This is a genomic window from Parafrankia sp. Ea1.12 (assembly GCF_900465275.1).
Lineage (GTDB): Bacteria > Actinomycetota > Actinomycetes > Frankiales > Frankiaceae > Parafrankia > Parafrankia soli.
In genome coordinates this window covers 1-57,671 of the sequence record NZ_UBIZ01000506.1, presented here as the reverse complement: position 1 = coordinate 57,671, position 57,671 = coordinate 1, and the positions used below count along the sequence as shown (strand labels likewise).

39 protein-coding genes (1 of these 39 running past the window's edge) are annotated in these 57,671 nt (G+C 73.2%); 17 read left to right on the top strand and 22 right to left on the bottom strand.

The genetic code is table 11. From position 1 onward, the window contains the following. The 8 genes from FMEAI12_RS29985 to FMEAI12_RS29950 form a co-directional block, all read right to left on the bottom strand. Window positions 1-16,353: the 5' portion of a non-ribosomal peptide synthetase gene (locus FMEAI12_RS29985; protein WP_112108675.1), read on the bottom strand. It extends 4,884 nt beyond the left edge of the window; the window shows 16,353 of its 21,237 coding nt (coding positions 1-16,353); the start codon lies at window positions 16,351-16,353; its stop codon lies off the left edge, out of view. A gap of 177 nt (window positions 16,354-16,530) precedes the next feature. Further along, on the bottom strand, window positions 16,531-18,183 hold the full coding sequence (locus FMEAI12_RS29980) for a (2,3-dihydroxybenzoyl)adenylate synthase (protein WP_112108674.1): 1,653 nt from the start codon (window positions 18,181-18,183) through the stop codon (window positions 16,531-16,533). Next, the gene (locus tag FMEAI12_RS29975) at window positions 18,180-23,417 is read right to left on the bottom strand and encodes a salicylate synthase (protein WP_112108673.1); all 5,238 of its coding nucleotides are present in this window, start codon (window positions 23,415-23,417) and stop codon (window positions 18,180-18,182) included. The genes FMEAI12_RS29980 and FMEAI12_RS29975 overlap by 4 nt, the downstream gene beginning before the upstream one ends. Then, window positions 23,414-23,659 (bottom strand): MbtH family protein, encoded by a 246-nt coding sequence (locus FMEAI12_RS29970; RefSeq protein ID WP_020463386.1) that lies wholly within the window; start codon window positions 23,657-23,659, stop codon window positions 23,414-23,416. The genes FMEAI12_RS29975 and FMEAI12_RS29970 overlap by 4 nt, the downstream gene beginning before the upstream one ends. A gap of 92 nt (window positions 23,660-23,751) precedes the next feature. Then, a complete protein-coding gene (locus tag FMEAI12_RS29965; RefSeq protein ID WP_112108683.1) occupies window positions 23,752-25,605 on the bottom strand; it encodes an ABC transporter ATP-binding protein in 1,854 nt (617 codons plus the stop codon). Beyond that, window positions 25,598-27,340 (bottom strand): ABC transporter ATP-binding protein, encoded by a 1,743-nt coding sequence (locus tag FMEAI12_RS29960; RefSeq protein ID WP_112108672.1) that lies wholly within the window; start codon window positions 27,338-27,340, stop codon window positions 25,598-25,600. The genes FMEAI12_RS29965 and FMEAI12_RS29960 overlap by 8 nt, the downstream gene beginning before the upstream one ends. Window positions 27,341-27,531: 191 nt before the next feature. After that, complete coding sequence (locus FMEAI12_RS29955; RefSeq protein ID WP_235014795.1) at window positions 27,532-28,671, bottom strand: iron chelate uptake ABC transporter family permease subunit; 1,140 nt, start codon at window positions 28,669-28,671, stop codon at window positions 27,532-27,534. Window positions 28,672-28,708: 37 nt separating this feature from the next. After that, entirely contained in the window at window positions 28,709-29,812 is a 1,104-nt protein-coding gene (locus tag FMEAI12_RS29950; protein WP_255565760.1) for an iron ABC transporter permease, read from the bottom strand. Between the two features lie 355 nt (window positions 29,813-30,167). Here FMEAI12_RS29950 and FMEAI12_RS29945 point away from each other — a divergent pair, with 355 nt between their 5' ends. Continuing rightward, complete coding sequence (locus FMEAI12_RS29945) at window positions 30,168-31,076, top strand: ABC transporter ATP-binding protein (protein ID WP_071066173.1); 909 nt, start codon at window positions 30,168-30,170, stop codon at window positions 31,074-31,076. Window positions 31,077-31,797: 721 nt separating this feature from the next. Then, window positions 31,798-33,189, top strand: coding sequence for a lysine N(6)-hydroxylase/L-ornithine N(5)-oxygenase family protein (locus FMEAI12_RS29940; protein ID WP_112108671.1), 1,392 nt, complete (start codon window positions 31,798-31,800; stop codon window positions 33,187-33,189). A gap of 119 nt (window positions 33,190-33,308) precedes the next feature. On the opposite strand, the gene FMEAI12_RS29935 is transcribed toward FMEAI12_RS29940, so the two are convergent. From FMEAI12_RS29935 to FMEAI12_RS29925, 3 genes are all read right to left on the bottom strand, one after another. After that, complete coding sequence (locus FMEAI12_RS29935) at window positions 33,309-35,528, bottom strand: RecQ family ATP-dependent DNA helicase (protein ID WP_112108670.1); 2,220 nt, start codon at window positions 35,526-35,528, stop codon at window positions 33,309-33,311. A 95-nt stretch (window positions 35,529-35,623) separates the two neighbouring features. Beyond that, on the bottom strand, window positions 35,624-36,052 hold the full coding sequence (locus FMEAI12_RS29930) for a VOC family protein (protein ID WP_112108669.1): 429 nt from the start codon (window positions 36,050-36,052) through the stop codon (window positions 35,624-35,626). Window positions 36,053-36,091: 39 nt separating this feature from the next. After that, window positions 36,092-36,544, bottom strand: a complete 453-nt coding sequence (locus FMEAI12_RS29925) for a helix-turn-helix transcriptional regulator (protein ID WP_112108668.1) — start codon at window positions 36,542-36,544, stop codon at window positions 36,092-36,094. 628 nt (window positions 36,545-37,172) lie between these two features. Between FMEAI12_RS29925 and FMEAI12_RS29915 the strand changes: the two genes are divergently transcribed. From FMEAI12_RS29915 to FMEAI12_RS29905, 3 genes are all read left to right on the top strand, one after another. After that, window positions 37,173-37,460 (top strand): hypothetical protein, encoded by a 288-nt coding sequence (locus FMEAI12_RS29915; protein WP_112108666.1) that lies wholly within the window; start codon window positions 37,173-37,175, stop codon window positions 37,458-37,460. A gap of 363 nt (window positions 37,461-37,823) precedes the next feature. Further along, on the top strand, window positions 37,824-38,390 hold the full coding sequence (locus FMEAI12_RS29910) for a hypothetical protein (RefSeq protein ID WP_146776793.1): 567 nt from the start codon (window positions 37,824-37,826) through the stop codon (window positions 38,388-38,390). Between the two features lie 247 nt (window positions 38,391-38,637). Beyond that, window positions 38,638-38,946, top strand: a complete 309-nt coding sequence (locus FMEAI12_RS29905; RefSeq protein WP_071066076.1) for a hypothetical protein — start codon at window positions 38,638-38,640, stop codon at window positions 38,944-38,946. A gap of 54 nt (window positions 38,947-39,000) precedes the next feature. Here FMEAI12_RS29905 and FMEAI12_RS29900 read toward each other — a convergent pair whose 3' ends face one another. The 3 genes from FMEAI12_RS29900 to FMEAI12_RS29890 form a co-directional block, all read right to left on the bottom strand. Then, the gene (locus FMEAI12_RS29900; RefSeq protein WP_071066077.1) at window positions 39,001-39,276 is read right to left on the bottom strand and encodes an SCO4848 family membrane protein; all 276 of its coding nucleotides are present in this window, start codon (window positions 39,274-39,276) and stop codon (window positions 39,001-39,003) included. 112 nt (window positions 39,277-39,388) lie between these two features. Beyond that, entirely contained in the window at window positions 39,389-39,958 is a 570-nt protein-coding gene (locus FMEAI12_RS29895) for a hypothetical protein (RefSeq protein WP_112108664.1), read from the bottom strand. Beyond that, window positions 39,951-40,193: a type II toxin-antitoxin system HicA family toxin gene (locus FMEAI12_RS29890; RefSeq protein ID WP_112108663.1), complete on the bottom strand. Its 243-nt coding sequence runs from the start codon at window positions 40,191-40,193 to the stop codon at window positions 39,951-39,953. The genes FMEAI12_RS29895 and FMEAI12_RS29890 overlap by 8 nt, the downstream gene beginning before the upstream one ends. 481 nt (window positions 40,194-40,674) lie before the next feature. Here FMEAI12_RS29890 and FMEAI12_RS29885 point away from each other — a divergent pair, with 481 nt between their 5' ends. Further along, window positions 40,675-40,935 carry a hypothetical protein gene (locus FMEAI12_RS29885; RefSeq protein ID WP_018640218.1) on the top strand — a complete coding sequence of 87 codons (261 nt, stop codon included), beginning with the start codon at window positions 40,675-40,677 and terminating at the stop codon, window positions 40,933-40,935. Then, window positions 40,932-41,339, top strand: coding sequence for a type II toxin-antitoxin system VapC family toxin (locus FMEAI12_RS29880; RefSeq protein WP_112108662.1), 408 nt, complete (start codon window positions 40,932-40,934; stop codon window positions 41,337-41,339). Before FMEAI12_RS29885 ends, FMEAI12_RS29880 begins: the two co-directional genes overlap by 4 nt. Window positions 41,340-41,504: 165 nt before the next feature. Here the strand turns inward: FMEAI12_RS29880 and FMEAI12_RS29875 are convergent, their stop codons facing one another. Next, the gene (locus FMEAI12_RS29875; protein WP_235014793.1) at window positions 41,505-42,023 is read right to left on the bottom strand and encodes an AAA family ATPase; all 519 of its coding nucleotides are present in this window, start codon (window positions 42,021-42,023) and stop codon (window positions 41,505-41,507) included. Between the two features lie 256 nt (window positions 42,024-42,279). On the opposite strand from FMEAI12_RS29875, the gene FMEAI12_RS37430 reads away from it, so the two are divergent. Continuing rightward, window positions 42,280-42,510, top strand: coding sequence for a hypothetical protein (locus tag FMEAI12_RS37430; protein ID WP_165938779.1), 231 nt, complete (start codon window positions 42,280-42,282; stop codon window positions 42,508-42,510). 31 nt (window positions 42,511-42,541) lie between these two features. On the opposite strand, the gene FMEAI12_RS29865 is transcribed toward FMEAI12_RS37430, so the two are convergent. Continuing rightward, the gene (locus FMEAI12_RS29865) at window positions 42,542-43,480 is read right to left on the bottom strand and encodes an RNA polymerase sigma-70 factor (RefSeq protein ID WP_026239466.1); all 939 of its coding nucleotides are present in this window, start codon (window positions 43,478-43,480) and stop codon (window positions 42,542-42,544) included. 331 nt (window positions 43,481-43,811) lie between these two features. Between FMEAI12_RS29865 and FMEAI12_RS29860 the strand changes: the two genes are divergently transcribed. Next, window positions 43,812-44,297, top strand: a complete 486-nt coding sequence (locus FMEAI12_RS29860) for a carboxymuconolactone decarboxylase family protein (RefSeq protein WP_018501429.1) — start codon at window positions 43,812-43,814, stop codon at window positions 44,295-44,297. 289 nt (window positions 44,298-44,586) lie between these two features. On the opposite strand, the gene FMEAI12_RS29855 is transcribed toward FMEAI12_RS29860, so the two are convergent. Genes FMEAI12_RS29855 through FMEAI12_RS29845 form a run of 3 tightly spaced genes read right to left on the bottom strand, consistent with a single transcriptional unit; the run spans window position 44,587 to window position 46,135 of the window. Then, complete coding sequence (locus FMEAI12_RS29855) at window positions 44,587-44,937, bottom strand: cupin domain-containing protein (protein WP_112108660.1); 351 nt, start codon at window positions 44,935-44,937, stop codon at window positions 44,587-44,589. Between the two features lie 53 nt (window positions 44,938-44,990). Further along, the gene (locus tag FMEAI12_RS29850) at window positions 44,991-45,419 is read right to left on the bottom strand and encodes a hypothetical protein (RefSeq protein ID WP_112108659.1); all 429 of its coding nucleotides are present in this window, start codon (window positions 45,417-45,419) and stop codon (window positions 44,991-44,993) included. Next, a complete protein-coding gene (locus FMEAI12_RS29845; protein WP_112108658.1) occupies window positions 45,416-46,135 on the bottom strand; it encodes a metalloregulator ArsR/SmtB family transcription factor in 720 nt (239 codons plus the stop codon). Before FMEAI12_RS29845 ends, FMEAI12_RS29850 begins: the two co-directional genes overlap by 4 nt. 360 nt (window positions 46,136-46,495) lie before the next feature. On the opposite strand from FMEAI12_RS29845, the gene FMEAI12_RS29840 reads away from it, so the two are divergent. The 4 genes from FMEAI12_RS29840 (at window position 46,496) to FMEAI12_RS29825 (ending at window position 49,023) form a co-directional block, all read left to right on the top strand. After that, the gene (locus FMEAI12_RS29840; protein ID WP_112108657.1) at window positions 46,496-46,936 is read left to right on the top strand and encodes an Rrf2 family transcriptional regulator; all 441 of its coding nucleotides are present in this window, start codon (window positions 46,496-46,498) and stop codon (window positions 46,934-46,936) included. Between the two features lie 56 nt (window positions 46,937-46,992). After that, entirely contained in the window at window positions 46,993-48,195 is a 1,203-nt protein-coding gene (locus tag FMEAI12_RS29835) for a globin domain-containing protein (protein WP_112108656.1), read from the top strand. 313 nt (window positions 48,196-48,508) lie between these two features. Further along, complete coding sequence (locus FMEAI12_RS38800) at window positions 48,509-48,655, top strand: hypothetical protein (protein ID WP_235014792.1); 147 nt, start codon at window positions 48,509-48,511, stop codon at window positions 48,653-48,655. A 5-nt stretch (window positions 48,656-48,660) separates the two neighbouring features. Beyond that, window positions 48,661-49,023, top strand: coding sequence for a type II toxin-antitoxin system VapC family toxin (locus tag FMEAI12_RS29825; protein ID WP_200835461.1), 363 nt, complete (start codon window positions 48,661-48,663; stop codon window positions 49,021-49,023). A gap of 180 nt (window positions 49,024-49,203) precedes the next feature. On the opposite strand, the gene FMEAI12_RS38795 is transcribed toward FMEAI12_RS29825, so the two are convergent. Next, window positions 49,204-49,491 (bottom strand): SCO4848 family membrane protein, encoded by a 288-nt coding sequence (locus FMEAI12_RS38795; protein WP_112108654.1) that lies wholly within the window; start codon window positions 49,489-49,491, stop codon window positions 49,204-49,206. Window positions 49,492-49,508: 17 nt separating this feature from the next. On the opposite strand from FMEAI12_RS38795, the gene FMEAI12_RS29815 reads away from it, so the two are divergent. Continuing rightward, entirely contained in the window at window positions 49,509-50,204 is a 696-nt protein-coding gene (locus tag FMEAI12_RS29815; RefSeq protein WP_112108653.1) for a MerR family transcriptional regulator, read from the top strand. Window positions 50,205-50,974: 770 nt separating this feature from the next. On the opposite strand, the gene FMEAI12_RS29810 is transcribed toward FMEAI12_RS29815, so the two are convergent. Continuing rightward, on the bottom strand, window positions 50,975-51,661 hold the full coding sequence (locus FMEAI12_RS29810) for a GPP34 family phosphoprotein (RefSeq protein WP_112108681.1): 687 nt from the start codon (window positions 51,659-51,661) through the stop codon (window positions 50,975-50,977). Between the two features lie 205 nt (window positions 51,662-51,866). Here FMEAI12_RS29810 and FMEAI12_RS29805 point away from each other — a divergent pair, with 205 nt between their 5' ends. After that, on the top strand, window positions 51,867-52,964 hold the full coding sequence (locus tag FMEAI12_RS29805) for a glycerol dehydrogenase (protein ID WP_112108652.1): 1,098 nt from the start codon (window positions 51,867-51,869) through the stop codon (window positions 52,962-52,964). A 75-nt stretch (window positions 52,965-53,039) separates the two neighbouring features. Here FMEAI12_RS29805 and FMEAI12_RS29800 read toward each other — a convergent pair whose 3' ends face one another. Further along, entirely contained in the window at window positions 53,040-54,245 is a 1,206-nt protein-coding gene (locus FMEAI12_RS29800) for a putative zinc-binding metallopeptidase (protein ID WP_112108651.1), read from the bottom strand. Window positions 54,246-54,793: 548 nt separating this feature from the next. Between FMEAI12_RS29800 and FMEAI12_RS29795 the strand changes: the two genes are divergently transcribed. Together FMEAI12_RS29795 and FMEAI12_RS29790 are read left to right on the top strand one after the other, a co-directional pair. Continuing rightward, entirely contained in the window at window positions 54,794-55,684 is an 891-nt protein-coding gene (locus FMEAI12_RS29795; protein WP_112108650.1) for a DUF1003 domain-containing protein, read from the top strand. A gap of 216 nt (window positions 55,685-55,900) precedes the next feature. Next, a partial coding sequence (locus FMEAI12_RS29790) for a D-alanyl-D-alanine carboxypeptidase family protein (RefSeq protein WP_235014789.1) occupies window positions 55,901-57,671 on the top strand: 1,771 nt, incomplete at its 3' end.

Here is a 57,671-nt window from a genome sequence, read left to right as displayed (position 1 = left end):
CCACAGCCGGGCCTGGGCGTGCGACAGTGGTGGGCGCTGCGGCCGGTCGGCGGGCGCCAGGGCGGGCCGGGCCGCGGCCACCGCCCCGTCGAGCCGGCGGGCCAGGCCCGCCACTGTCGGCTCGTCGAAGATGTCGCGGGCGGAAACCTCCACGCCGAACACCGAGCGGATCCGGCTGCGCAGGCGCATCGCCAGCAGCGAGTGCCCACCCAGGGCGAAGAAGTCGTCCTCGGCGCCGACCTCCGCCGTCCCGAGGACGGCGGCGAACTGCTCGGCGAGCAGCTCCTCGCGCGCGCCGCGCGGGCGGCGGCCGGGCCACGCCGCCGGCTCGCCGGGTGCCGGCAGGGCCGCGCGGTCCAGCTTTCCGCTGACGGTGCGCGGCAGCTCGGCCACCGCGACGAACGCGCTCGGCACGAGATGGGACGGCAGCGTCCGCGCGAGCTCGGAGCGCAGCGCGCCGAGATCGGCCACGGCTCGATCGCCCGTCGCGCGATCGGCCGCGGCGGGATCGACCGGGCCAGGAACGGCCACGCCGGGATCGACCGTGGCGCAAGGGCCGTCCGGGACGACGTAGGCGACCAGACGCGGGTCTCCCGCGGCGTCCTCCCGGACGATCACGGCCGCGGCGGCGACGCCGGGCAGCGCCAGCAGCGCGGCCTCGATCTCGCCGGGCTCGATCCGGAAGCCACGTACCTTGACCTGGTCGTCGACCCGTCCGAGGAAGGCCAGCGTGCCGTCGGCGCGGCGCCGCGCCCGGTCGCCGGTGCGGTACATCCGCCCGCCCGGGGCGCCGAACGGGTCGGCGACGAACCGGGTGGCGCTCAGCCCCGGCCGGCCCAGGTAGCCGCGGGCCAGGCCGTCACCGGCCAGGTACAGCTCCCCGGGCACCCCGTCCGGGACGGGCTCGAGACCGACGTCCAGGACGAGGGCACGGGTGTTCGCGACGGGGCCGGCCGTGCCGTCACCGTGCCAGCCGTAGGCGTCGACGCTGTACTCGGTCGGGCCGTACAGGTCGTGCGCCACGACACCGGGCAGGGTGCGCAGGCGCTCCCACAGCGGCGCCGGGGTGGCCTCGCCGCCGACCGCGATCACGCCCGGCAGGTGGGCGCCGTCGAGGAACCCGAGGTGGACGAGCTCACGCAGGTATGTCGGGGTGACGTCGAGGAAGTCGATCCGCGCGTTGACCACGTACTCGGCGAGGGCTGCCGGGTCGCGCATCGTCGCTTCGTCGGCGACGTGCACGGTGTGCCCGGCGAACAGCCACAGCAGCGGCTCCCACGACCCGTCGAAGCTGAACGACGCCGCGTGGACGGCCCGCAGCGGCCCGTCGCCGCCCCGCGCCGCCACCGCCGGCAGGATCAGCTCCACCTCGTGCGAGGCGAACAGGTTCGTCACGCCGCGGTGCGTGGCGACCACTGCCTTCGGACGGCCGGTGGTGCCGGAGGTGTAGATCACGTACGCGGCGTTGTCGCCGCGCAGCGCCTGGCCCGCCGGCGGGAGGCCGGCGATCGGCAGGCCGGCGGGATGGGCCGCCAGCTCGGCCTGGACGGCCGGGTCGTCGAGGACGACCACCTCCGCCCCGGTCGCCGGCAGCTGGCCGGCGAGGGCCGCGGTGGTGAGCACGAGCCGCGGCCGGGCGTCGGTGAGCAGGAAGGCCAGCCGGTCCGCGGGGTGGTCGGTGTCGATCGGGAGGTAGCACGCCCCGGCGGTCATGACGCCGAGCAGGGCGGGCACCATCCGGGCCCGGGGCAGCGCGAGCGCGACCACGTCCTCGACGCCGGCCCCGCGCCGGGCGAGCAGCCGGGCCAGGCTCCCGACCTGCTCGGCCAGCTCGGCGAAGGTCAGCTTCGTCCCGCCGGCCACCAGGGCGGGGCGGTCCGGGCTGGCCGCGGCCGCCGCGGCGAACAGGCGCACCGCGGTGGGCTGCGGCGGTTCCCGGCGCGGGCCGGTGGCGGACCGCAGGGCCCGCCGGCGCTCGTCCCCGCCGAGCAGGGCCAGTCGGCTGACCGGCCGGTCCGGGTCCCGGGCGAGCTGCCCGAGCAGGTCGACGAACCGGTCCGCCAGCCGCCGCGCGGTGTCGGCGTCCCACACGTCACGGGCGTACTCGACGAGCAGCGTGATCTGGTCGCTCCCGCCGCGGTCGACGAAGGTGACGTCCAGGTCGAACTTCACCGTGCCCGCCTCGGTGCGCAGCCAGGACGTCGGCAGGCCGAGCAGGGTGTGCTCGCCGTCGGCCAGGTGGTGGTAGCCGGTCATCACCTGGAAGAGCGGGTTGCGGCCCGCCGAGCGGCGCGGGTTGACAGCCGCGACCACGTCTTCGAAGGGCAGGTCGGCGTGGTCGAACGCGGCCAGGTCCGTCTCGCGGGTGCGGGCCAGCAGCTCGGCGAACGTCGGGTCGGCGGAGAGGTCCGAGCGCAGCACCAGCGTGTTGACGAAGAACCCGACGAGGTGGTCGAGCGCGGTGTCGGTGCGGCCGGCGATCGGCACGCCGAGCGGGATGTCGTCACCGGCGCCGAGGCGGTGCAGCAGGGTGGCCGTCGAGGCGTGCGCGAGCATCGACATGCTGGCGCCGGTCCGCGCGCACAGGCCGCGCAGGGCCGTCACGGTGGCGGCGGGCAGCTCGCGGGCCTCCCGGCCGCCCGCGCCGTCGCGCACCGCCGGGCGCGGCCGGTCCAGCGGCAGCTCGATCTCCGCCGGGATGCCCCGCAGCGCCTGCTCCCAGTAGGCGAGCTGGCGGCCCGCCGGCGACGACGGGTCGGCCGGCTCGCCGAGCAGCTCCCGCTGCCAGAGGGTGTAGTCGGCGTACTGCACCGGCAGCGGCTCCCAGTCCGGCTCCCGGCCCGCACGGCGCGCGGCGTAGGCGGCGTCGAGGTCCTCCAGGAACGGCCGGTCCGACCACTCGTCGGTCGCGATGTGGTGCAGGACCACGGCAAGCACCGACTCGGCGGGGCTGGTCCGGAACACGGCCAGCCGCAGGGGCGGGTCGGTCCGCAGGTCGAACGGTTCGGCGACGAACCGCTCGACGAGGCGCTGAAGCTCATCCGGCTCAAGGGGTCGCTCCGGGCCGTCCAGGCTCGGTTCGGCGGCCGGGCCCGTCTCCGCGCCGGCGCTCGGAGCGCCCGGGCGCGCGGGGGCGACGTCGACGAACCGGACCTCGGGACCTGCCTCGGCGGGGTCGAGGATCCGCTGGTAGCCCTCGCCGTCGTGCTCCGCGATGACGGTCCGCAGGATCTCGTGCCGGGCCGCGACGTCCGCGGCGGCGGCGCGCAGCGCGTCCAGGTCGATCTCGCCGCCCAGCCGGATCACCAACGGGTAGTTGTACGCGTTCGTCCCGCCCGCGACGCGGTCCACCAGCCACAGCCGGCGCTGGGCCGGCGAGAGCGGGATGTGCTCCGGGCGGTCGGCGGGGACCAGCGGCGGCCGGCTCGGCACGGCGGGCTCGTCACCGGCGGCGCCGACCCGGGCCGCGAGCGCGGCCACCGTCGGGGCCTCGAACAGGTCACGGATCGCCAGGTCTGCGCCGAGCGCGGCGCGGGCCCGGCTGACCAGGCGAGTGGCCAGCAGCGAGTGGCCGCCGAGCGCGAAGAAGTCATCCTCGACGCCGACCTCGGGCAGCCCGAGCACCTCGGCGTACAGCTCGCAGAGCATGACCTCCGCCGGTGACGACGCCGGGCGCGAGGCCACCAGGGCCACGGCGGGATCGGCCTGGGGCAGGCTGGCGACGTCCAGCTTGCCGTTGGCGGTGCGCGGGATCTCGCTCAGCGTGACGTAGGCGGCCGGCACCATGTAGTCGGGCAGGGCGGTGGTGAGGTCGGCGCGCAGCAGCGCCGCCAGCGCCGCGGCACCACGGGCCGCGGTCGGGTCGTTGGCGAGTGGCGGCGCGGCCTCGCCGCCCGCCGGGTCCGGCAGGTAGCCGTCCACGCGGGGGCCCGCGCCGACGTCGACCGCGCGCACGAACACCGCGTCCAACAGGCCGGGACCGGCCGCGGACAGGGTGAGGTGCTGCTCGTAGCCGAGCCGGTCGGCGAGCGCGAACAGCTCCTCGGGGTCGACCGCGTGCTCAGCGTCGACCGCGCGCTCGGGCGCGGCGGCACCGCCCGGGACGTCCCGCCCGGCGACCCGGGCCGCGAGGGCGAGCTCGCCGGCCACCCGCGCGTCGGGGATCGCCGCGACCCGCAGCATCGGCGGGCGGCGGTCACGCAGATGCGCCTCGATCGCGTCGGTACCGGCGACCTGATGCCCCCAGAGCAGCACGGGGGCCTCACCGAGACGCACCGGCGGCGCGGGGGGCGGCTCCGGCGGCGCGGCGGGCCGGCGCAGCACGACGTCGAACCGGTGCCGGGTGAGCTCGTTGTGGAACGAGCCCCGCTTGACCCGCAGCGAGAGCTCGGCGCCGGTCTCGCTGGCGAGCGCGGTGAAGAACTCCGGCGCCAGCACCAGCTCCTTGTCGAGCCGGACCCGGCGATCGACGGCCGGCGCGAGCCGGGCGAGGTCGGCGTCACGCAGGCCGCCCGCGGGCTCGGCGAGCCCGCCGGGACCGGACCGGCTCACCTCGATCGCGGTGTGGAAGGCCCGCAGCCTGGCGAGGTTGCGCACGTCCCCGACGAAGAGGGCGCCGCCGGGGGCGAGCAGCTCCAGCGCGGCGCGCAGCACCCCGCGCAGGTACTCGGGGCTGGGAAAGTACTGCACCACCGAGTTGATCACGATGGTGTCGAAGAGCCCGGCCGGCAGGCCGTCGGTGACGTGCGCCGGCTGGCAGCGCAGCTCCAGGCCGGCGAAGCGGGGGTCACCGGCGGTCTCGGCCCGGAGCTTGTCGATCACCGGGGCGGCGAAGTCCGTCCCCCAGTAGCTGTCGCACTCCGGCGCGAGCTGGCCGAGCAGCAGACCGGTGCCGACGCCGATCTCCAGGATGCGACGCGGGGCGAGCTCGCGGATGCGCTCGACGGTCGCCGCCCGCCACTGCCGCATGTGCTCCAGCGCGATGGGCTGCCCGTCGTAGCTGGAGTCCCAGCCGGCGAAGTCCTCGCGGTGCACCGCGGTCGGGATCTGCACGTACTCGTCGCTGTAGACCTGGCGCCACTCGCCGACCTGGTCGGCCTCGACGGCGGCCCGGTCGGCGGCGGTCAGCTCCGCGGGCACGACGTAGGCGACCAGCCGCCGGGTTCCCGGCGCCCCGGTGTCGTCGGCCGCGACGACGGCGGCCTGGCTGACCCGCGGATGACGGTCGAGCGCCGCGGTGATCTCCCCGAGCTCCACCCGGTAGCCGCGGATCTTGACCTGTTCGTCGGTGCGGCCGAGGAAGTCGAGGTTCCCGTCAGCGGCGCCGCGCACGACCAGGTCACCGGTGCGGTACATCCGCCCGCCGGGGACCCGCGGGTCGGCGACGAAGCGGGTGGCGGTCAGGGCGAAGCGGTCGAGGTAGCCCCGGGCCAGGCCGTCGCCGGCGATGTAGAGCTCGCCTGGGACCCCGTCGGGCACCGGGTGCAGCCAGCCGTCCAGTACGTAGGCGCGGGTGTTGCGGATGGGGCGGCCGACGGTCGGCGTCGGGCTGTCGGCGGTGCCGGCGCCCAGAGTGTTGATCGTGTACTCGGTGGGGCCGTACAGGTTGTACCCGGCGGTGTCCGCGGTGTCGCGCAGCCGGTTCCACACCGCCTCCGAGACCGCCTCGCCGCCGAGCATGACCAGCGGCGGCCGGTGCAGGCCCCCGGGCCCGCTCCCGGCTTCCGCGGTGGCGCCCGCGGTCGCGGCGGCGCCCACGGTCGCGGGCGGCCCCGCCGGAACGTCCTCGGCGCGGTCGAGCAGGCCGAGCTCGAACAGGTGGTGGGCGTAGGTGGGCGTCACGTTCACCACGTCCACCCGGTGGACGTCGCAGTAGGCGACGAGGGCCTCGGCGTCACGGCGCAGGTTCTCGTCGCACACATGCACCTCGTGGCCCTCGACGAGCCAGAGCAGCTCCTCCCAGGACATGTCGAAGGCGAAGGAGACGGTGTGCGCGATCCGCAGCCGGCGCCCGCCGGCCGCCGCCACCGCGGGGGCGAAGATCTCCTCGCGGTGGTTGAGCTGCATATTGGTCAGTCCCCGGTAGGGGGTCACCACTCCCTTCGGACGCCCGGTCGACCCCGAGGTGTAGATGACGTAGGCGGGGTGGTCGAGGCGGTCGGCGCGGTCCCGGGCGAACAGCCCGAGCTCGGCGTCGGACAGCTCTCCGGCGCCGGTGGCTGCGAGCTCCGCGGCCATCGCGGGGTCGTCGAGCAGCAGTCTCGGTACCGGCTCGTCGGGCCCGGCGCCGGCGCCGTCCAGGTAGGCGGCGGTGGCGCCGGTCGCCACCAGCAGCGCCGCCCCGGCGTCGGCGACCATGCCGAGCAGGCGGGCGGGCGGGTGGTCGAGCTCCAGGGGCAGGTAGGCGGCCCCGGTGCGCAGCACCGCGAACAGCGCCACCACCATGTTCACCGAGCGGCCGAGCCCCAGCGCGACGACCGTCTCCGGGCCGGCACCGCGCGCGAGCAGCAGCCGGGCCATCCGGTTGACCCGCGCGTCCAGGTCGGCGTAGCTGACGCGCTCGTCGCCGAACACCAGCGCGGTGAGATCGGGCGTGCGGGCGACCTGCGCGGCGAGCATGTCGGCGACGGTCTCGGTGCCGACCGGGAGGAACGGCTCGGCCCACCTCGCCGCGAGCTCCGCCCGCTCGGCCGGCAGCAGCACCTCGACCGACCCGACCGGGACGGTGACGTCCCGGACCAGCTCGTCGAGCAGCCCGCGGAACCGGTCGAACAGCGCCGCAGCCCGCTGCGCGCCGACGACGTCCGGCCGGTACTCCAGGCGCATCGTGATCCGCGTGCCGGGGAACAGCACGAACGTCAGCGGGTAGTGCGTGTGGTCGATGCTGGTGCCGCCGGTGATCCCGAACCGGTCGCTGCTCTGCTCGGTGGCCACCTCGTCGATGAAGTTCTGCAGCACGTACAGCGTGTCGAACAGCTGCGTGCGGCCGCTGGCGCGCTGGATGTCGCCGAGCCCCAGGTACTCGTGGTCCATCACGTCGACCCGCTGGTCCTGGACCCGGCGGAGCAGGTCCAGCACCGACTCACGCGGGTCCAGCCGCACCCGGACGGGCACGGTGTTCAGGAACAGGCCGATCACCTCGTCGATGCCCTCGACGTCGGTGGGCCGACCGGCCACCGTGGTGCCGAACACGACGTCGTCGGAGCCGACGGCGTTGCCGAGGACGAGCGCCAGCGCGGCGTTGAACACCGTGTTGACGGTGATGCCGTGGCGGCGGGAGAGCTCCCGCACCGCGCGCGCCGTCGACTCGGCCAGCTCGGTGGTGATCCGCTCGGGCTCGATCGGCGGCAGCCCACGGGCCTCGGGCACCACCAGCGTCGGGCCGTCGAGGTCGGCGAGCGCGGCCCGCCATGCATCCTCGGCGCCCGCGGTGTCCCGGGCCCGCAGCCAGATCAGGAAGTCGCGGTAGGAGGCGGCCGGGACGGGCAGCCCCTCGTCACCGCCGCCACGTTCGTAGAGCCCGAGGAGCTGGTCGATGACCAGGGCGCCAGACCAGCCGTCCCAGACCAGCACCTGCCGGTTGAAGACCAGCCGGTCGTGGTCGGGGCCGAGGCGCAGCAGGGTGAGCCGCCACAGCGGCGGGTTCGAGATGTCGAAGGGGCGCTCCCGGTCGCGGCGCGCCAGCAGCTCGGCCTGCTCGGCCCGCTCGGCAGCGGGCAGGCCGGTGAGGTCGGTCTCCTCCAGCGGCGCGGGCAGCTCGGTGACGACGAACTGCAGCGGCGCGGGCAGCCCGTCGCCGAGGAAACCGGCGCGCAGCGTCGGGTTGCGCCGCATGAACGTCTCGCAGGCGCGGCGCAGCCGGTCTACGTCGAAACGGTGGCCGAAGTCGAGCGCGAACTGGGCGGTGTAGGCGTCGCTGGAGCGGTCGAAGGCGGAGTGGAAGAACAGGCCCTCCTGTAGCGGCGAGAGCGGCCAGACCTCGGCGACGGGCCCCGGGCTCACCCGCTCGACCCGCGCCCGCTCGGCCGGCGACAGCTCGACCAGGTCACCGGTCGCTGCCGGGCCGGCGGCGCCGTCCGCACCGGTGACGGCGGCCGGACCAGCGGTGTCAGCCTGGGCAGCGGCGCCAGCCAGGACGGCATCGTCGGCCAGGCCGGCCAGGCCGGCGAGCGCGGCCAGCCAGGCGGTGGCCAGGGCGTCGGCCGCGGTCCGGTCGATCACCGTGGTGAGGTAGGTGAGGGTGGTCCGCAGCACGGGCCCGTCAGGCGTCTGGACGCTGACGGCGTCCACGGTCAGCGGGTAGGCGACGCCCATGGCCGGGTCGGGCTCGGCGGCGAGCGCGTCGAACTCCGGTGCCGGCGCCCAGGCGTCGGCCGCGTCTGCGCCGAACCGCCCGAGATAGTTGAACAGGACCTCCGGGTGCTCCGCCCCGGCGAGCACCGGCGCCGCGGCCGCGTTGGCGTAGCGCAGCAGCCCGAACCCGGCCCCGCCGTCGGGGATCTCGCGCAGCCGGCCCGCCACGGCCTCGAGCGTGCCTGCCAGCCCGCCGGACGCCAGCCCGCCGGAGGCCGGATCGCCGGAGGCCGGCAGCCGGACGGGTGAGATGGCGGTGAACCAGCCGACCGTCCGGGAGATGTCGACCTCGGGCGCGATCGGGTCGCGGCCGTGGCGCTCGAGATCCACGAGCAGGTCGGACGATCCGTCCCAGCCCCGCTCGCGGCGCCAGCCGGTGACGGCGGCACGCAGCGCGGCAAGCAGCACCGCGGTGACGTCGGTTCCCGCCGCCGCGGGAACGGAGGTGAGCAGCGGCGCGGTGGCTCGCGCGGGCAGCTCCACGACGAGGCGGTCGGTGTCGGCGATCGTGCCGGCCGCAGCGGGGGCCGCCCCGGGAGCCGCCGCGGCGCCGGTCGCAGCCGCAGCGCCGGTCGACGGGGCGCCGCCCAGCAGCCGACCGCCCGGGGCGAGGGTCGCCGTCCAGTGCGCGAGCTCGGCGAGGCGGGCCGGGTCCTGGGCGCGTTCGGCGGTGATCCGGGCGAACGCGCGCAGCGAGGTTCCGACCGGGTCCAGGTGGGGAGCTCGCCCGGCGAGCACGGCCGCGAAGGCGGTCCGCAGGTCGGAGAGCAGGACCCGCCAGGAGACCCCGTCGACGACGAGGTGGTGTGCGACCAGCAGCAGCCGCCCGGGCTGGTCGGAGCCGGCGTCGAGCCAGCTCACTCGCAGCATCGCGCCGGCCTCGGGGTCGAGCCCGTCGGCCGCGGCGGCCGACTCGGCCGCGACGGCGGCGCGCAGGCCGGCCTCGTCGAGGCCGGCGATGTCCACCCGACGCAGCAGGTCGCCGGCACGCGCCGAACCGACCGGCAGGGTCTCCAGCAGCCACAGCGCGGGCGACAGGCGCAGCAGCCGGGCCCGCAGCGCGTCGTGCTGGTCGAGCAGGGCCTGGACGGCGTCCCGCAGCAGGTCCACGGTGGCGCCGGCCGGCGTCGAGACCAGCATGGCCTGGTTGAAACGGCGCACCGGCCCGCCCCAGCTCGCCAGCCGGGAGACGATCGGGAGCGGGGTGAACACGCCGATCGCCTCGGGATCGGCACCCAGGCCCGTTCCCGCTCCGCCAGGGCGGTCAGGCGCGGCGCCAGGTCCGGCGAATGCGGCCGGCCCGTCGGGCGCGGTGGAAACGGCGGAGGCGGCGGGCTCGGTGCGGGCCGCGAGCTTAGCCGGGGTGCGGTGGGTGAAGACGTCCCGGGGCGTGAAGCCGACCTGTTCGCGCCGGGCACGGTTGACGAGCTGGATCGCGCTGATGCTGTCGCCGCCGAGGGTGAAGAAGTCGTCGTCGACCCCCACCTCGTCCAGGCCGAGCACGCCCGCGAACACCGCGCACAGCGTTCGCTCCCGCTCGGTGCGGGCGCGGGTGCCGGTGGAGACGCTCGCCAGATCCGGCGCCGGCAGGGCGGCGCGGTCGAGCTTGCCGTTGCCGGTGAGCGGGAAGGCGTCCAGCGCCAGCACGGCAACCGGCACCATGAACTCGGGGAGCATGGCGGCGGCGTGCCGGCGCAGCTCCTCGGAGTCGACCCGGCGCCCCGGCGCGGCCACGACGTAACCGACCAGCCGCCGCTGCCCCGGCTGGTCCTCCCGGGCCAGCACCACGGCCTGCTCCACCGCCGGGTGGGTCGCGATCGCCGCCTGGATCTCGCCGAGCTCGATGCGGAAGCCTCGCACCTTGACCTGGTCGTCGGCCCGGCCGAGGTACTCGAAGCCGCCGTCGGCGGTTCGGCGGGCGAGGTCGCCGGTGCGGTACATCCGGGCACCCGGCCCGCCGAACGGGTCCGCGACGAAGCGGGTGGCGGTGAGACCGGGCCGGCCCAGGTAGCCGCGGGCGAGCTGGGCGCCGCTGACGTACAGCTCGCCGAGGCCGCCCGGCGCCACCGGCCGCAGGTGCTGGTCGAGGACGTGCACCCGCAGCCCCGGGATGGGCCCGCCGACCAGGCTGGCCCGCGCCGCCGCGACGACGGCCTCGTCCAGCCGCAGGTAGGTGACGTGCACCGTCGTCTCGGTGATGCCGTACATGTTGACGAGCACCGGGGCGTCGTCGCGGTGGCGGGCGTACCAGGCGGGCAGCCGGCCGAGGTCGAGCGCCTCGCCCCCGAACACGACGTACCGCAGCGCCAGCCCCGCCGGGTCCTCCCCGCCCGCCCGGTCGGCCTCGATGAGCTGGCTGAACGCCGACGGGGTCTGGCTGAGCACGGTCACCGACTCCCGCCGGAGCAGGTCCAGGAACAGCTCCGGCGACCGCGAGACGTGGTGGTCGACGACGACCAGGCGGCCGCCGTACAGCAGCGGGCCCCACAGCTCCCAGACGGAGAAGTCGAACGACGCGGAGTGGAACATCGTCCACACGTCGGTCTCGTCGAAGCCGAACCACGGCTGGGTGTGCGCGAACAGCCTGGTGACCGTCTGGTGCGGGACGACAACGCCCTTGGGACGTCCCGTCGAGCCCGAGGTGTAGATCACGTAGGCCGCGTTCTCCGGCCGGGCCCGGCCGGCGGCGGGCAGCCGGGCCGGGGACTGCTCCGCGAGCGCGGCCACGACCGGCGGCGCGTCCAGCGCGATCACCGGCACCCGGGTGCGCGCGGGCAGGGCCGGCAGCGCCTCGGTGGAGGTCACCAGGCACACCGGTGCCGCGTCGGAAAGCATGAAGGCGAGCCGGTCGGCGGGGTAGGCGGTGTCGAGCGGCAGGTAGGCCGCGCCCGCCTTCTGCACCGCGAGCAGGGCGACGACCAGGTCGATCGAGCGCGGCAGCGCTACGGCGACGAGCGACTCCGGCTCCACCCCGCGGGTGGCCAGCAGGCGGGCGAGGCGGTTCGCGGCGGCGTCCAGCTCGGCGTAGGTCAGCCGCCGCTCGCCCCAGGTGACCGCGACGGCGTCGGGAACCCGCGCCGCCTGGGCCTCGAACAGCTCGGGAAGCGTCGTGTCGGTCGCCCACGCACCGGTCGGCTCGTCCTCCTCCGGACGGGTCGCGGCCGGGGCGGCGCCGACGGTGCCGGCGGGCGCCACGGACCCGGCGGGCGCGCCGATGGCGCCGACGGGCCTGTCCGGGTCTGCGACGGCCGCGGCGAGCAGGTCCAGGAGCTGGTCGGCGAGCGCGGTGACGGTAGTCCCGGAGAGCAGCTCCGGCCGGTAGCCGAAGGTGATACGCAGCCGCTCCCCCGGGATCACCCGGATCGTCAGCGGGTAGTGCGTGGCGTCGTGGCCGTCCAGGCCCTCCAGGCGCAGGCCGCTGTCCGGCCCGAGCAGGCCGGCCGGGTCGAACGGGTAGGACTCCAGCACGAACAGGGTGTCGAACAGCTCGGGCAGCCCCGCGGCCGCGTGGATGTCGGCCAGGCCCAGGTGGTGGTGCTCGAGGGTCGCCGTCTGGTCGGCGCGCACCCGGTCGAGCAGGCCCGCGAAGCTCTCGGCCGGCTCGAGGGTGACGCGGACGGGCACCGTCGCGAGCAGCAGCCCGATCATCTCCGCGGCGCCGGGCAGCTCCGCCGGCCGGCCGGCCACCGACGTCCCGAACACGACGTCGTCGCGCCCGACCGCGCGGCCGAGCACGACCGCCCACGCGGCGCGCAGCACGGTGTTGAGGGTGAGCCCGCGCTCGCGGACGAAGGTTCCCAGGGCGGCGGTCAGGGCGGCGTCGGCGTGACGTTCCACCGCGGCGGTCACCCCGCCGTCCACCGTGTCCCGCTGATCCACGGCCTGATCTGGAGCCTGCTCGGGGACCTGGTCCGGGGCGTGGGCCGCGGTCTGGGTCGGGGTGCTCGGGCGGGCGGTGGCCGCGGCCAGCAGCGTCGGCTCGGTGACGCCGGCCAGCGCGGCGGCCCAGGCCCGCCGGGAGGCGTCCCGGTCCCGGCCGGCCAGCCAGCGCAGGTATTCCCAGTAGGACGGCGCCGGCGGCAGCGCGGCGGCCGGCCCGTCCGCCCGGGCGAGCTCGTACCGGCGGAACAGCTCACGCAGCAGCAGCGGGACGGACCAGCCGTCGAGCACCACGTGGTGCGGGCTCAGCACGAGCCGCCAGGCGTCCGGGCCGGTGCGCAGCAGCAGGAAGCGCACCAGCGGCGGCGCCGTGAGGTCGAAGGGGGTCTGCCGGTCGGCCCGTCCCAGCCGCTCGGCCTCCGCCAGCGCCTCGGCCCGCGGCCAGCCCGCGAGGTCGACCTCCGTCCACACCTCGTCGAAGGCGGCCGGCGCGAGATCGGCCAGCACGATCTGGACGGGCGCGTCGCCGTCGTACAGGAAGGCGGTGCGCAGGTTCTCGTGCCGCTCGAACAGGGCCCGGCCCGCCGCGCGCAGGCGGGCCGGGTCGAGCCGTCCACGCAGGTCGACGACGAACTGCAGGATGTAGGCGTCGGAACCGGCCGCGCCGGGAACCGTCCCGGACCCGTCGCCGAGCAGCGAGTGGAAGACCAGGCCGGCCTGCAGCGGCGACACGGGCCGGACACCGGTCAGATCCGGGTACCGGGCCCGCCAGCGCTCCAGGTCGACGGCGCTCACCCCGGCGAGATCCGCGTCGAGGGCTGTGTCGGCGGGCGGTGGCACAGTGGCCTGTTCCGCCGCGGCGGCGAGGGACGCCGGGGTGGGGTGGCGGAAGATGTCCGGCAGCACGCAGGCCAGGCCGGCGGCGCGGGCACCGGCGACCACCTGGAACGCCAGGATGCTGTCGCCGCCGAGGTGGAAGAAGGAGTCGTCGGCACCGACCCGCTCGATGCCCAGAACCGTCCCGAACAGATCGCAGAGCAGCGACTCGGCGGCGGTGGCCGGCGCCCGCGACCCGGCCGCCGCGGCGAAGTCCGGCCGGGGTAGCCCGCGCCGGTCAAGCTTCCCGTTCGGCGTGGTCGGCAGGGCCGCCAGCTGGACGAACGCTCCCGGCACCATGTGCTCCGGCAGGGCCGCCGCCAGGTGCTCACGCAGCAGCGCCGGGTCGACCACGGTCCCCGGCGCGGCCGGCACCACGTAGGCGACGAGGTGCCGCCCCGCCGGGCCGTCGTCCCGGGCCACCACCGCGCAGCGCGCCACCGCGGGATGCCGCCCGAGCACCGCCTCGATCTCGCCCGGCTCGATCCGGAACCCGCGCACCTTGACCTGGTCGTCGACCCGGCCGAGGACGTCCAGCTCGCCGTCGGCGGTCCAGCGCGCCAGGTCGCCGGTGCGGTAGAGCCGCCCCCCGGCGCTGAAGGGGTCGGCGACGAAGCGGGACGCGGTCAGGCCGGGCCGGCGCAGGTAGCCGTCCGCGACGCCCGCCCCGCCGATGTACAGCTCGCCGGGCATGCCGGGGGCGACCGGGGCCAGCGCGGTGTCCAGCAGGTAGACCTGGGTCGAGCGGATCGGACGGCCCACGGTCGGCCGTCCGTCGCCGGCGACCGGGCCGGCCGTCGACCAGATCGTCGTCTCGGTCGGCCCGTACAGGTTCACGACCTCGTCGGCCCGTTCGGCGAGCGTGGTCGCCACCGCCGGCGGCAGGCCCTCTCCGCCGCTGAGCACGCGCACCCCGGGGAAGCGGTCGTCGCTCGCCGCCAGGATCGACTGCCACATCGAGGGGGTGGCCTGCGCGACGGTGATCCCGCCGCCCGCCAGCAGCGCCGCCAGCGCGGTCGGGTCACGGGCCTCGTCCTGGCCGGCCAGGTGGACGGTGGCGCCGGCGGTGAGCGGGGCGAGCAGTTCCAGCGCCGCGATGTCGAACGACAGCGTCGTCAGTGCCAGCACCCGGTCGCCGTCACCCAGCTGGAACTGGTCGACCATGCTGGCCAGGAAGTTCGTCAGCGCGCGGTGCGGCACCACCACGCCCTTGGGACGCCCGGTCGAGCCGGACGTGTAGATGACGTAGGCGGCGCTTCCCAGCTCCGCCGGGACCGCGGCCACGGCCGGCGGTTCGGGCACCGACCCGGGCTCGGCCCCGGACTCGGTCCCGGCGGCCGGCCCGTTGACGAGGACGACGGTGACGCCGGCGGGGATGGGCAGCGTCGCAGCGAGCTCGCGGGTGGTGATGAGCAGCGAGGGCGCGGCGTCCTCGAGGACGAGCGTGATCCGGTCGGCCGGGTACCCCGGGTCCACCGGCAGGTAGGCGGCGCCGGCGCGGGTCACCCCCGCCAGGGCCACGACGAGGTCGAGCGTGCGCGGGAGCGCCAGCGCGACGATGGTGCCCGGGCCGGTGCCCAGGCCGCGCAGCCGGTGGGCAAGCGCGTCGGCCCGTCCGACCAGCTCGCCGTAGGTCAGGGTGCCGCCGGACGTGACGACGGCGGCGTGCCCGGGAGCGCGCGCGGCGCGCCGCGCGAGCAGCTCGGCCCAGGTCGCGTCGGGGCTCGGCGCCGCGGTGTCGTTCCAGTCGACCAGCGTCCGCCGGCGCTCGGAACCGGTGAGCAGGTCGACGGCGGCGAGCGGCCGCCGCGGATGGCGCGTCGCATGGTCGAGGAACGTCTCGAGGTGGCGGAGCACGGCGCCGGCCAAGCCGGCGGTGACCGCGGCGGTGAGGAACCCGGCCTCCAGATCGAGCTGGTCGGCCCCGATCTCCACGGTGACTCCCAGCGGGAACTGGGCGTCACCGGTGTGCAGCGGCCGGCGCGCGCCGCTCAGCTCGCGCGCGCCGAGGTGCTCGGCAGCGGCCGTCCGCACGGCGAACAGGGTGGTGAACACGCTCGAGACGCCGTCGGAGCGGTCCGGGTTGACCGCGCGGACGACGTCCTCCAGGTCGACGTGCTGGTGGGCGAAGGCGCCGCGGCAGGTCTCGCTGGTCCGCGCGAGCAGGTCCCGGAAGGAGTCGCCGGGGCGGACCCGCACCCGCAGCGCGACCGTGTTGCCGAAATAGCCGATGAGGCGGTCGGCACCGGGCTGGTCCCGGTTGACCACGGGCGAGCCGACCACGATGTCGGTGGCCCCGGTGTGCCGGTGCAGCACCGCGGCGAAGGCCGCCAGCAGCACCATGAAGGGCGTGGCGCCGTGCTCGACCGCGAACGCGCGCACCCGCCGCCCGAGCCCGGCCACCGCCTGGTGGACGACCTGGCCGCCCGGGTCGGCCAGTTTGCCCGGGTCGGCCCCGGCGGCGGTGGCGGCCGCCACGGGCTCGCCGCCGGGGAGCCGCAGCGGCTCGGGCAGCGCGGTGAGCTGGCCGCGCCAGTAGTCCAGCGCCGCCGGGTCGGGGTCCTGCGCGTCAGCGCCCCTGGGTTGCCCGGCCACGTCGATGTACTGCGCCGTCCGCTCGTCGGCGGGCAGCGGGCCGTCGCCGGCCCGGAGGTTGTCGTAGTGGGCGAACAGCTCCCGGAAGAAGATCTCCCAGGACGCGTCGTCCCAGGCCACGTGATGGGCGACCACCACGAGGACGAACCGGTCGGCGGCGAGCCTGATCAGCGTCACCCGCAGCGGCGAGGAGCTGGTGAGGTCGAAGGGACGGCGGGCCGCGCGCCGCGCAATCTCGTCGGCGAGCCGCTCCCGGCTGGCCGAGGGCTCCCCGGAGACGTCGTGGCTCGACCACTGCGGGTCCAGCTCGGCGTGGACGACCTGCTCGGGCCGGCCACCGGCGGGCACCCGGTAGGTCGTGCGCAGGATCTCGTGACCGTGCGCGACGGCGCGCAGGGCCGCGTGCAGCGCGTCGGCGTCGACCGGACCGGTGAGGTCGAAGGCGGCGGCGACGTTGTACGCGGCGCTGGACGGGTCGAGCTGCTGCAGGAACCACATCCGGAGCTGGCCCGGGCTGAGCGGATGGCCCTGGCCGGGCACCCGCCGGCCGCGCACGGGCGGCGCCGCCGGGTCGGTGGCGGCGAGCTGTTCCGCCGCGAGGCGGCGACGGAGCAGCTCGCGCTTGCGCTCCTGGGGCTCGGGGCTGGCCACGTGTCCACTACCTCCGGATGCGACGCGGGCGAGCCGCGCGGACCCCGCCGCCCGGACAACGCCGAGGCACGACGGCGGCGGCGCGGGAGACGGGTAGAAAAATGCGATGGTCGGCGATGTTCCGACGGCGCCCACCGGGAGGCAGGGGCGAGCGCCGTCGATGTCAGAGCGGAAGGCTCAGGGGTCCAGCCAGCTCCGCAGCTCCCGCTTGTCGATCTTTCCGACGGCGGTGAGCGGGAACTCGCCGACGACCTCGAGCCGGTCGGGGAGCATGAACCGGGCCAGGCCGCGCTCCTGCAGGTAGCTCTTGACCTGCTTGAGCCGGAGGGCCTCGCCCGGCGCGAGGACCACCACCGCGCAGACGCTCTCGCCCACGTCCGGGTCCGGCATGCCGACGACCGCCACCTGCCCGATCGCCGGATGGGTCAGCAGGTGCTCCTCCAGCTCACCCGCGGACACGTTCTCGCCACCCCGGTTGATCACGTCCTTGACCCGGCCCTCGACCACGAGGTGGCCGGTCGGGAGCTGGCGGACGAGGTCGCCGGTGCGGAAGTACCCGTCGCCGTCGAAGACGGCAGAGTTGTGCTCGGCGGCCCGGTAGTACCCGCGGATCGTGTACGGCCCGCGGGTCCACAGCTCGCCCACCTCGCCCGGGACCACCCCGGCACCGGACCCGTCGAGCACCCGGACCTCGTCGGCCACGGCCAGCGGCCGGCCCTGCGTGGTGAACACGAGCTCGTCCGGGTCGTCGAGGCGGGTGTAGTTCAGCAGGCCCTCGGCCATGCCGAAGACCTGCTGGACCTTCGCCCCGAGGGTCGGCGTGATCCGCCGCGCCAGGCCCTCGTCGAGCTTGGCGCCGCCCACCTGGACCAGCCGCAGGCTCGTCGTGTCCGGCCCCTCCCACCCGGCCGCCTCGACCCACAGCCGGGCCAGCGGGGGGACGAGCGCGGTGACGGTGACCCGCTCGCGGGCGACCAGGTCGAAGGCGACGTCCGGACTCGGGGAGGGAGCCATCACGACCGTCGCCCCGACGCCGAACGCGCCGAGCAGCCCCGGGCAGGCCAGCGGGAAGTTGTGGGCGGCGGGCAGCGCGACGAGGTACACGTCGTCCGCCGTCAGCCCGCAGACGTCCGCGCTGGCGCGGGCGTTGTAGGCGTAGTCGCGATGGGTGCGCGGGATCAGCTTCGGCTTGCCGGTGGTGCCGCCGGAGATCAGCAGCACCGCGATACCGCCCGGATCCGGTCGCTCGGCGCCGAGATCCGGGCCCGCCCCGCCGCCGAGCCGGGCGGCGCGCCCGGCCGTGGCGAGCGCCGACAGCGCGGTGAACGGCCCGGGCTCACCGGCCACCAGGACGTGGCGCACGGCGGGAACCGCCTCGGTGACCTCCCGGGCCAGCTCCCGGTAGTCGAAGCCCTCGTGCCGGTCGGCGATCACATAGCCGACCGCGCCGGAGAGCCGCGTGAGGTGCTCGATCTCGACCCTGCGGTGGGCGGGCAGCGAGAGGACGCCGATCGCGCCCCGGCGCAGCAGCGCGAACAGCACGGTCACGAACTCGGCGCGGTTGGGCAGGTGCACCACCACGTGGTCACCGGGACCGATGCCGATGGTGGCCAGCCCGGCAGCGAGATCGTCCACGGCCGCGTCCAGCTCGGCGTAGCTGATCCGGTCGGGTCCCGAGACGAGCGCCGTCGCCGGCCCGAAGCGGCGCGCCCACTCCCGCAGCAGGTCACCCAGGGCCTGGTCGCCCCAGTACCCCCCGTCCAGGTAGCGCCGCTCGAGCTCCGCCGGCCAGCGCGTCCAGCCCTCGTCCACCGGCGCCGGGGCGGTCACGACGCACCGCCGAAGTCGGCGGGGAGCGTGTCCGGGTCGACCAGCTCGGCCGCGACCTCGTCGTCCGACATCGCCGCGATCTCCAGCGCGATCGCGGCGACCCGTTCCGCCCGGCCGGGGACGGTGTCGGCGGCGCGGATCCGCTCGGCGAGCGCGGCGACGGTCGGCGCCCCGAACACCGAGCGCACTGTGACGGCGGTGGTGTCCAGCTCGTCGCGCAGCCGCGTGACGAGCGCGGTGGCGAGGACGGAGTCACCACCCAGCGCGAAGAACTCGTCGGTGATCCCGAACTCGGCCACCCCGAGCACCTCGTGCCAGACGTTGTGCACGACCCGCTCCAGGTCGGTGCGCGGCGGTGCGTGGTCGGTCGCCCGGCCGGCCACCGCCTGTTCGACGGCAGTCGTCACCGTCCGGCGGTCGATCTTCCCGTTGGCGGTGAGCGGCAGGCTGTCGAGCGCGACCACCAGGTCCGGGACCATGTGCGGCGGCAGCGCGCGGCGCAGCCCCTCGCGCACGGCGCCGGCGATGCCCGCGCCGTCGCCGGAGCTCTCGCCGCCGGCCCCGCCGCCGTCGGCCTCGCCCGTGGCGGGGGTGGCCGGCACGACGCCGGCGCCGAGCACCGCGGGATGCCCGGACGCGCCGCGCACGAGCACCGCCACCCCCACCCGGACCTCCGGCAGCGCGGTCAAGGCTGCCTCCACCTCGCCCAGCTCGACCCGGAAGCCGCGGATCTTCACCTGGTCGTCGCGCCGGCCGAGGAAGTCCACCGTGCCGTCCGGCAGGTACCGGGCGATGTCACCCGTCCGGTACCACCGGGTTCCGGTGTGCTCGACGAAGCGGTCCGCGGTGCGCTCGGGATCGCCCAGGTAGCCGCGGGCGACGCCGTCACCGCCGATCCAGAGCTCCCCGGCCACGTGGTCGGGGCAGTCGCGGCCGAGCGGGTCGACCACCCGCAGCCGGACGTTGCGCAGCGGCGTCCCGTAGGGGACCGAGCGCCACTGCGGCGGCAGCGGGGACGTCCCCTCCACCTCGCAGATCGTCGAGTGGATGGCCGTCTCAGTCGTGCCGCCCAGGCCCAGGAACCGGCAGCCCGGCACCGCCGCGGCGAGCCGGCCCGGCAGGTCCACGCCCACCTTGTCGCCGCCGAGCAGGACCGCCCGCAGACTGTCCCCGAGCGCCACCCCGGCGGAGAGGACGAGGTCCAGCACCGTGGGGACGCAGTTGAGGACGGTCACGCGGTGGTCGCGGATCAGCTCCGCCCACCGGCTGGCCTCCCGGCGGGAGTCCTCGTCGACGAGCACCACGGCGCCGCCGGCCGACAGCGGGGCGAAGATGTCGAACACCGAGAGGTCGAAGTCCAGCGCCGACACGGCGAGCGTCCGGTCGTCGGTGCCCAGGCCCAGTCGTTCGATCAGGTCGGCGATCGTGTTCATCGCCGCCCGGTGCCCGACCTCCACGCCCTTGGGCTGACCGGTCGATCCGGAGGTGAAGAGCACGTAGGCCGGCCGGTCCAGCCCTCCGAGCCCGCCGGGCGCGGCTAGATCCGGTACCGGCGCCGGCTCGGCGGGCTGGTCCGGCGCCAGCTGGACGACCCCGGCGGGCACGCCGTCCCGGGGCGACTCGGTAATGAGCACCCCGAACCCGGCGGCGGCCGCGATCCGCTCCACCCGGGCGGCGGGTTGCTCGATGCCGACCGGCACGTACGTCGCGCCCGCCGCCAGGACGCCGAGGACGGCGACCACCTGGGACGGCCCCTTGGGCAGGCTGACTCCGACCAGGTCACCGCGGCGCACGCCGTGGCCGGCCAGCGCGCCGGCCAGCCCCAGTGCCCGGCGCCGCAGCTCGCCGTAGGCCAGCGAGCCCGGGCCGCCGGCGGTGTCCCACAGCAGCGCGGGGGCGTCGGGGGCCAGCACGGCGTTCTCGAAGAACCCCTCGTGCAGCAGCCGGGTCGGCACCGGCCCGGCGGTGTCGTTGGCCGCGGCGCGGATGGCACGGGCCGGTTCCGGCACCAGGCCGTCGACCGCCGTGTCCCAGGTGCCCGCGGTGTCGGCGAGGCCGCGCACCAGCCGTTCGAAGGCGCCGAACATCGCGTCGACCACGCCCGGGGCGAACTCGCCGTCGCGGACGTCCCAGTTGACGAGCAGGCCGCCGTCCAGCTCGGTGACCTGCGCGTCCAGGAGCACCTGGGGGCCCTGCGAGATGATCCACACCGGGTCGCCGAAGTGCTGGCGGACCCCGGGGCCGAACAGCTCTCCGAGCCCGAGCGCGCTGGTGAACACCACGGGCGCCAGCACCTGCTCGCCGGTGCGGCGGGTCAGGTCGCGCAGCACCTCCACACCGGAGTAGTCCGCGTGCGCCGCGTCGGCGTGCAGCCGGGCCTGGACCTGGCGCACCCGGGTCGCGAACGGCTGCGGCTCGGCCAGGTCGACCTCGAGCAGCACCGAGCTCGTGAAGTCCCCGACCACCTGGTTGACGTCCGTGTGCACCTGGTCGCGGTCGAACATCGGCACGTTGAGGACGAACCGGGACTCGGTGCTCCACCCGGCGAGCACCTCGGCGAACGCGGTCGCCACCGCCATCGCCGGGGTGACGCCCCGGCTGTGGGCGGCGCGCTGCAACGCCTGGCGCGCCGACGGACCGAGGACGAAGTGACGCCGCGTCACTCGCGGCGGCTCGCCGGTGGAGCCGGTAGCGCCCGCCGCGCTCGTGGCGCCGGTGCTCCCGGCGGTGCCCGCGTCGTCGGGCGAGGCCAGGCGGGGCAGGCCGGGCGCGCCGGGCAGGCCCGGCAGCCGGCCCTGCCACCACTCGGCGGCCGCGCGTGCCGCCGCGCGCCTGGCCGGGCCCCGCGCGGCGCGGTACTCGCGGAAGGTGTAGCCCAGCGGCGGGTGCGCCTCGCCGGGACGGTCGTAGAACCGCGCGAGGTCGTTGAGCAGCACCCGGTAGCTGACGGCGTCCGCCGCGACCATGTCGACGTCCAGGTGGAGCCTGGTCCGGCCCTCCGGCAGCAGGCTCAGCGCGGTGGCGAACACCTCGCCGTGCTCGATGTCCAGCATCTGGTGCGACATCCGGTCCCGCACCGCGGCGAGCCGGGCCTGGGTCTCGGCCTGGCCGAGCTCGCGCAGGTCGTGCACGGTGAGACCGCGCCAGCCCGAGGTCGCCTCGACGACCTGGCTCCCGTTGTCCGTGATCCGCACGCGCAGCATGTCGTGCCGCACGACGAGCGCCTCGATCGCCGTGCGCAGCCGGTCGACGTCGACTCCCGCGCCGTCGAACTCGGTGTATAGGTGCGCCGCGACCTCGCCGAGCGGCTGCCCGCCGTCCCGGCCGACCCAGTAGGCATGCTGCATGAGCGCGAGCGGGAACTCACCGGCCTCCGCGCCGTCGTCGGCGGTGGAGATCGACAGGTCGTCGGACGGCTCCGAGGCCAGGTCCAGCCCGGACCCGGCGGATGCCCCGAATGCCCCGGACGACTCGGCCGCCTCTGACGCCTCGGCGCCCGCCGGCGCCGCGGCTGTACCGGGCGCCGGATCGGCGCCGTCTCCCGGCTGGCCGCCGGCCCGCTGGCCGCCGTCGCGTCCCGCGAGGCCCAGCGCGCCGCCGGACGCCGCGGCGTCACCCACGCCGGCGGGCTCGGCGGGCGCCCGCATCGACAGGAGCTTGCACCAGCCGTCGACGGTCGGATTCTCCGCGAGCTCGGCGAACGAGACCGCCGTCCCGGCCCGGCGCCAGCGGCCGACGGCCTTCATCAGGGCGATGGACTCCAGGCCCAGCTCGAACAGGTTCGCCTCGTTGCCGATCGCCGACGGATCCTCGTCGATCAGCTCGGCCACGATGCGGCGGACATCCTCGAGCTGGTACCCGGGGGTGCCCGCCCGCGCGGCGGGAACAGCCGGGGCGGCCGGCGCGGCGGGCGCCGCGACCAGGAAACGGCTGACGCTGCGCAGCTTCTCCCGGGTCTCCTCCGCCTCTCGGTCGGGGTCGGAGTGGCCGACGATGCCGGCCCCGGCGCGCAGCCAGGTCCGGCCGTCCTGCTGGAACACCGTGCGCAGCACCAGCGCCGCGTCGAGCCCGCCGTCGGAGTCAGCGATCAGCACCGCGCCGCTGTACAGGCCGCGGAGCTCCCCCTCGTAGTCGCCGATCACCGCGCACGCGACCGGCTTGGGCACGCCGGAGGCGGTGATGGAGGGGAAGACCGCGCCCAGTGCGTCCCAGGCGTCGCGGCCGGCGGCGAGCCGGCCGGCCACCCGCGAGGCAAGGTGCTGGACGCTGCCGCGGGGCAGCACGTTCATGAACTGGTCCACGACCACCGACCCGGGCCGGCAGACCTGGAGCAGCTCGTCCTGGCAGGCCTGTACGGAGACAGCGTGCTCGTAGATCTCCTTGGGATCGGAGAGCAGCACCTCGCGCAGATCGCGGTCGACGGCGGGATCGCCGGTCAGCGCCCGGGTGCCGGCCAGCGGCTGGGTCGACACCAGGCCGTCCGCGGACACCTCGACGATGGTCTCCGGGCTGAACCCGGTGGCCCGCAGGTGGCCCGTGTCCACGATGAACGACCGCGCCGGGTTGTTCCCGGCCCGGCCGACCTCGTAGGTGGCCACCAGGTCGACGTCGCCCGCCACGGGCACGACGCGGGAGAGGATCACCTTGCGCAGCCGTTCGGCGCGGATGTCGGCGACGGCCGCCGCGACGATCCGGCGGTACTCGTCGACCCCGTGCTCGAGGTCGACGACGGCGCGCGGGGCGCTGGCCGCCGGCGGGCCGCTCGGCACGGCGGCGAGCAGCTCGGCCAGCTCCGCCAGATCGGCGGTGTCGACGGCGCGCAGGACGGCGACCCCGTCGATCAGCCGCACCTCCCGCCGTGGCACGATCACGTGCAGCAGCGGATCGTCGCCGGCCGGCACCGGCTGGCCCTGCAGGAGCAGGCTGAGCTCGAACGCCGCCCAGCCGTAGGCCCGCCACCCGGTCGCCTCGAGGCCGCCGAGGACGTCCGCGACCTGGCGCAGCGGGGTGGCTCCGGTCGGCTCGGACCGCCAGTCGCCGCTGCCCGTCCGGTGCCTCACCTCGGTGGCGCTCAGCACGACCTCGGCGAGCACCCCCGAGCCGCAGGACCACTCTCCGTCGCGCTCGTAGAGCACGAACGGCGCGGCCAGCCCGCGCGCGAGACCCGCGGCGGCGGCCTGCGGCGACTGGTCGAGCGGGACCGACCTGCTGCGGTAACTCCCTTGCGCTCTCACCGCGACGCGGAGACGTCGGAGCCGGCCGCGTCCTTCTCCATCTGCTCAACCAGGCTGCGGGGACGCAGATCGGTCCAGTTGGCCTCGACGTAGTCGAGGCACGACTGACGGGTCTCCTCGCCGTGGACGACGGTCCAGCCCGCCGGCACCGCGGCGAAACTCGGCCACAGCGAGTGCTGACCCTCCGAGTTCACCAGGACGAAAAAGGTGCCGTTCTCGTCGTCGAAGGGATTCGTCGACATGACTGCCGTCTCCTCGGGTCGCGCCTACAGGTAAGGCCCACCTAAGCGGCGGTTAAGTAAGGCTAGCCTAACTCCTGTCGCTTTGTCAGCCGTTACGACCGATCGGTTGTGACGTGCCCGTTCTGTGGCTGACCGGGTACAGAGAAACCTGGCTCGTCAACCACTCCGGGCACAACACAGGCCACATCGCCGGCGACAATCAGCCCGGACGCAAGGCGCACCCGCCGCGGCAGCCGGTCGATGGTGGACTGCCGGTGCGCGATGACGATCAGCGTCCGTCCGGGGCGGATGCGCTCCACCGCGGTCTCGAGCCGCCGTGCGACGGCGGGATCCAGATCGGCGGTGGCCTCGTCGAGCAGCAGCACCGGCGGGTCGACCAGAGCGGCCCGCACCAGGCCGACGAGCTGCCGCTCACCGGCGGACAGCAGCTCCCCGCGCGAGCCGACGGAGGCGTCCAGCCCGCCGGACAGCCCGGCCACCCACTCGGTGAGGCCGAGGGCCTCCACCGCCCGCTCCATCGCCGCCCGGTCCGGCTCGCCCGGGGCCAGCGCCAGGTTCTCCGCCAGCGTTCCGGTGATGATGTGGACCTGCTGGGGGACGAGGACGATCCGCCGGCGGATCTCGGCCGCCGGGACCGTCCGCAGGTCGACCCCGCCGAACGTCACCAGGCCGGCGTCCGGCTGGTAGAGGCCGCACAGCAGCTTCGCGAGCGTCGTCTTCCCGGAGCCGGTGCTGCCCACCAGGCCGGCGCGGTCACCAGCCGGGAACCGCACCGAGACGCCGCGCAGCACGTCGTCGCCCTCCGCGTATCCGAAGCGCACGCCGTTCGCGACGAGCTCGCCCCGCGGCGGCAGCACCGCCCGCGCGGTCCCCGCCGTTCCCGCCGCTTCCGCTGCGTGCGCCGCTTCGGCCGTGCGCGCCGCTTCGGCCGTCTCCGCGGCTTCGGCTGTCTGGGCCGCTTCGGTCGCGCCCAGCAGGTCGGCCAGCCGGGCCAGGCCCACCTTGGCGGTCTGCAGCTCGCCGACCAGCCGGGAGAGCCCCATCATTCCGTCGAACAGGTTGCGGGTCGCGAGCACGAACACCACGACCGTGCCGACCCCGAGGTGGCCGGCCCGGGCCAGCCACACGCTCAGCAGCAGCAGGACCGCGGTCGCCAGCCCTTCGAGGAGGTTGAACAGCTCGAGCCGGTTCTGGGCACCGATCGTCGCGTTCGACGCCCGCAGCAGCTCGTCGTTGTCGCGGCGGAACCGGTTCACCCATTCGCCCGGCCGTCCGGCCACCACCAGAGCCTCACCGGCCGCCAGGGTCTCGGTGAAGGTCGCGGTCATCGCGGCGTCGGCCGCGGCCTGCCGCCCGAAGACCACCTTGGCCGAGGCGTTGAACCACCGGATGACCCCCACCGCGGCGGGGAGGAACAGCAGCACGAGCACCAGGGACAGCAACGGCGAGTACACGATCAGGACGGCCGTCGTCAGCACGACGGTGAGTGCGAGACCGAGCAGGTTGGGCAACTGCTCCCGGATGAACAGCGACAGGTCGGCGATCTCGCCGGTGGCCCGGCGGAGCAGGTCACCGGTCCGATGCGCCTCCACGAACCGCAGCGGGGCGCTCGCCAGCCGCTCCACCACGAGATCGCGCAGGTCGTGCACGATCCGTTCGCCCGCGCGGGCGAGCACCACCTCCGACCACCGCAGCAGGAGCAGGCGGGCGAGCACGACCACGACGAGCAGGGTGACCGACACCCACAGCGCCGTGCGGTCGTGCGCGAGCACCGCGTCGACGCCGCGGCCGACGACCGGCGCGATCGCGACGAGGGAGGCGGTGCTGGCGATCGTGCCCATGATCGCCAGCACCAGGATCCGCCGGTGCGGGCGCAGGTGGCGCAGCGCGCCGCGCGCCGCGCGGCGGACGTCCGGCTCGTCGGCGAGAAGACGCACCTCAGCCACGGTTACCTCCGGCGGGCAGCGCGGCACCGTCACCGGGCAGGGAGCTGTCGTCGTCTGGAAGCACGGCGCCGCCGCCGGGCGGCCCGCCGGCGGCGCCCCGGTCCGGCGGGTGCAGCGTGACCGTCCGGTCGGCGGCGGCCAGCACCGCGGGCCGGTGCGAGATCATCACGATCGCGGCGGCCGGGTTCCAGGCCCGCAGCCGCTCGAGGACCGCCGCCTCGGTCTCCGCGTCGAGCGCCGATGTGACGTCGTCGAGCACGAGGACCGCCGGGCGGCCGAGCAGGCCGCGGGCCAGTGCCAGCCGCTGTCCCTGCCCGCCGGAGAGCGTGCCGCCGCGCTCACCGAGCACGGTGTCGTACTGGTCGGGCAGGCTCATCACGAACTCGTCCAGCGCGGCGGCGTGGCAGGCCGCGCGCAGCTCGGCCAGCTCCAGCTCGCGGCCCAGGCGCAGGTTGTCCGCGACGGTCCCGGAGAGCACGAGCGGGCGCTGCGGGACGAGCCCGATCCTGGCCAGCACCTCCGTCCGGGCCGCGGCGCGCAGATCCACGCCGCCGAACGTCACCGTCCCGGAGTCCGGGTCCTCGAGCCGGCACAGCAGGTGGGCCAGGGTGGACTTGCCCGAACCGGTCGGCCCGGTCACGGCGACGAGCTCGCCCGGAGCCGCCCACAGCTCGGCCGGCCCGAGGACGGTGCGCCCGTCCCGGCGGACCACCACGCCGGCGGCGTGCAGCACGCCGCCGGCCGGCAGCGGCACCGCGTCGCGGTCGTCGGCGGCCGTCCCCGGGAGGTCGAGCACCTCGGCGATCCGGCCCGCGGCGACGCGTGCCTGGCCACGCCCGGTCAGCAGATCCACCAGGACGGCGATCGCCAGCGCCAGCGTGGCCATCCAGGACGTGAAGGCCACCAGGCCGCCGACGGTGATGTCGCCGTTGATCGCCGCGGCGCCGCCGATGCCCAGGCCGGCCGCGATCGCCAGCCGTGGCAGGGCCGCCGGGACGGACGACCACCAGGCGGAGACCCCGGCGACCCGCAGGGCCGTGGAGGTGACCGCGCCGGACAGGTCGTGGTGGCGGCGGACGAGCACCCGCTCGCCGCCCAGCCCGCGCACCGCGGCGCTGGCCGCCAGCAGATCCTCCACCGCGTCCGCGCGGGCGCCGTGCGCCTCGGACAGCGCCTCGTTCGCCGCGTCGTAGCGGCCGGGGAAGAACGCGTTCGCGAGGCCGACCAGCGGAAACGTGACTATCACGATGACGAGCAGCATCGGGTCGAGCAGCCCGGTCGCCGGGAGGACCACGACCACGGTCACCACGACCCGCACCCACAGCCCGAGGTTCTGCACCCACAGCCGGATGAGGTCGACGTCCCGGGTGACGCGCATCGCCAGGTCACCGCGGCCGAAGCGGGTCAGGGCCGGCCGGTCCAGCGTCACCACCTTGCCCACCAGCGCTTCGCGCAGCGAGTGCGCGATCCGGTTCGCCGTGACGCCCGACCACCACTGCCCGCCCGCCCCGCCGAGCAGGAAGGCGATCGAGACCAGCGCGGTGATGAGTGACCACCGCACCGTGGCCGCGACGTCCAGCGGGGTGATGCCGTCGTCGAGGGCGTGCTGGACGCACCAGGGCAGCGCCAGCATCGCCACCTGCTGTGTGAAGGTTGCCAGCGCGCTCAGCGAGAGCAGTCCGGGCATCGAGCGGAGCTGCGCCCACAACACGGTGTTGCCTGCCGACATGGCCATCCAGGACCGCTCCAGGGTGGGTGCTGGGCCAGGGCACGCGAGTGGCGCCGTGGTGACGCGTCCCGGTGCGCGGGCCAAGAAGAGACGAGAGTTCGCAGAGTCGGCGACAGACCACACCAGCGACACAACTTAGGTAAAGGTTAATTAAGTCGCAGGTCAGCGTCAACCGATGGGCCGGCATGACGGCGTGCTCAGAGCCCCCGCCGCTGCCGGGAGAGCAGCCAGACGAGGTAGATCCCGCCGACGGCGTTGGTGGCCACGCCGACCGGGAGCTGGGTGGGCGCAAACGCCCGCTGGGCGGCGAGGTCGCTCGACGCGACGAGCAGCGCGCCGAGCAACGCCGTCGGCAGCAGCGCGGCGCCCGGCGACCTGGCCAGGTGCCGGGCCAGCTGCGGCGCCGCCAGCGCAACGAAGCCGATCGGGCCGGCCGCGGCCGTCGCGCAGGAGGCGAGGGCCGCGCCCACCGCGAGCAGCGCGAGACGGCTGCGCTCGACCGGCACGCCGAGCGCCTTCGCGGTGTCGCCGCCCATCGTCAGCATCGACATGCGCCGTCCGTAGCAGGCTGCGGCGGGCAGCAGGACGGCCACCGCGACGGCGAGCGGGCGGACCTCGTCCCAGCCGCGGCGGTTCAGGCTGCCCAGCAGCCAGGTCTGCGCCGTGATCGCGTCCCCGAGGGTGGCCCTGGTGATCAGGTAGGAGTTCAGCGCCGTCAGCATCGCGGCGGCCCCGATCCCGACCAGGATGAGCCGCGGCCCGGCCACCCCGCGCCGGAACGAGAGCAGGTAGATCGCCACCGCCGTCACGACACCGCCGGCGACGGCACCGAGCGAGGTCTCGTAGACGGTGCCGTGCAGCACCAGGATGACGACGACCGCTCCGGTCGCCGAGCCGGCCGTGAACCCGATGATGTCGGGGCTGCCGAGCGGGTTCGCGGTCATTGTCTGAAAGATCGCCCCGCTGACGGCCAGGGCGGCGCCGACCATCAGGCCGGTCAGCAGCCGCGGCAGCCGCAGCGTGACGACGACGAAGTCCGTCCCGGCGCTGCCCTGGCCGCGCAGGCTGTCGAACACCTCGCGGGGCGAGACGGCGTACTCCCCCGTGATCATCGTCGCGACGCAGACCGCGGCGAGGACGGCGAGCAGCGCACCGCAGACGGCGACCGAACGGCCGTCCACCCGCAGGGACAGCCGGTCGGCACGGTCCCGCAGGACCCATCCGCGCGGCGCCAGGCCGCCCGCCGCCGGGCCGACCCGTGCCGTGCCGCCCGCCGGCAGGCCCGCCACCGAAGCCACCCTCGCCGCCTCCTGCCCGTCCGTCGTTGTCATCGCCATCGCACTGTCATCGTCATCGCATCGGTGTCCGGTCCGCTCACAACCGGCCCAACCGTGCTCGACGGCACAGCACGATGAAGACTGGCGCGCCCACGAAGGCGGTGACCACACCCACCTCGAGCTCGGCGGGAGCGATGACCACCCGCCCGAGGACGTCGGCGGCCAGGAGCAACACCGGCGCGAGGACCGCGGAATAGGCGATCACCCACCGCTGGTCCGGCCCGCAGATCGTGCGGGCGACGTGCGGCACAGCCAGCCCCACGAAGGTGATGGGGCCGGCCGCGGCCGTCGCGGTGCCGCAGAGCAGGGCGATCGCGAGCACGCCCAGCGCCCGCGTGCGCACCAGGCCGACACCGAGGCCGTGCCCGGCGTCATCGCCCAGCGCCATCGCGTTGAGCGGGCCGGCGATCGCGAAGGCGACGGCCAGCCCCACGCCGGCGAACGGCGCGAGCGCGCCGAGCTGGGACGATCCAGCGCCGGCCAGGGATCCGACGTCCCAGAAGCGCAGCCGGTCGAACGTCTGGTGATCCAGGAAGGCGACTCCGTAGGTGAACGCGCCGAGCACCGCACTGAACGCGGCCCCGGCCACGACGAGCCGCTCGGGCGCGACGGCCGCCCGTCCGGTGGCGCCCAGGACGTAGACCGCGCTCGCCGCGACGGCGGCACCCGCCATCGCGAACCAGACGTAGCCGGCGGGGGTGGTCACGCCGAGAAAGGACACCGCCGCGACGACCGCGGCCGAAGCGCCGAGATTGACGCCGAGGATGCCCGGGTCGGCCAGCGCGTTGCGCGTCAGCGCCTGCGCCAGCGCGCCGCCGACCCCCAGCCCCACCCCGGCGACCAGGCCGACCAGCGTGCGCGGAACCCGCAGGTCGTGAACGATGACCGCGGTCTCCGACCGGTCGTCGTGCCACAGCACGCGCCAGACGTCCGACAGCGGCAGGTGGTTCGCGCCGACGGCGATGCTCAGCATGCCGACGACGGCGAGCAGCCCGAACGCCAGCACGAGTCCGGCCGCACGCGGCGGGCGCCAGACCGGCGCGTCAGCCGGCTCCCGGGCGCGCCCGTCCGCGTGCCCCGACAGCTGTGGCACCAGCACGGTCTGCTCCGCGGCCACCCGGACCACCGCTCCCTGATTCACGGAGGCTATTTAGGGCAGGCTAACCTTCCCCAGTCAACCGCTGCCATGACGAGCGACGGCCGCGGGCCCGACCGTTTCGGACCGACCTTGACCAGGGACGGAGCTGCCCACACGATAAGTGAGGCTAACTTAATCGAATCGGGGTTGCGGCGCTTTGGGTACAGGACGTAGACAACCACGGACTCCCGCGCCGCGCGCGGCGCGGGAGTCCGGAGGCAGCGGGACGGGCGAGGGCGTGGCGGCGGGCGACGTAGCGGCCCCGGCCGGCTCGGTGACCCCAGCCGACGCGGTAACCCCGGCCGGTGCGGCGGCTCCGGGGCAGGCGGGGGGACCCGGCCGGTCCGGGGAGGCCCGGCTGCGCGCCGAGAACCTCACGCTGGCCTATGAGCAGCGCGTCGTCGCCACCGGTCTCGGGCTGCAGATCCCGGACAACTCCTTCACCGTGATCGTCGGGCCGAACGCCTGCGGCAAGTCGACGCTGCTGCGCGCGCTGGCCCGCATGCTGCGCCCACGCACCGGCGCCGTGTACCTCGACGGGGCACTGATCCGGTCACTGCCGTCCAAGGAGGTGGCCCGCCGGCTCGGGCTGCTCCCGCAGACGTCGATCGCGCCGAGCGGCATCTTCGTCTCCGACCTGGTCGCGCGGGGGCGGTACCCACACCAGCGGCTGCTTCGCCAGTGGTCCCGCGACGACGAGGCGGCGGTGCGCGAGGCACTGGCCGCAACCGGGACCGACGACCTCGCCGACCGGTACGTCGACGAGCTCTCCGGTGGGCAGCGCCAGCGGGTCTGGCTCGCGATGGCGCTGGCCCAGCAGACACCGATCATGCTTCTGGACGAGCCAACGACGTTCCTCGACGTGGCCCACCAGATCGAGATCCTCGATCTCTGCGCCGACCTGCACGAGGATTCCGCCCGCACGCTGGTGGCCGTCCTGCACGACCTCAACCACGCCTGCCGGTACGCGACCCACCTGGTGGCGATGAAGGGCGGGCGGATCGTCGAGCAGGGAGTCCCGAACGAGATCGTCACCGCCGAGCTCGTCGAGGAGGTCTTCGGGCTGCCGTGCAGCGTGGTTCCCGACCCCGAGACCGGAACTCCGCTCGTCGTGCCCGCCTCCCGCGCCCGGCGCCGGCAGCTCGCCGGGCGCGCGAACGAGCACGACGGGACGGCCTCCGATGCCGCTTCGGAGGCAGAGACGACGGACGCGACGAAGGCGACCGAAGCCGCGGATGCCGCGGCGATGACTGTCGGCGCCGGCTGAGCGGTCGGATGTCCGCCCAGCCGGCCGGCGCCAGGGACATTCGGCGGTCCGCGCCTCCCAGCCGGCCGCCGCCGGGAACGCTCGACGGTCCGCGCCAGCCTGCCCGCCGATCCCGCGCGCCGCGCCCATGTGCCGAGCCGTGGGCCCCGCAAGGGCACCCGCGCGCCGAACGTGCGGGCCACCGGGTTTCGAGCCGTCCGTTGGCGGGGTCTGGCCTCCTGCCACCAGCGGAACGCGTCCCCCGGCCGCCGCCGGGCCGCGGCCTCCAGCCGAGGCGATGTCGTTAGGTTAGGTTTTCCTTATCAGATGCGAACTTGCGGGTCAAGGGCAGGCGGGCGCCAGAACCGACGCATCGGATCCACTTGACCATCAACCCCAACCCACCTAAGTTAGGCTCACTTAACTTGCTCCCCATCCACGGCGAAGCCCGGCATCCACCGCCCACGAGACGATCACCGCGGGAACACATCCGTCAGGCGACTCACGGCCCCACGACAGGCCGGAATCCTCGACCGCTTCCCAGCCACCCCACGACCGGGCCGGGCGCATCGAAGAACGACCTCAGCGACCCGCATGGATCCGGCGTGATCGACCCCGCGGGGCCGCCGCCAACCGCCCGACCTCGGGGAACTCCTTGACAGCTCGACGCGCCACCCCGGAATATAAGTAAGGTTAACTTTAATACACGCCCGGTTACTATTGACCGACCAGAGGGGCAGCCGTGGTAGACCGTCCGCCGACCGCGGAACTCGGTGTGCACGACATCATCGGAGTCGGGTTCGGGCCCTCGAACATCGCTCTGGCGATCGCAGTCGAGGAACACAACAGCAGTGTCTCCGCCGGTGCGGCGCTGCGCGCCGTCTTCCTTGAACGCCAGGTGCGTTTCGGATGGCACCGGGGGATGCTCCTCGACGGAGCGACCATGCAGGTGTCCTACCTGAAGGACCTGGTGACCCTGCGCAATCCGTCGAGCAGCTTCACCTTTCTCTCGTTTCTCCATTCCAGGAACCGCCTGGTGGACTTCATCAACCACAAGACGATGTATCCGCTGCGCTCCGAGTACCACGACTACCTGGAATGGGCCGCGGGCCGGCTCGACGACCTCGTCGAGTACGACACCGAGGTGGTGGACCTGCGACCGGTGACCCACGAGGGCGAGATCGCCTACGTCGACGTGATCAGCCGGCACCGGGGAGACCCGGACCGGACGGTCGTACGCCGCGCCCGCAACGTCGTCATCGCAGCAGGGCTGGAGCCGAGACTGCCCGACGGTGTCGAGATCGACGACCGGACCTGGCACAACCACGAGCTGCTGCACCGCCTCGCGCGGATGCCCTCGACACCGCGCGGCCGGTTCGTCGTGGTCGGGGCCGGCCAGAGCGCCGCCGAGGTGACCGAGCACCTGCACACCCGTTTCCCGCAGGCCGAGGTCTTCTCCGTGTTCTCCCGCTACGGCTTCAGCCCGGCGGACAACAGCGGCTTCGTCAACCAGATCTTCGACCCGGACGCCGTCGACGAGTTCTACCACGCGCCCGAAAGCGTCCGCGCCATGCTGCTCGGCTACCACCGTGGCACGAACTACTCGGCCGTGGACATGGACCTCATCGACGAGCTGTACCGCCGTGCGTATCAGGAGAAGGTGCGCGGCCCCCGGCGGCTGCACTTCCTGCGCGCCTCCCGCGCCGAATCCTTCGAGAAGCTGTCGGACGGCGTCCGGGTGCACATCCGGTACCTGCCGACCGGCGAGAAGCGCACCGTGGACGCGGACACCGTCGTGCTCGCGACCGGATACCACGCCCGCGATCCGCGGCGCCTGCTCGGCGGGCTGGCGGAGGCCTGCCTCACCGCCGAGGACGGCCAGCTTCAGGTCGGCCGCGACTACAGCGTCGACACCGTCGCGGGGACCACCGCCGGCGTCTACGTGCCCGGCGCGAGCGAGTACTCCCATGGGATCTCCTCGTCCCTGCTGTCGAACATCTCCGTCCGGGCCGGCGAGATTCTCACATCGGTCCTCGACCGCCAGGAGCTCGAGGTTCCCCTCGCCACGGTCCCGTCGGGGATCTCCGGTTCCAGGTACCTCGACCCACAGCCGAACGCCCAGCCGCAGAGCTGATCCGCACCGCGCCGCGACCCACCCGGAAGGAGACTGCTCGCCAGCCGACGCGGTGATCCCGGCGTGGTAATCCCGGCGCTCTGGTCTCGGCACTGTGATCTCGGCACGGTGGCGCCCGCTCAGCCGGTCTCGACGGCGAGGGCGAACGGCAGCACGCCCGGCGCTCCGGCCTGGCGCAGCGCCCTGGCCGCGACGGTCATCGTCCAGCCCGTGACGATCAGGTCGTCGACGAGCAGTACCGGCCCGGTCAGCTCGGCGAGCGGGCCGGCGAGGGGCGGTGGCACCTCGAAGGCCGACCACAGGCCGGCGAGGCGGTGGGCGCTGTTGTGCACCCGGCCGGCCGCGGGCCCGCCGGCCACGCGAGGGAGCTGCCCCAGCAACGGCAGCCGCCCGACCCCCGCGATCCGTTCACCGAGGTCCGCCACCAGGCGCGGGCGTGTCCTGGACGCCACGGTCACCACCGCCGCCGGGCGCCGCTCCCACCGCCACTCGGTCAGGGTCCGCACCACCGCCTCGAACAGGTCGTCGGGGACGGGGCCGTCCAGGGCCGCGGGAGGAGGGGCGAGCAGCTGGCGCAGCCGGTTGCCCCAGCCCAGGTCGTTGAGCCGTGCGACCACGCGGCCGGGCTCGGCGGTGACCGACGCGGGAATCCGGCCGGACGCGGCGACCCCCAGCGTGCGCATGCCCGTCGGCCACATCCGGCGCGGCTCGATGGGCACGCCCGTCCGGCGCAGCTCCTCGCGGGCGCTGTCCCGCGACCGGGAGGAGACCTCGGTGGACCACACCCGGCCGGTGCACCGGTCACACCGGCCGCACGACACCGCGTACGGATCGTCGAGCGCGTGGCGCAGGAACTCCATCCGGCAGGACGGCGTGGCGATGTAGTCGAGCATCGCCTGCTGCTCGCGGGCCCGCGCGGCGGCGACGCGGCGGAAGCGCTCGGCGTCGTAGACCCACGGCTCGCCCGTCGCCTCCCAGCCGCCCTTGACCCGCCGGACGACGCCGTCCGCGTCGAGCACCTTCAGCATCTGCTCGAGCCGGGAGTGCCCCAGGTCGACGGCGGCGAGCAGCGCCTGCGTCGACATCGTCCGCCCGGCCTGGGCCAGGACGTCCAGCACCTGCCGGGCGACCGGCTCCGGGGGGAACGACGTGTCGGCGAAGTACCGCCAGATGTCACGGTCCTCGGTGGCGGGCAGCAGGACGACCTCGGCGGACTCCACCGCACGCCCGGCCCGCCCGATCTGCTGGTAGTAGGCGATCGGCGAGTTCGGCGCACCGACGTGGACGACGAACCCGAGATCGGGCTTGTCGAAGCCCATCCCGAGAGCGCTCGTCGCCACCAGCGCCTTCACCCGGTTGCCGAGCAGGTCCTCCTCGGCCGCGATGCGCTCGGCCGGCTCCGTGCCGCCGTGGTAGGTCGTCACCTCGTGGCCCTGGCCGCGCAGGAACGCGGTCAGCTCCTCCGCGCCCGGCTTGGTGAGCGTGTAGATGATCCCGGAGCCGGGTAGCTCGGCGAGATGGTCGGCCAGCCAGCCGAACCGCTGCTCGGCCGCGGGAAGCGACACAACCGCCAGCCGGAGGCTCTCCCGGTCGAGAGACCCCCGCAGGACCACGGTCTCCGCGCTCGTGGAGCCGGCCCCGAGCTGCTCGCTGACGTCCTCGACCACCCGCGCGTTGGCCGTGGCGGTCGTCGCGAGCACGGGCACGTCCGGCCGCAGCCCGCCGATCAGTGACCGCAGCCGGCGGTAGTCCGGACGGAAGTCGTGGCCCCAGTCGGAGATGCAGTGCGCCTCGTCGACGACGAGCAGCCCCGTCGTGGCCGCGAGCTCCGGGAGGTACTCGTCGCGGAAGGTCGGGTTGTTCAGCCGCTCCGGGCCGACGAGCAGCAGGTCCAGCTCCCCCGCCCGCAGCGCGGCGTAGACCTCGTCCCACTCGGTGAGGTTCCCCGAATGGATCTCCCCGGCCCGGATGCCCACCCGTGCCGCCGCGGCCGCCTGGTTGCGGATCAGCGCCAGCAGCGGGGAGACGATCACCGTGGGCCCCACCCGGGCGGCCGGACCGCCCCCCGGCCTCGGACCGCTTGAACCCGAGTCACCTGGGTCCGAGTCACCCGGGTCCGAGTCGCCGAGACCGCGCAGCAGCGCCGTGGCGAGGAAGTACACCGCGGACTTCCCCCAGCCCGTGCGCTGGACGAGCAGCACCCGCCGCCGCCCGCTGACGAGCGCGTCGATCGCCTGCCACTGGTCGTCACGCAGGACCGCGCCCGGCCCGGCCAGAGCCCGGAGCAGCTCCTCCGCCCGATCGCGCAGTGTCCCGCTGACCGTCGCCTGATCCGCCATGCCACCTGTCTACCGGACCCCACCGACAGCTCCTGGCCCGCGGCCGCCGGAACCGCCCGCGACGCGGGTGCGGTCACCGGAGCGGGCGCGAGCCGTCAGGCGAAGTCCTCCGGGTTGAAGGTCTTCGGCTCGACCAGGACCAGCCAGTTACCGGAGTTGTCGCGCAGCACAGCCTCCACCCCGTAGGGGCGGTCGGCGGGCTCCTGCAGGAACTCGACGCCCTTCGCGCTCAGCTCCTCGAAGGTCTTGCGGCAGTCGTCGACCCGCAGCCCGAGCCCGCCCATCTGCCCCTTTCCGAGCTGCCGGCGGACGAAGTCAGCAGCGTCCGGGTCCAGCGGCGGCCCCGGGACCATCAGGGTCGCCTCCAGCTCGGGCTGGCTGGGATGGCCGATCGTGACCCAGCGGAACTCGCCGCCCATCGAGACGTCCGTACGCGGCTCGAAACCGAGCACGTCGACGTAGAAGTCACGGGCCTTGTCCTGGTCAAGGCAGTAGATCGTGACCAGCGAGATGTTTGTGATCATGCGGGAACCGTACGCCGCGCGGCCGCGGGAACGCTTCTCTCAGATTGCGCCGTCCAAGGTCGTGTCGGAGGTGCACCGCAGGTCCATCGCGCCGCGCATGAACAGGTAGCACCCCGGCACGTGCGGGCCGCCGCGGGCCGCCCAATGGTTCCGGTACGCGGTCGGGCTCTCCCCGACGAGCTGGGTGAACCGGGCGGAGAAGGACCCGAGGCTGGCGAAGCCCACCATCACGCACACCTCGGTGACCGTGAGGTTCGCGTGCCGCAGCAGGTCCTGCGCACGCTCGATCCGGCGCCGCGTGACGTACCGGATCGGGGTCTCCCCGTAGGCCGCCTCGAAGCTTCGGACCAGGTGGAACTTCGACATCCGGCCGACCCGGGCAAGCACGTCGAGGTCGAGCGGCTCCCGGTAGTGCCGATCGATGTGATCGCGGACCCGGCGCAGATGCGGCAGCAGCTCAGCCGCCACCGGCCGGGCACCCGTCCTGGTCACACCGTCGATACTAGGGTCGCGTGCGATTCATCAGACAGTAGGCGGACGAGGCTGCGGCCTGTGGCTCAGGACGCCAGCTCGCACTGACCTCCCCTCCACCGGGCTGCACGCCGTGCCCGTGGCCAGCGCCAGGATCGTCCTCGACATGGTCCAGTCCGGGGTGATCCCGTTCCACTCAAACCTGCTCGGTATTCGCCGTAGGGCGACAGCTTCCCCGTCGGGCACGGGCTGACCCGTAGACGGGTCCTGCAGGTCGTTCAGACAGACCTGAGTCACGTCCGATGCGATGGCCTCATCTGACCGGCCGTCGGCCAGGGCGGGGAACGTCGCGCGGAAGGCAGTCACGAAGGCGGTCACCTCGACCCGCTACTGAAACGTCCCGAGCGGGCCTGCCGCGGAAGTCGGACCTGCGGGAGGCCGGGCCTCCCCGTCCTCGGCCGAGATACATCCGGCCAGCGATACCAGTGCGACCCCACACACAACGGCGCTTCGAACCCGCACGACGTCCCCTCCGGATCATCGGCTCAGGACACTCGGAACCGCTCGACCGGGTTAACCGCGCCCGTGCCGGCAGCGACACTACGCGTGCAGTCCCGCTGCCGTAACCATCATGAGAAAATGCGGGACTGTGGCCGAACCCAGCAGGCGCCTGACGAGCCGGATCGACCGGGACTTCGACGCCGGTACGAGCACCGAGATCATCGGGCAGCTCAGCGCCCTGGACACGGAATTCTACGGTGGGCAGAACGTCGAGCGCGTCCAGGCCGCGCTGGTGCTTTCATCGGCTGGATCATGGCGCCGGTTCGCCGCCAGTCTGCGCCTGTTGAGGACCGACTGGCGCGACGTTCTCGTTGCCGGCGGCCTGGCTGACGAGGACTGGCCACAACGACTCGACGCAGAGCTGCGGAGCACGTGAATCGTCCGCCCACGCGCCGCCGTTCGGAACCTGACACACACTCCGGCCGTTACCGCTGGCATGGGAAACCCAACCCCGCATTACGGACGTCCGCTGCGGTGTCGGCGAACCGTACAGGCAGGCGCGCGGGGCGACCGCGTCGAGGCGCGGCGATGTCCGCGCGGATAATCGCAGCCTGCGTAGCAGGGATATCCTCGTTGCTTCTCACCGCCGCCACCGGCGCGGCCGCAGGATCTCCATCCCCACCGGATCCGGCCCCACTCGGACCACAGCGCCCTGCGGAGCCGGAGGTCGAAGGCCCGGTGAATCTTGACCGGCTGAAGGTCTCGGTCAGCCGCACCGGAACCCCCCCGAGGCGTGCGGGTGACATTCGACCGTCACAGCCGCACGGCCGACGGCGGCATACCGGCCGGCGCCCGGCGATTCGTCTTTCTCTTCGACTCGGCCCTCCGCTTCAATCCCACCGCGTTCCCGGTCTGTTCCAGGCAGACCATTGACACCGAGGGCGTTGCCGCCTGCCCGCCTGGGTCGAGAGTCGGTTCGGCGGTCGGGACCTATTTGGACGGCAGCCAGGTGGAGGCCGTCGCGGTGAACAGCCAGGTCGCCGGCGGCCCCGGCGTCCTTCTCGCGTTTCCCGCCACCGGCCTCGTACTCGAGCAGACGCTCGAGCGGGCCACGATCCCGTATCAGCGGGAGTACACCTGGGCGATCGACGAACTGCTGCCACCCAACGAAACCCCGCCGCAGAACAGGCCGGGCACCACCCGGTTCGTCATCACCTTCGGTGCCACGACCACCGCCGGCGGCCGTCCGGTCAGCTATGTCGAGACGGCCGACCCACACGGCCCGTACTCGTTCGGCCTGTGGAGCGAGTTCGTCACCGGCCAGGTCGCCCTGCCGACCGACCACGCCTTGCCGCGGCCACGCTGACCCATCCGCTTGCCACTTCAAGCCGAGCCCTCGAGCCGTGACCGAGGCCGACGACACGCCGATGATCTCCCGTGTCCTGACGCGCAGAAGCAACTACGCCGCGGCCCGCCGGGATCAGCGGGCGACACTCGGACACGCTCCGACGCACGGGCGTCGAGCGAAGCGAGGTGGGCCCCGTCGGCGCATCGGGCCGCCGGGGTCCTTGCCGTGCGCGGTGTGCGCGGTGTGCCGCAGGTAGGGTTCCGGCGTGTCTGAGCGGATCAGCCATGGTGCGTCGGGAGCAATCGGCCGTTTCGCCGGGTGGGTCGCCAGGGGTTCGGTCGGCCATCCACTGCTGGACGGCATCGACTACTGGACGGAGCTGAAGGAGTCGCCATCCCAGATGGAGATCTGCTTCGCGATCTTCACGAACGTCCTTGAACTCGACGACCAGGGCGAACCCACCAACCAGAAGTACGCCGAGCGCCGCGCTGCCCTCTGGCTCTACCGGTACTGCACGGGACGCCATCCGTCCGGTGAACCGGAGCTCGAACCGTGGGAGTGCGAGCTCCACTGACTCTCCCGCGCAGGAGCCGCGATCGCAATCCGCGGATCGGACCCGCTGGAGGCGTCAGCGACCGGAACCGATCAATCGGTCAGACGCGACAGCTTCGCTGGAGGCGCCGAGACGGGCCGCGCGCGCCCCGCGAATGCCGAGCCAGCCGACGACCGAGCCGATGGCGAGGGAGGCGACGGTCAGGACCAGGTGGACTGTAAAGAAGCTGGTCGGGCCATTGTCCCAGGAACGATCATCCTTCCACACGTTCCGAAGGAAATTTGGCCAGATTGCCCACGTCCACACACCAACAGCGACCAGGAACCAGGACGCACGCTTCGACAGAGTCACCCCACCAGCTTCGCACCCGAGCGACCGGACCAGCCGATCAAGGGCGGTCGCACCACGTGAGGTCGAGCACGGCGGGCACAACCACCTCCAGAAGCCGGATCACCGAGACTCCCTATGCGCTGAGCTTCAGCCCGGGCCCGGTGAACGTCGTCATGATCTCGCCGAATGTCGTGTCTGGCAGGTAGCCGACGTCGACCGGCCCGGCGCCAACTCGGCTCCCGTTACCGAACTGCAGGGTCCACAGCATCGACTCTGCCGCGGGCAGCGCAACGACAACTGGATCTGCGACGTCGTCAACCTGAGCCGTCAGCCAGGAGATCGGGTCAGTCGGCAGCGCGCACACATAAACGATCTCCCCCACGGAGTTCGGTGGCGCCGCACGCAGCCGCTCCGCCTGGTCCTCGACGCCGAGCGCAGCACCCAGCCGCTCCGCGACCAGTTGCCGCTCCCACCCGAAGGCATCCTGAGCAATCCGAACGACGACCCCGCGCAGCTCCTGCTCAAGATGCACAAGGATCTCGAAGTCGGAGTCTCCGTCGAAGTACCAGGTAAGCGCCTCGGGCAGGGCCCCACGCAGCTCCGCTGCGGTCGGCTCCGCAACCGCCAGACCAGGGCACTGCAGCGACCATGCCGACCAGGACTCGCCGTCCCGCCGCACGATCACCGTGATCACCCTAGCCACCGTGGATCACCTCCAGTGCCTCCTCCACGGTCAGGCCCACCTGCTTCACCAGTATCTGACGAACCAGGCCCGGACCAACAGTCACACGATCGTGGAACGCCAACCGGAGCCGCGGGCGCCCTTCCGCCTCCAGCCATCGGTGGGACGAGCCGTCCTGCCTGGTCACCCGGTACCCCAGCAGCCCGAGCACGCGCAGGAGCTGCCGAGCCTTCAGCGATGGGAACTCCCCCGTCACGACAACATGGAGATCAAGGCTCGCCGACGGCGGTACCCGTCACCATCAGTTCGAGAGAACGCCTCCACCCGCACCTCCACACCATGATCACGTATGCGATCCAGCGTAGACATCCGCGTGTGAAAGAAGGCGTCCTGGACACGAGGAGACACGACACAAGCTCTGGGAGCGCCGCACCTAGGTCATAGGTGAATGTTCTACAAATTCGGCCAGATCGCCCACGTCCACACACCAACAGCGACCAGGAACCAGGACGCACGCTTCGACAGAGTCACCCCACCAGCCTGGCACCCACAGGCCCCGTGGCCTCTCTGTGGGCGCGCGATTTCAGCCACGTTGATCGCCATAGGGTGGGATACCGGCCGGAGTCGCGACGGGCCTGCTGCTCAAGCGGTCTTGAATCGACGGGACCATCGGGGCCCGCCCAGAGCGAGAAGATCGACAGAGGGTGAGGCGGGTGAACCGAAGTTACGATGTCGTCATGACGGAGATGCCGCTCCCCCCCGACGACCAACTTGCCGAGGTCGTCCGAGAGGCTGCCGCGTCTGGTCAGGTCGTCTACCTGACGGACAAGGGCCGGCGGCTGGCCGCGATCGTACCGGCGGGTCTCGCCGAACTCCTCGAACGGGGTGAGACGACCAACGGTCGGCGGGTGCTCGGCGCTCGGGGCGCCGGCCGCAGCGGCCGGCAGGACATCTCCGAACGCATGGAGGAGATCCTCGCCAACGAGGTGGCGTCATAGCCCTCGTAGTCGACGCCGGTCCGCTCTACGCGTACGTCGACGCCGACGACCAACATCACGAGGCCTGCGCGGACCTGCTGGAAACCCATCCCGGACCGCTGATCGTCCCCACCCTTGTGATCACCGAGGTGGTCTACCTACTCGGTACCCGGCTCGGCACGCAGGCTGAACTACGTTTCCTCGCAGACCTGGCCTCCGGGGCGTTCGATGTCGAGGCCGTCCACCCGACCGACTGGCTACGGATCGCGGACCTGGTCAACCAGTACCGCAGCCTGCCCCTGGGCACCGTGGACGCATCGGTGATCGCCTGCGCCGAACGACTCGGCGTTGACGAGGTCGCCACCGTCGACCGCCGACACTTCACCGTCGTCAAAGCCAATCGGACGCTCACCCTCCTGCCCTAGTCGATCATCGATCGGCGGCATGTGCCCCTCCAGCGGGACGCTCCTCACGCGGGTTACCCGCCGTCTGGCGCCCTCGCAGGCACTGGCCACCACCGGCACGGCATGGCCCAGATCCAGTACCGAGGAATTGTCAGAACTGTGGACCGTGTGGCGGACCGATAGAGCTCAGCTGAGCCGGTAGTGACCGTTGGCGATCCCGCGCAGCGCAACCTCAGCCGTGGCCGCAGGATCCATGCCGCTGGAGTCCAGCACATGGGGCTCGAGGATGTCGAGGCTGCTGAACTGGTGGTGAAGCGAGCGGATCGGCTCGGGGTCGGTCAAGGCGTCGGTGGCGGTCCGGCTGGTCGCTCGGCGGAGCGTCGTCGCCTCGTCGGGGCGCAGCACGAGGTAGTGCAGCTCGATTCCGCTGGCCGTGCGCGCAGCACGGAACGCGTCGAGGAACCAGGGGCCGCTGATGCCGTCGCAGATGACGTCGTAGCCACCGGCGGCGTAGCCGAACGCGGTGCGGGCCACCACATCGATGACAATCGTGTTCTGGTGGTGTGCTTCGGGCAGGTAGGGCGCGATGGCGCCCTGGCGGATGAAGTGCCAGAAATCGTCGGCGTGCAGGTGCACGCTGAGGGAGAGCCGGTCGGCCACCTGCCGGGCGACTGTGGTCTTGCCCGCGCCAGGCGGCCCGGTCATCACGATCACCCTGCCGGTCGTTGCGCCCGAGGTACGGGCCGACGCCCCCGGCCGAGTAAAGCGGGGACTACTCATTCCGCGCGGCGCTGCGCGCGTTCAACGGGCCCGCCTGCATCGAACACCGCACCCGCGCAGACGAGGGCGAAGCACCCGCCGCGCCGTCCTCCTCCGCACCATCGTCTGGGACTACCGCGAGCACGGCCGTACCTTCCCGGCCGCCGCGTCAGCGTCGGCCCAGTACCTAGGTCATAAGTGAATGCTCTACAAATTCGGCCAGATCGCCCACGTCCACACACCCACCGCGATCAGGAACCAGGACGCACGCTTCGACAGAGTCACCCCACCAGCCTCGCACCGGCCGCCAGCCATGGTCTCCGTGTGGGGCGCGAGTTCGGACACGTTGTCCACCATGATCTACTGCGTGTCGCCGGGCACCTCGACGGCGGTGTCGAACAGTGGATCCGCAGCCGAAGCCGAGTGCGCGTGAGGCTGGACCTGTCCGCACTCGCTGGCCGCGTTCAGCGGCGAAGGGCGGTTTCCCGCTCGATGCGCGACAGCTTCTCGGGGTTGCGGACGGCATAGAGCCCGGTGATGAGGCCGTCGTCGATGCGTACCGCCACGACGCTGTCGATCTCGCCGTCGAGCCGGAGGATCAGCGCCGGGTAGCCGTTGACCTGTACCTGCTGCAGCGACATAACAGCGTCGATCCTGCCCAGCCCGGCGGCTAGCAGCCGGGCTACCTTGCCCGCTCCGACGACAGGGCGCAACACGGCCTGTTTGACCCCGCCGCCGTCACCCAGCAGGACGATGTCCGGGGCGAGGATGTCCAGCAGGTTCTGCAGATCGCCGGTCTCGACCGCCCGCTGGAACGCGTCGAGCGCGCCTCGGGTCTCAGCTGCGGAGACGACCGCACAAGGACGGCGCGCGGCGACATGCGCCCGCGCCCGGTGAGCGATCTGGCGGACCGTGGCCGGGCTCTTGTCGACGGCTGCCGCGATCTCGTCGTACCCGAAGTCGAACACCTCGCGCAGCACAAACACGGCCCGCTCGGTCGGCCGAAGCGTTTCCAGCACCAGCAGCATCGCCATGGAGACGCTGTCGGCCAACGCGACATCCTCGGCCACGTCGGGCGCGGTCAGCAAGGGCTCTGGCAGCCAGGGGCCGACGTAGGACTCCCTGCGCCGGCCAAGCGTGCGCAGTCGATTCAGCGCCTGACGAGTGGTGATCTGCACCAGGTACGCCCGCTGGTCCCGCACGGTGGCGAGATCGACGCCTGCCCAGCGCAGCCAGCTCTCCTGGAGGATGTCCTCCGCGTCCACGGCCGAGCCGAGCATCTCGTAGGCGACCGTGAACAGCAGGTTGCGGTGGGCGAGGAACACCTCGGTAGCGGGGTCTGGACAGGCGTCCTCCTTCATGGGCCTCACAGCGTCGGGCGTCATCGGCGAAGTACCGGCCATGGATAACTCCTATTCACGCGCGGCTGGACCAGCCATGAGACGCCAGACCCCGCCGGTTTGTGACACCCAGGGCAGCCCTTCCGCCGTCGGCTGCCCCGTCACGCGACGACGGGACGGCAGCGTGGACAGCGGGGCCGGATATCGCCGATGGACGTCCGACTGGGCCGGTCGCGACCGCGGCCGATGGCGGCTGATCCGCCGATCGCGAGCCGACGGTCGGAGTGATATGTGGTCCAGGTCATAAGGCCACGTCGTCACGGGGACTGGGGTCGCTGGCATCTGGTGTTCGTCCAGTGCGGCAGCACGCAACACCACGAGTGAGGACGACATCATGGACGCCCGATTCAACATGTTCGGCAACGAGCTCGCCACCAGGTTCGGCAAGCGGTTCGCGAGCGCCAGCCTGGTGATCCACCAGTCGTCGCTGCCAAAGCCCACCCAGGAGCTGGTGTCGCTGCGGGCCAGCCAGATCAACGGCTGCGGCTTCTGCGTCGACATGCACACCAAGGAGGCCGCGGCTGCCGGTGAGACCTCCACCCGACTCAACCTGGTCGCCGCCTGGCGCGAGGCAGACGTATTCACCGAGGCCGAGCGAGCCGCGCTGGCACTCGCCGAAGAGGGAACCCGGCTCGCCGACGCCCACCTCGGCGTATCCGACGAGACCTGGGCCCAGATCCGCAAGCACTACGACGACGACCAGATCGCGGCCCTCGTCTGCCTCCTCGGCCTGATCAACGCGGCCAACCGGATGAACGTGATCGTGCGCAACCCAGCGGGTGGCTACGAACCCGGCATGGCCGCCAGCTTCGCGAGCTGACCGGGGGGTGCCCCGGCCGGGGTTCATCCCCCGGCCGGGCCGCCGCGTCCAGTGGCTACGACACCCGACCAGTACCTAGGTCATAGGTGAATGTTCTACAAATTCAGCCAGATGGTCGGTACTGCGCCCTTCGCTGTCGTCGGCGGATGGTCGGATCGTGGACTCGACAGTCGCCGTCCTGGCGGTGGCGGTGCCACGGCCACCGTGTTCGCCCTGGTCGGCAGCAGCGCTCCCGAGGGGTGGCACGCATCGTGACTCGGGATCGAACCGGGCTCGGGCTGGTCAGCGTCTACGGAGATGTGGCCCGGAATGCCTGACCGGCTGCGGTGAGGAGAACCGCCGAGTCGTCGACGGCCGCGAGGGCGTGGCGTACAGGCGGGATAGTGACGTGGTCGCCCGCACCGCCGTCCCAGGTCTCCTCGCCGGCGGTGAGCCGCACGTGGCCCCGCAGTACCTGCAAGGTCGCCTCGCCGGGGCTCTCGTGCTCGGCGAGTTCGCGGCCGGCGAGCAGGGCGATGACGGTCTGACGCAGCATATGGTCGTGCCCGCCGTGGATGGTGTGCGCGGCGCGGCCGGCGGGAGCCTGCCGGGCCACTGCCAGTTGCTCGTCTGCCAGCGCGGTCAATGAGGTCTTCTCCACGGCGCGATCTTCCTTCCCGTGTCTGGTGGGGCCCGTGTCTGGTGGGCTCGTGGTCAGGCCGTTGTCAGCAGGAGGATGCCGCCGGCGAGCAGCGTCGCGACCTTGGCCGTCTCCAGCGCGACGTAGGCATGGTGCGCGCGCGAGCGGGGCGCGTCCAGGCCGGCGAGGACCGCGTCGGAACGGCGCGTCAGCCGCGGACGGACGAACGCGAGCTGCGCGGCGAGCACCGCGACCGCCACCGAGAGGACGACGAGGGCGGCCGCAGGAGGCCGGTCCGCGGCGAGGGCGGCGACGACCACCACCGCGAGGACGGCCTCGACCGTGTTGAGCGCCCGGAAGACCAGCCGACCGACACCCAGGCCGATCTTCAGGGTCATGCCGGGGGCGCGGAACTTCAGCGGCGCCTCCAGGAACGAGATGGCGAGCACCATGCCCAGCCAGAGAAACGTCATCGCGACGGCGACCGACTGTCCGGTGGTCATGAGCCGGCCCGCGCGGGGACCAGATGGGCGAGGCACAGGTCCGGCTCGGCGAACGGCTCCAGCCGGTCGACGGTCAGCGGCGCTGCCCAGGCCTCGAGGGCACCGCGCATGACACCCAGGTGAATCGGGCACACGACCCGCGCCATGGTCTCGGCGAGGTCCAGGAACGGGCAGTGCCGCAGCCCGACACGCAGGTCGGCGCCGGCGGACGTCGCGGTGTCCGGCGGATCCGGCGCGAAACCCAGGTAGTCGAGCAGCCGAACCAACCGTTCGGCCGGCTCCGCCGGTCCGGTGATGTCGCCGCCGTCGCCGCGCCCGACAGGCCGTTGCTCACTGGAGGCGCCGGGCGTCGCCGCGGCGAGGCCGCGCCCCCAGGCGTGACCGGCCGCGACCGCCCGTGCGCCCGGGTCCGGCTCGGCGGCCAGGTTCTCGGCGAGGATCTCGGCCAGAAGTCGGTAGTGCCGCGGCCCCGTCCGGTCCATCCCCCGACGCGCGCGGAACAGCGACGGTGGCCGGCCGGGCCGATCGCGGTCGGACGTCGCCCGCTCGACCTGCCCGTTCTCGACGAGCGTGTCCAGGTGGAACCGGACGGTGTTCGGATGCACGCCGAGACTCGTGGCGATCTGTGTGATGCTGCGCGGCCCGTTCGCCGCCTTGAGCACCCGCAGGACGTCGTGGCGCCGCCCGGCAGCGGCCGGTCTCGGGTCGGACCTCATCGCCCACCTCCCTGACCGCGGGGTGCTGGGGCCTCGCCACGCCCGCCCCGTCCCTCGCGGCGACGCATGCCTTCCCGATCACGCGGCTCGTGACCTGAATTTATACAACCGACGCTTGTGGAAACAGGGGGCGGAGGGCCGGTCGGAGGCGACCAGACGGCCTGCCGGCAAGGACCAAAGACCATGCCCATACCCATGCCCATGCCCGGGTGTGGGCGGCGCAGCCGGCACCGCGACCCGGTGGGGACCGTCACATCACAGAAAGAGGTACTGCCAAGTCCTCTTTGCTAGCGTGGCCGTCGTCAGCTTCTACACGTCATAGAAGACGGTCCCGGTGGCGGTCGAGGAGGTGTCGGAACGATGCAGCTGACGCAGTCCACCGATCTTGCGCTGCGTGTGCTCATGCTCGCGGCGACGCGCACGTCCCGCCTGACCGTCCGCGATCTCGCCGAGTCGCTGGATGTACCGGTCACGCACATGGCGAAGATCGTTCAAAGGCTGCAACGGCTGGAGCTGATCGTCACGATGCGTGGCCGCGCCGGCGGTGTCCTGCTTGCCCCCGAGGCGTCCCGCGCCCGCGTCGGGCAGATCGTGCGAGCGCTCGAAGGACCAGGCGAGGTCATCGCGTGCGACGCGCCGCCCTGCCCGCTGCGATGCGCCTGCCGGCTGCGGCCACTGCTGCGCCAGGCACAGGAGAGCTTCCTGACGACGCTCGACGCGGTCACCATCGAGGACCTCGTCGGCCCACCCGCCGGGCCGGTCCTGCTCGCCCTGGCACCCCCCGGCCGGGCTGGCCCGTAGGCAGGCCGGCCAGCCCCGTCACCCTTCCCACCCTGCTGCCGCACGGAGGTTCCGCCATGCTGTCCGAACGGTCGACCGACGTCGTACGCGCCACCGCCCCCGCCGTGGCGGCGCACGGAGTCGCCATCACCTCGGCGTTCTACGACCGCGTGTTCGCCGCCCATCCGGAGCTGCTCCGCCTGTTCAACCAGGGCAACCAGGCCAACGGGGTCCAGCGTCGAGCGCTGGCCGCCTCCGTCGTGGCCTTCGCCCAGCACCTCGTCGGCACGAGCGACACGCCGTTCGGCCCGGTGCTCGAACGCATCGCGCACAAGCACGTCTCCCTCGGTGTCCTCCCCGAGCAGTACACGATCGTCGGCAGGCACCTGCTCGCCGCGGTCGGCGAGGTCCTCGGCGACGCCGTCACGCCAGAGGTCCACGCCGCGTGGGACGAGGTCTACTGGTTGTTCGCGGTCTCCTTGATCGCGGAGGAGGCCCGGCTCTACCAGCAGGCCGGAGTGGACCCGGCCCAGCCCTGGCGGCGGTGGCGGGTGGCGGCGCGAGTGCCCGACGCCGAGGGCGTCGTGTCGTTCGAGCTGGTTCCCGCGGACGACGGACCCCTACCGTCCCACCTGCCCGGGCAGTACGTCTCGGTCGCCGTGGACCTCCCGGACGGTCGTCGGCAGCCGCGCCAGTACACGCTGTCCAACGCGCCCGGTGCGGACTCACTCCGGATCACGGTGCGCCGGGTGGCCGGCGCGAGCGGAGCCCCCGACGGCCTGGTCTCCAGCTTCCTGCATGACAGCGTGAAGGACGGGGACATCCTCGAGCTGAGCGCACCCGCCGGCGACGTCACGCTGCCCGCTGGCAATGACCCGCTGCTGCTGATCAGCGCCGGCATCGGGATCACCACGACGGTCGCCATGCTCGCCCACCTGGCCCGCGTGCGGCCCGACCGCCAGGTCGTGATCGCGCACGCCGACCGCTCACCACGGACGCACCCGCTGCACGCAGAACTCGTCTCGCTCGGCCGGCTGCTGCGCTCGTTCGACCTGCGCACCTGGTACGAGCGGGCAGACGGCGAGTTGGCGGCACACGAGTACCTCGGGCTCCTCGACCTCGCCCGGGTACCGGTCCCGGCCGACGCCCGGGTCCACCTGTGCGGCCCCATCCCGTTCATGCGGGACATCCGCGCCGGCCTGCTCGACCGAGGCGTTCCCGCCCAGCGCATCCAGTACGAGGTCTTCGGCCCCGACCTGTGGGCCGGCAAACCCGAGTAGCAGCCGATCGGAAGCCGCTCGCGGAGCGTCTCGGCGGAGAGCGAGCCGCTTGGCTCACCGATCCGCATGTGGTGTACAGATCGTGATCGTCGAGCGACTGCTTGTCGCTTGAGCGGTGAGGACCACAGATGCGCCCCACCTCCCGAGCAAGAAGATCGATAGCGGGTGAGCGAGTGCACCACAGTTACGATGTCGCCCTGACGGAGATGCCGTCTCGTTACCCGATGACCAACTTGCCGAGGTCGTCCGGGAGGCTGCCGCCTCCGGTCAGGTCGTCTACCTGACGGATAGCGGCCGGCGGTTGGCCGCGATCGTGCCGGCGGGCCTTGCCGAGCTGCTCGAACGGGGCGAGGCCGCCAGCGGCCGGCGTGTGCTCGGCGCTCGGGGCGCGGGCCGCAGCGTGCGACAGGACGTCTCCGAACGCATGGAGGAGATCCTTGCCAGCGAGGTGGCGCCATAGCCCTCGTGGTCGACGCAGGCCCTCTCTACGCGTATGTCGACGCCGACGATCAACATCACGAGGCCTGCGCGGACCTGCTGGAGACCTATCCCGGCCCGCTGATCGTCCCCACCCTTGTGATCACCGAGGTGGTTTACCTTCTCGGTAGCCGGCTCAGCACGCAGGCCGAACTGCGTTTCCTCGCGGACCTGGCTTCTGAAGCGTTCGATATCGAGACCGTCCACCCGACCGACTGGCTGCGGATCGCGGACCTGGTCAACCAGTGCAGAATCGAAGGCGAAGGAAAGTCGAGCGGCACGGAATTCGGGGCACGGGGTTCGTCGTGCTCTTTTAGAACAGGGAGACTCTGCTCTTTTACAAGGGTTTGACGAGAAGGCCCCGCAACATTCTACCGGGCCTATGCGCTCTCCCTGGAGATTTTCGACGCCGCTTTCAAGATCTCCGTAGGCTACCACTTCGTGAGGCACTCGGATTTCGGCAGCCCGATGAAGGAGATCTGCCGAGGGGCGTGGCAGCCAGTGATACAGCCGCCGCAGCGATATTTCAGCTCACGGCCTTCGTGGCTGCGTAGCCAAGTCGCGGTCCCGAACCGATTGCACACCGCGGATGCCGAGCCAGCCGACGACGGAGCCGATGGCGAGCGAGACGACGGTCAGGACCAGGTGGACCGTGAAGAAGCCGGTCGGGCCGTCGTCCCCGGAACGATCATCCTTCCACACGTTCCGAAGGAAATTGGGCCAGATGGCCCACGTCCAGACGCCGACTGCGATCAGGAACCAGGCTGACGCGCTTCCAGCGTGTCCACAGAAATCGACTTGATCCTCTCGCTGTGTCAGGTTCTACCGTCGTACGCATGCACCCGCCTGCCGAGACATGGACAATCGGGCAACTCGCGAGCTCCGTCGGAGTCAGCGTGCGTTCGCTGCGCCACTACGACGCCATCGGGCTCGTGCGCGCCACGCGCACGGCGAGCGGTCACCGCCGCTACCGGCCGAGCGACGCGGTCCGCGTCCGGCATGTCCTCGCGCTTCAGATGGTCGGCCTCTCGCTCGCCGAAGTCGGCGAGGTCATCGACGGCGACGACGCCCTGCTGGCCGCCCTGATCCGCGTCCGACGTCGCGAGCTCGACGACCGGATTGCCGATCTCGAGCTGGCTCGCCGCCGGATCAGAACAGCCGAACACGCTGACAGCGACAGCGTTCTCACCGCGTTGGAGGAGATCATGACTGGTTCCACCTTCACGCCGGAGCAGCTCCAGCGGCTCAAGGCTCGCCACTCGAGCACCGCGTTGGCGGACTGGACGGGACGGGCGCGCGAACTGGACACCACGATCCGCACGCTGGTCGAGACAGGTGCCGCCCTGACGAGCGATGAGGCGAAGGATGCTGTCCGGCAGTGGCACCGGCTGCTTGGTGAGATGGCGGCGGGCGACCCGGACATCCAGGCCGCGATCGTCGCCAAACTTGACCGTCGTGGCGCCGAGGCCGCCACGCATGGAGCGATCAGCGAACGGGCCTGGTCCTACCTCCGTCTGCTCCCAATGCCGTGACCGCCGCGCGTAACGCCGAATCAGCCTCGACGGAGAACCTCCCGACGCCGGCTCCCGGGTGGGGCCTCAGGTTCTGGGGCGGATTCCGGTCCGGAGGATCTCGATGCCGACCAGGCAGGTCCAGAGGAAGCACCCGGGCGAGCTGGTCCAGGTAAGGGACCCAGGACAGCAGGACGAAGGCGGCCAGGTAGCCGATCACGACGACCGGTCGGGAGAGGGCGCCGCCGCGACGGCCGAGCGTGGACGCGTCGATAAACGGGCCTATGTCGAGGAACTCGACGGCCGCCGCGAGGCTCCCCCCAGGCCGCGCTCGCCGCGAGCAGACAGGTGACGAACAGCAGGCCGCTCGTGAGAAAGACGGTGGCGACGAGCCGGTTCTCCCGGCCCTCGATCCGCGCGCGGGTGGCGGCGAGGAACCACAGGAAGAAGATCGCGGCGATCGGGGCCAGGTAGAGCCCGACGATGATCGGCCGGCGATTGCCACCGTCAGAAGTCTCATGGAATCCGCCCCCTCGAAAGCGTCCGCACGACCTCCGACGGCCTTTCCCGGTCGAGACGTCGCCGGTTTCAGCCGAGGCCCGCCCAGCCCAGGAGTGTCCTTTTCCGATCCGCGGGGTGCCATCGGGAAATCCACGGTAGGCACGCCCGGACCGACCGGCGACCCGAGCCCTTCGACCGCGTTCCCGGAACAGGCGCATAAACGGTATTCGGTGCCGCGGAAAAGTGGGTCCTGCGCCGGCAGCTCGTCGTCCGCGGCGGTGCCGCGCCGGTCAGCTCGACGAGATCGTGGCCGCCGACGTGGCGGCCGACGTCGCGGCGGTGATCGCGACCATGGCCGCGGCCGCCTCGTCGAGCACCTTCTTGACCGCGGGCGTGACGGGCGTGTTCCGGGTCGCGGCCTCGATGCGCGCACGGGCGTGGTCCCGGCCCGACCTCTCGGGCGCGACGACCTCGAGGAGCCGCGACGGCCCGGACAGCGCCAGCACCGTGGCGGTGCGCGGGTCCATCGACCCACCGTCGGACGCCGCCGCCCGGACCCGGCGCAGGACGTCCTCGCGGGCCCGGGTCTGGCGCACCCGGTACCTGGTGACCGGGAAGAGCAGGACACGGCGGCGGTCGCGGGCCAGCACCCTGCTCTCGACCAGGCCACCGACGACCCTGTCCCAGGTGCCGTCGAGCGCCTTGTCCAGCGCGCGGATCTGGTCGGCGGCGCGCTTCACCTTCCTGTCCCCACGCATGCGGTCAAGGTGGCGGCTGGCCTCGGCCAGCAGCGGGTGCCCCGGCGCGGGCCAGACCGGGACGAACCGTTCGCCGTCCAGCTCGACGCGGCCGTCGAGGGCGAGCTCGGCGATCAGCGCGTCGCTCATCCCGACTGTCACCGCCGCGCGGGACGAGTTGACCGGCTTCCCCTTCTCCGGGTCCAGTGCGAGTAGCAGCAGTTCCTCCGCGAGCAGCACGCCGGCCTCCTCCCCGCCGAGACCGCGGACCACGCGACGCCGACGGCGGTCGGCCGATGGGCACGCGAGCCGCGCCGCGCGAGGTGTCTCGACGTGACATGTCTGTCCTGCCAGCTCCGGGCCTACCCAGCCGCCGGCGTTTCGATCGCGCACCGGGGAGCGGACATGCTGGCGCAGCCCGGCGGAACCGCTACCGTAATCGTCCATGCTCGCCGTGTTCGGGTCGCCGGGTCGATATGTCCAGGGTCGGGATGCCACCGCCGCGCTCGGGCCGGAAATGGCCCGCCTCGGCCTGACCGGCCCGGCGGTCATCGTGACGAGCGGGGCCCCGCTGCGCCTGCTCGAGGACACCTGGCGGACGAGCCTGGACGGCGCGGGCATCCCCTACTCCGTGCACCTGTTCGGCGGCGAGTGCAGCGACCAGGAGATCGACCGGGTCGTCTCGGCGGCGCGTGACCCGGAGGCGACGGTGATCGTCGGTGCCGGTGGCGGGAAGGTGCTCGACACCGCCCGCGCGGCGGCCGCCGCGCTCGACGTGCCGGTGGTGACCTGCCCGACGACCGCGTCCAGCGACGCACCGTGCAGCGCGCTGTCCGTCGTGTACTCCCAGGACGGGGCGTTCGAGCGGTACCTGTTCTACCCACGCAACCCGGATCTGGTCCTGGTCGACACCACCGCGGTCGCCGCGGCGCCGGCCCGCCTGCTGGTCGCCGGGATCGGCGACGCGCTCGCCACCTGGTACGAGGCCCGTACCGTCGGCGAGGCCCGGCGCGCCAACCAGCTCGACGGCGCGCAGACGGCGACGGCCGGCGCGCTGGCCGAGCTGTGCCGACGCATCCTGTTCGACGACGCGGCGGCGGCGATCCGCGCGGTGCGCGCCGGCGCGGTGACACCGGCGCTGGAGCGGGTCGTCGAGGCGAACACGCTGCTGTCGGGGCTGGGCTTCGAGTCGGGTGGGCTGGCCGTGGCGCACTCGGTGCACAACGGCCTGACCGTGGCCGCGGAGACCCACCGGTATCTGCACGGCGAGAAGGTCGCGTTCGGGCTGATCGTCCAGCTCGTGGTCGAGGGACGGCCGGAGGAGGAGCTGGCCGAGGTGCTCGCGTTCTGCGGCGGGGTGGGGCTGCCGCGCACACTCGCCCAGGTGGGGCTGGCGGATCCGCCGATCGAGCTGCTGCGCGGCATCGCCGTCCGGGCGCTCGCCGACGGGGAGACAGCCCACAACGAGCCCTTCGACCTCGACCCGCCGATGATCGTCGACGCGATCCTGGCAGCCGACGCCGCCGGCCGGGCCAGCCGCTGACCCGAGTGTCACCGCGGTGGCCGGCCCGCCGACGAGGGCCGTCACGTCCATGTGGCTGTAACGACGGCGCGGCCGTCACCGCGTGGCGCGGGCCGTCGCGAGGTCGTGGACGAAGCTCAGCTTGTCCAGCACGGTGGACGTCAGGACGAACGGGTAGAGATCATCGAAGCCCATGCTGCGGTTGACCGCGTTGAGGGCGTAGGTGAGCGGGAGCCACTGGGCCGCGATCTCGTCGAAGCCGGCCGTGGCGCGGCGGGCGGCGGGCGGCAGGGGCGCCGGCCGGGCGACGAAGCGTTCCAGGTCGACACCGAAGCGCCTCGGGTCCGGGCCGTCGGTGCGCAGGCCGTACTCGGCGGCGGTCTGCAGGGCGTCCATGATGTGCAGGTAGTGGGCGAAGGTCTCGGCCCAGTCCTCCCACGGGTGCATCGTGGCGTAGGCGCTGACGTACCACTCGCTCCAGGCCCCCGGCGCCCCCTCCTTGTAGTGGCGTTCGAGGGATTCACCGTAGTCGGCGCGGTCGTCGCCGAAGAGCTGGCGGAATCGTCCGGTCACGGCCGGGTCTGCCCCGACGAGCCTGGGCCAGTAGTAGTGGCCCGTCTCGTGCCGGAAGTGGCCGAGCAGCGTCCGGTACGGCTCGCCGAGGCGCGCGCGGACGCTCTCCCGGTGCGCGTCGTCGGATTCGGCGAGATCCAGGGTGATCACCCCGTCACCGTGGCCCGTCACGACGTTCTCGTAGGTGCTGCTGAGTAGGTCGAACGCCAGTCCCCCGCGGGGGTCGTCGGCGTAGGAGACGACCGGCAGCCCGAGGTCGAGGAGCTGGAAGACCAGGCGTCGCTTGGCCGCCTCGGCCCGCACGAACAGCTCGGCGGCGGACGTGTCCGCGTCGTTGGGGCGGGTGCGGGTGAGCCGGCAGGAGGCGCACAGTTGCCCGGGTGGCGGCCCGGCCGCGCCAGGGGCAAGCTCGACGAGCCAGTTGCAGCCGGCGAGTTCCATGTTGCCGCACCGCCGGTACCGTGGCTGCTGTGGCTCGGCCGGGACGGACCGATCTCCTCCAGGGATCCCGGCTCCAGGGGCCCCGGCGGGCGCGGTGATCTCGGCGGCGAGAGCCGCCGCCTCGTCGGCCACCGCGGGCCGCTCCCGGAACAGTCCGTCGCCGGCGTCGACGAGGGTGATCAGGCGTCGCGCGGATGGTGCCACCCCCAGCGCCGACCCGCAGCGCGGACACGTCGAGTTCTCGAAGAACACAAGCTGGCCACAGTAGGCGCAACCGAAAGCCAGCATGAGTGATCCGTTTCGAGAGGAGTCCGCGCGGTCTGGTGATCCCGCCATCCACTACCCGACCCACGCGGCGGGAACCGCCCGCGGGGCCGGCTACCAGGCGAGATCACCGGCGGCACGACAGCATGTGACGGCGGCGCGACACAGGTCACGGACGACCCCATAGCGGAACAATCGCAAGGGGCGGCTATCCTTGACAACAACATTTGGATCCTCTACGGAGGCCGACCAGAGGAGGTGGCCGCTGTGAGTCCTGGCGGGTGCTCCAGTAACAGCCGCTTCCTGCTGGTGGACGCCGGCTGACGATCGGTCCGCGGCGGATGGTTCCGTCGGCGCGGCCGCCCCTCCTCGTGGCGGCCGGCACGGCCAGTCAGTCCAGCCCGCGTCCATGACGCCCGGGGTCAGGTGATCTCCCGGGTTCCTTTCCGGCAGGTGCGGTCGATCAGCGACGTGTCGACCCGGGCCGCGATGGGATTTCTCCCGCGCAGCCTGCTCTGAAGTGCGTATCGGCTCCGTCCGTTCGCGACGGCCGAGCGCGGAGGGGACCTCCTATGAGCATCAACACCGCCAGCCGTCTCGCGGCACGCCGGGGAACCGGATCGGACCGGCTCGACATCCCGGTCGCCGGCCGATCTCCACTGATCGCGGGCCGGGTGGACCGCGAGACGATCAGCCGCGGCGCCGAGACCATCGCGCGCTTCCTCGGTACCGGCCGCTACCTGGCCATCCAGACCTGTGTGGTGATCGTCTGGATCGCACTCAACATCGCATTGCCGCTCATGCGCTGGGATCCCTACCCGTTCATTCTGCTGAACCTGGCGTTCTCGACCCAGGCGGCCTACGCCGCCCCGCTGATCCTCCTCGCGCAGAACCGGCAGGACGACCGGGACCGTGCCTCGCTCGCGGAGGACCGGGCGGCGGCCATCCGGATGCGTGAGGACACCGAGTTCCTGGCCCGCGAGGTGGCGGCGCTGCGCCTCGCCCAGAGCGACGCCGCCACACGGCAGTACGTGCGCGGTGAGCTGACGAACCAGCTCGAGTCACTGCGTGGTGACATCGAGGCGTTGCTCCGCATGGTGCTCCAGCCCACGGCACCGGCGGCGCACCCCCTCGCGGCCACCCCGAACGGGTCGGCGCAGCGCCCCGCGCGCGGCGGCGTGGCCTGGCCGTCCGTACCCGGTACGTCAACAGTCGCGACACTGACAGTGGACGAGCCCGCACACGCACACCCGACGGCGTCGGCGGATGCGCCGGCGGATCACGCGGGTCAGGACACCGCGACCGTCCCGGAGCCGGCTCTGGTCGTCGTCCCGGCGCCGGGCGCGCTCTCCCCGGACGGGGCAGCCACACAGGGCCATCTTCTCGTCCCGGCGCGAAGTGGTTCGCGGGCCGGACGAAAGGTACCCATCCGACCGACGCGAGCACGAATCCGAGACACGTGACACGACAAACTCACCGGATGAAGATCGACCGGTAACGTTCGGTAGGTGCATGCCGGCCGGACGCGTCGACCCCGATCCGGCCCGCTCGAGCGCCGCACCGATGAGGACGCTCGGGAGGGTCTCACCCCGCCCGACCCGCACCACCCCGATCCGCGACGTACCGATCCACGACGTACCGATCCGCCCGAGCGTTTCCGCCGGGTGGTGAGCGCCGCGGTGGGGCTGGCCTCGGCCCTGGTCCTCGTTCTGGGCACCGCACCACCGTCAGCTGCCATGGCCGGGGGCGATCCGCTGCCTGCCAGGAGGCCGCCCGCCCGCCCGCTGACCGCCGGCACGCTCCCGGCCGGTGCCCTCGCCGTCGAGCCGCTCGCCGCGGCCTCGACGGCGACCGGGGCGTCCGGGACGGCGTCCGCCGGTACGACATCGTCCACCGCGGACGAGGCCGGCCCGGCGAGCGCCGGCGGAACGGCGGCGGGCATGTCCGCCGGTACTACCAGCACAGCAGGCACAACTGGCACGGCGGGCGCCACCGACCAGGCGGACACCGCGGAGGCCACAGACGCCGCGGAGACCACCGTGCCACCGCCGGCCGGCATCACCGCCGAGGCGTGGCTCGTCGCGGACGCCGGCAGCGGCGCGATCCTCGCGGCGCACAACGCGCACCTCCCGGACCTGCCGGCGAGCACGATGAAGATGCTCACCGCGCTGACCGTGCTCCCCGGGCTCCCGCCAGACCGTGAGGTGACTATCAGCGACCAGGCCGCCCAGGTGGACGGCACCCGGGTCGGGCTCGTCCCCGGCGTCCGCTACACCGTGCGCGACCTCGCGACGGCGATGCTGATCGCGAGCGGCAACGACGCCACGGTCGCGCTGGTGGAGGCGGCCGGCGGCCGGGAGGCCGTACTGGACCGGATGAACCGGCTCGCGGCCTCGCTCGGCGCGTCGGAGACCGTCGCGGGCGATCCCACCGGTCTCGACGCCCCCGGTCAGCACACGACGGCCCACGACCTGGCGGTGATCGGGCGGGCAGCGCTCAACGACCCCATCGTGCGCGGCTACCTGACCATCCCGCGTGCCTCGCTGCCGGGCCGCGGCGACGAACGCTTCGAGATCGCGAACCACAACACCCTCATCGGCAGCTACGAGGGCACCATCGGCATCAAGAACGGCTACACGGTCGCCGCCGGGGCGACGTTCGTCGGCGCGGCGACCAGGAACGACCGGACGCTCATCGTCTCGCTACTGCGCACGGCGCCGGCCTACGGGACGGACGCGCGGGCGCTGCTCGACTGGGGCTTCGCGCACGCGGCCGACGTCCGCCCGGTGGGTCGGCTCGCCGGGCCCTCCGACGTGACACCAGGCGACCCGACCACCGCCGGTGGGGCCGTGGCCCCCGGCGCCGCACCGGGTGACACCGGCGAGCGCGCCGGGCGCGCCGACAGCCGCGGCGCCGGACAGGACGGCGGCAACCCGCCCGGGCGGGCCACCACCGGCGACGCCGGAGACGTGGGCGCCGTCACCTGGACGGCCCTCGCCGTCACGGTCGTCGCGACGGCCCTCACCGTGTTCGGGCGGGTCCGCCGCCGGCGCGGCGTGGCCGGGAGGGCCACCGGGCGTACCACCCGCTCCGGCAGCGGCAGCGCGGGCCGGTGGGATGCAGCGGGCCTCGGGCAGTCCGGCGGACGGCGCGGACGCTCCACGACCCCAGGAGAAGTTCCGGGTAGAAGAGGCCACCGAAGAGGCACCAACAGGACGCGGCGGGACAGCGCGGCGGCGCGGGCCCGCCGGGAGCGGCAGAGCGTCGTCGAGGAGTACCAGGCGACCCGCTCCGCCGCGTCGGCTCCCCGGCCGCGCACCGACGCCAACGGCCAGCGCCACCTCGTTGGTCTGCCCTCGCTGCACCCCGAACCGGGGCGGAGCCGGACCGACTCGTCCCGCGCGGCGGTGACAGTCGGGATGAGCGACGCGCTGATCGCCGAGCTCGCCC

What these genes read in the sequence shown, in the direction of transcription:
- FMEAI12_RS29850 (WP_112108659.1), bottom strand. Translation starts at nt 45,419, where the DNA reads ATGACCACCGGACAGTCGGTCGCCGTCGCGATGACGTTTCTCTGGCTG.
- FMEAI12_RS29875 (WP_235014793.1), bottom strand. Translation starts at nt 42,023, where the DNA reads ATGACCGGGCCGCCTGGCGCGGGCAAGACCACAGTCGCCCGGCAGGTG.
- FMEAI12_RS29815 (WP_112108653.1), top strand. Translation starts at nt 49,509, where the DNA reads ATGCACCCGCCTGCCGAGACATGGACAATCGGGCAACTCGCGAGCTCC.
- FMEAI12_RS29955 (WP_235014795.1), bottom strand. Translation starts at nt 28,671, where the DNA reads ATGGCGATGACAACGACGGACGGGCAGGAGGCGGCGAGGGTGGCTTCG.
- FMEAI12_RS29885 (WP_018640218.1), top strand. Translation starts at nt 40,675, where the DNA reads ATGACGGAGATGCCGCTCCCCCCCGACGACCAACTTGCCGAGGTCGTC.
- FMEAI12_RS29930 (WP_112108669.1), bottom strand. Translation starts at nt 36,052, where the DNA reads ATGATCACAAACATCTCGCTGGTCACGATCTACTGCCTTGACCAGGAC.
- FMEAI12_RS29935 (WP_112108670.1), bottom strand. Translation starts at nt 35,528, where the DNA reads ATGGCGGATCAGGCGACGGTCAGCGGGACACTGCGCGATCGGGCGGAG.
- FMEAI12_RS29795 (WP_112108650.1), top strand. Translation starts at nt 54,794, where the DNA reads ATGAGCATCAACACCGCCAGCCGTCTCGCGGCACGCCGGGGAACCGGA.
- FMEAI12_RS29845 (WP_112108658.1), bottom strand. Translation starts at nt 46,135, where the DNA reads ATGAGGTCCGACCCGAGACCGGCCGCTGCCGGGCGGCGCCACGACGTC.
- FMEAI12_RS29860 (WP_018501429.1), top strand. Translation starts at nt 43,812, where the DNA reads ATGGACGCCCGATTCAACATGTTCGGCAACGAGCTCGCCACCAGGTTC.
- FMEAI12_RS29840 (WP_112108657.1), top strand. Translation starts at nt 46,496, where the DNA reads ATGCAGCTGACGCAGTCCACCGATCTTGCGCTGCGTGTGCTCATGCTC.
- FMEAI12_RS29970 (WP_020463386.1), bottom strand. Translation starts at nt 23,659, where the DNA reads ATGTCGACGAATCCCTTCGACGACGAGAACGGCACCTTTTTCGTCCTG.
- FMEAI12_RS29960 (WP_112108672.1), bottom strand. Translation starts at nt 27,340, where the DNA reads ATGGCCATGTCGGCAGGCAACACCGTGTTGTGGGCGCAGCTCCGCTCG.
- FMEAI12_RS29805 (WP_112108652.1), top strand. Translation starts at nt 51,867, where the DNA reads ATGCTCGCCGTGTTCGGGTCGCCGGGTCGATATGTCCAGGGTCGGGAT.
- FMEAI12_RS29800 (WP_112108651.1), bottom strand. Translation starts at nt 54,245, where the DNA reads ATGCTGGCTTTCGGTTGCGCCTACTGTGGCCAGCTTGTGTTCTTCGAG.
- FMEAI12_RS37430 (WP_165938779.1), top strand. Translation starts at nt 42,280, where the DNA reads ATGCTCTACAAATTCGGCCAGATCGCCCACGTCCACACACCCACCGCG.
- FMEAI12_RS29835 (WP_112108656.1), top strand. Translation starts at nt 46,993, where the DNA reads ATGCTGTCCGAACGGTCGACCGACGTCGTACGCGCCACCGCCCCCGCC.
- FMEAI12_RS29865 (WP_026239466.1), bottom strand. Translation starts at nt 43,480, where the DNA reads ATGGCCGGTACTTCGCCGATGACGCCCGACGCTGTGAGGCCCATGAAG.